Genomic DNA, 57,671 nt, shown 5'->3' on the forward strand with positions numbered 1-57,671 from the left:
CATCGTTCCGGTGCGGCGCGCAGTGAGCGTCGAGCCTGCAAAAGTTTTGAAAGGAGAGTAACGCCATGTCTGTTACGCAAATCCCGCAGATGGCGATTGAAACCCGCCATTTGTATAAGCGCTTCGGTGACGTCACCGCGCTGGACGATATCAATTTACGCATTGCTCGCGGTGAGTTTGTGGCGATTATGGGAGCCTCGGGTTCCGGTAAAACCACGCTGATGAACATCCTGACCTGTCTGGACACCGCCACTGAAGGGCAGGTGATTCTCGACGGTACCGATGCCGCCGCCCTTGATGAAGAGGGTCGTCGCCGTTTTCGTGCCGAGAAAATCGGCCTCGTTTTCCAGCAGTTCCACCTTATCCCGTTCCTGACGGCACTGGAGAACGTGATGCTGGCGCAGCATTACCATAGCGTGGTGGACGAAGCCGCTGCCCGCGCCGTGTTGGCGCAGGTTGGGCTGGAGCACCGTATCACCCACCTGCCGAGCCAGCTTTCTGGTGGTGAACAGCAAAGGGTGTGTATTGCCCGTGCGCTGGTGAACGAGCCGCCGGTCATTTTCGCCGATGAACCCACTGGTAACCTGGATGAAGAGAACGAACAGCGCGTGCTGGATCTGCTCACCGACCTACACCGCCAGGGGCGCACCATCGTGATGGTGACACATAACCCAGCGCTCGGGCAGTTTGCAGACCGTATCGTGCGTTTACAGCACGGAAAATATCTTGGCGAGGAGAAAGCACATCATGCGTTGGCTTAACGGATTGGTATTAGTGCTGCTGGTGCTGTTGAGCGGCTGCAAAGAAGAGAAACTGGCGAAAGGGGCACCCGCTCCGGCGCTGGCGGCATTCGATATGTTTGGCAAAGACGTCAGCCTCGAAAGCTGGAAGGGCAAAGGTATTTACCTCAACTTCTGGTCGTCCAGCTGTGGTGGATGCCTCGCGGAAATGGACACCCTGCAAGCGTTGAGTAAAAAATATGGCGATAACGTAGTGGTGGTGGCCGTCAACACCGACCCGGATTCGGTGGACATCAATGCGCTGCTGGTAAAACACCAGATAACCTACCCGGTAGTGCGCGATCAGCTCAAAATCACCCAGGAGCGTTATAAGGTCATCGGCACGCCGACGTCGGTCGCGATCGACAGTCAGGGCCGTGTGCTGGACCTACACCAGGGTGTGCGTAAGCCCGCAGAATTGCAGGACACCTTTGTGCGACTGGCGAGTAACTAAAGCCGGATTGAAACTCAGGCCGGGTGAGCGCAACGCCATCCGGCAGGTTCAGGCTATGAGCAGAGGACTAACGGTCCTCTTTGGTATGCCAGAGTTCAACGACGTAAATATCACTACCTCTTTCTCTCTTAATAAAAGTTAATAACTAAATGCTTCTCCGTGGATTCACGAAACAGGTTGCGACTCCGTTTGCGAAAAATCTCACCCCGCTTTAAGTAAATCCATCTTGGCGACGTGCTCGTTTGCCGAACAAAATAAGCGAATATCGCGGATGACCCGTTACATTGTCCGCCCGTAAACGCCATTCAGCACGTTATCGATTAGGAAAATCCTGGCAATGACCTTCGGACCTGATGAGACTGCGGCACATTCATTGGGGAGAGAGCTATTTGCGAGAACAAAATGCGAAGTGTGGCGCGACGGGAAAAAAAGCGCAGAACTAAAGCCCGACACACCATGCTGCCGTGGCAGCATGATATGCCACTGGTGATTGATAGCCTGGAGCACCTCTCGCTCCAGCTCAGCGATACGCTGCCTGAAGGCATTATCAGCCAGATGCTCATCTCCTCGGACCGATTTTTGGGCTACGCCTGGAGTCGCCATCTTTTCGTCGGCAAACGCACAGCAACCTTTGGGTCGCTGGAAGCTGCCAGCTATCGCCTGAATGACAGAAGCCTCACCTCACTTATCGTCGACATGGAAAGCCTGACGACCAGCCGTTTTGCTGCGCTCATGGCACTGCGGGCACACTGCCTGTCGAAAGGGGGGTTGCGAACATACCTGCTGATCTCACATCAGGACCCACCCATGCACGCATTTTTAAGCGCCGCCGGGCCGTTCGAGCCGCTGGCGCGTAACCTTCCTGTTCAGTTACTTAGAGAAGCACTGCTCGCCCCGCCCTTGCCAAAAACAGTTCCGTGCTTCTCCTCCACGGAATGGCAACTTATCACTCTACTGGCACAGGGGCTGACGCTGAAAAATGCCGCCCGGCAGATCAGGCTGCCTTATCACCGTGCGGTGTATCGTATTTCCACGCTACTGCAGCGGCTGGGACTACCTGGCCGACAATCTCTTACCCAACTTCTGCATCGATTAACGCTTGATGTAAATCATTAAGGTGTAGCAAGGGAGTTGTTACTCTCACCCACGAACTAAGAAACTACTTAATTCTGTGTGATTTTAGGAAGTTAAGTTACATCTAATTAACAATTACAACTATTCCTGGATGTCACTTTGTCTCTCAAAACCCCTCATTTTTTAGAGTAAATACATAAGGCTGTGGGAAAAATAGCCTACGGATGAGGCTGGTGTACTTAACGATCTACACACATTTGGGTTACAGCTTTGTTTTCCGTGTTAAACACGAAACGTAAATCTTAATAATGCGGTTTCGTTAGGCTTTCGTTTCAAAAGCAGAATCTATACTCCGTTTTTCCGGGATTTTATATTCTTGAAAAAACCTTTTGTTTTTATAAGGCTTTTCGAACGAAGCGTCCCAGGTATAATCATCTCAACTTATTAACAAATAAGACTAATCTAAACCGTTATACGAAAAGGCTATTCCCCACATTCGCAGTCTGCGAGTGGAAATAACTAAGCAAGCAAGGATGCTCAAGGTTTTCCTCAGGAAGGCCCCGGCATTAATTTCTTGATTTTACATTAATCCTGCCAACGCTAATGGTTATTATTGGCGTTGCATTATGAAAAAAGTCAGAGGCACAAAAAATGAAACCGGCTTCCGTTATCATTATGGACGAGCATCCTATTGTCAGAATGTCGATAGACGTATTGCTCGCGAAAAACAAAGATGTTCAGGTGGTATTGAAAACTGATGACAGTCGTACCGCACTTGATTATATTCGCGCTAACCCTGTTGACCTGGTTATTCTGGATATTGAATTGCCGAAAACAGATGGATTCAGTTTGTTGAGAAGAATCAAGGCGATAAACGAGAAGACCAACGTCTTATTCTTATCGTCTAAATCAGAATCTTTTTATGCAGGCCGGGCAATACGTGCCGGAGCGAATGGTTTTGTCAGTAAACGCAAAGATCTGTGTGATATTTATAATGCGGTTGAGATGATCCTCGCGGGTTATTCTTTTTTTCCGTCAGAAACCATCAGTTTTATCAATCAACCGGCTCGACGCCGTGGCGAACAATGGGATATGCCATTATCTAATCGCGAGGTAACGGTATTACGTTATCTGGCTAATGGTTTATCGAATAAAGAGATTGCGGATCACTTACTACTAAGTAATAAAACGATCAGTGCACATAAATCCAATATATTTACCAAGTTGGGTGTGCATACCATTGTTGAACTGATTGATTACGCTAAGTCACACGAACTACTCTAGAAAACACGCCCGGGAGATAGTCCTTCCGGGCGTGTTTTTTATCGTTTCAGCTTAGTAATAATTGATGGTAAAGGTCGCGTCGGCATTGGCATCGCCCGGCTGCGCATCTCCGGTGAGCGCAATATAGTTGGCGTAAAACTGCATCGTCACATCGCCATTTTCATCGATGACCGCCTGCTGGCTGGCATTTTCGAGCGCAATACGGCTGCGGTCGTTGTCGCGTAGCTCAATGGCCACCGTTTTCGCCATCTCGCCGTCCCGTAGCGCCAGCAGAGAGGGGTCGGAGGCAGGTGTGCCGGAAAAGGTGATAGAGGCGCTGCCGGGTGGGCAACCGGTGAGCTTAAGTTTAAAGGGCACCAACATGGTGGTGCTGCCGGGTATACGCAGTTGTTTCGTCGGCCAGGTCCCCAGGTTCACTGTCTTATTACTGTCAGCGGTTTCCACTGTGCAGCTAAAATCCACCACGTTGCCGCGCAACTCAATGTTGATTTCCCCCAGCGGACTGGCACTCATAGCGGCCTGACTGAACATCAGGGCGAGGGCGGCAAGATTATCTCTTTTACGCATCATCCCCCTCCTTTAATCAAAGTCCACGCGCAGGTAACCACGTGCGGTAAATGGCCCTTCAGCCGGTTTTTTCCCCGTTACACTGACTGGCCAGGCGCGAAGACCGAGATTGGCTTCGGCGTTGTCGTCCAGCCGGAAGGGGATTTTGCTCGCCAAAGAATTGGGCTCAAGTACTTGACCACCCTCTTCGGCAACCATAAAGCCGACGTCCTTGTTATCTGACACCATCATATTGCCCTTAAAGTCTTCAGCTTCCAGTCGCATGCTGAGATAGGCCTGGGCATCAATATTGGTGCACTTGATGGCAATGCGTTTATTTTGCGGGGTGGCGGTAGAGGGACGTCCGCCCGCCCCTGCTTTGCTGAAGAGCGCAGCACCAATATTGTCAAAATCGAATTCTACCGTTTCGCCTGCATTGATCTTGCAGTTCTGTGGCACTTCCACCTTTCCGCTGTAGCTGATGGTATAAACCGGCGTCACCAGGGCATCACTCGCCGTCGACGTGACGAACACTGTTAGCATGGTCTGGCGGGGAATCGGCACCATGTTGATAAAGGGCCGCGTTACTTTCAGCCTGAAAATGAGTTTTGAATCCAGTACGTCGAACGGCTTTTGCTTGCTGACGTCAGTGTGTACACCCATGCGGATATAGTTGCGGGGCGGATAAAATACACCCGCCGCGGAGTCGGTTATCTGCATTGCCCCTTGCAGATAATCATTTAATTTCAGGTACTGGTAACTGCCTTCAGTGTTCTGCACTGACAGAGTGGTGACGTAACTGCGGTAGGTATAGTTAACGGTTGTCCCTGCCGGACAGGTTGCCTGCACACCGACCCAGCCTGATTTTTCCGGCAGGGTGACGATTTGCCCGACCTGGTTATTCGAGCTGTTAAAGGTGTTCGACAGATCATAGGCAATGTCGGTTGGACTGCCGGTCGAGTTATAGCAAATGGTGGCGCTGGCGGCGTTCGCCATCCCCAGTGATGCTGCCCCAATGAGCAGCAGACAGGTTTTGTTCATCATGATTATCCTTTTCGCTCACACTGCACGTTGGCAAGTGCGACGGCCTGTTGCAGGCTCTCTTCGGGCAGTGAATAGCGGGCTTTGCAACGCGATGACGCATCGTCACCCCACTGCACTAACAGCTCACCTTTAAGCGGCAATCCGCTGAGGTAAAGTTGCCCCTCTTCACCGACCATGCTGGTGATGCCGCTGCCGGATTCCCGCACGATAGCCCCGAACGGCACCGGGCGATCGCCACGCTTCACGGTCAGCAGGGCACGCACGCCAATGCGGGTATCGAAGCTGGCACGCACCAGTGCGCCCTGAGTGGGGACGACGCGGCTGACGTTGTTTTCTACGTCGGTATGGTTGTCCATTGACTGGGTATCGAGCGCGATACGGTTGTAGCGGTAGACGGTGGCATACGGCATGACCGCGTAGCCGCGCCAGTCGGTTTTTACCCCGGTCTGGTTTTCGATACGCACACCGCGTGCGCCCGGCGCTTTGATTAACACGTTGGTGTCACCGAGCGGCTGGCTGAGGGTCACGCCGTCAGCATGACCGACGACACCGCCCGCCAGTTGCCAGTTGTAATCGTGCTGGTTACTGTCGACGTTATAGCCGAGTCCCAATGTGCCATACGCCCCCTGCCAGTTTGCACTGGCGCTGCCGCTGGATCCGTTAGTGCTGCTGTGGCCCTGGCTTATGCTGTAACTCAGGTTGCGCCCTTCCAGCAGTGTGCCGCCCACGCCGGTGCGCCAACTCTCCTGGCCGTTACTATTGCGGCTGGCATTGAAGCTGGCCCAGGCGCGATCGAGCGCATTGTCGCGGTCATAGTGCTGGCCGCTAAAGACGCTGAACGGCACGGTGAGGTTCAGCGCCGCAATTTTGTTGCTGCCGCTGATACCCGGCGATTCATTCCATGACCAGGAGAGGGAGTAGCTGATCCCTTTCCAGCTACTGGCGTAGCCCACCTGGTACCAGGTGTCGGTATCGCTGGTATTCCAGTAGGTTTGCTGGCTGCCGGAGATGTACATTGACCCGTAATCGCCGAAGTTCTGCGAGATGTTGGCCTGAAAGCGCCCTTTTTTACTGTTATGCAGGTTGTGATAGCTGCGCACGACAGGCGTTTTGACCTGATTGCCTTCGCCATCATCTTCGTATTCGTAGCCTTCCATATTGCGGTACGCGACATCGCTTAAGGTGTAAAACCCGCGTGTGGAGTAGCGATAGCCGAGTAACTGGAAGTTGGTGCCGTACTGGTTCAGGGATTTTGCGTACAAAAAGCGCAACGATTGCCCCTGATGGATGCTGTTGTCTGCCAGCTCGCTACGTGCGTGGGTGAGATCGACAGAGACCGCACCCCAGTCGCCGAGGTTTTTCCCTGCGCCGAACACAAATGCGTTGTAGCGCCCTGCCAGTTGCGTACCGGAATAGAGGGTGTAGTTTCCCGCCATCCCGGCCATCAATGTGCCCTGAGCAAATCCTGGTTTCGACTGCTGAGCGTTCCCGCTGCGATATTTACCCACCACGGCGTCATATTTCACCCGACCTTCACGTTGCAGTAAGGGGACCGTTGAATAAGGCACGACATAGTGCTGCTGACCGCCATCTTTCTCTTCCACGGTCACATCCAGGTCACCGCTCGACGACGTCGGGTTGAGATCGGTAATCGCAAATGCGCCCGCAGAGACATAGCTCTGATAAATAACGTAACCGTTCTGGCGGATCACCAGTTTGGCGGGGGTACGGGCGATACCGCGCACGGTCGGGGCGTAGCCCTGCAGGCTTTCCGGGTACATGCTGTCTGAGGAAAACAGGCGTATACCGCGAAAACCGAGGCTGTCGAACACGGTGTTGCTGGTGTTGCTATCGCCCATCACCAGTTCGCTTTTCAGCGGGATGATAGTGCGCTGCGCCCAGGTGCCGATATTGCTCCAGCGCTGGGAATGGCCGCTGTCGCTGCTCGTATAGCGCCATGCACTGCTGTTACGTAATCGCCACGGGCCATAGTTCATGCCGCTTTGCAGGCTCAAAAAGTAGTTGTCGCTGTCCGTGCCACGACTACCGGTAAAGGTGTAATTAAGCAGTCCGGCGGGAATGCCTTCGTCCCACTCTTCCGGGGAGATATAGCCACGTGCGCTGTTGTTCATCGCTGCCTGGGGCAGGTTGATGTCGAGGCGTTGGGAGGCAAAGTTATAGGTCAGGGTTGCCCCCGGTACGATTTGCGGAATATTCAGGCATTCCGTCTCTTCGTCGGTGTTGATCGCCGGAAATGCCTGCAGGTTAACGCCGAGGCGTTTTAACCAGTCTGCGTTAAAGCAGGGCATCAGCCCGCCGGAAGTGGTCGCGGTTTCGCCTTTGGCGATCGCAAAATGCACGTCCTGAGTGCCGATGAAGTCGTCGTTACGCCAGATATCTACGCGATAGACGCCCGGTGGCTGGTTGTTGCCTTTCTCAAAGCGTGACAGATCTGCCACCGTTGCCGTGTCGTCGGATAAAAATGCCGGGTTGAAATAGCTCTCAGCGTTGCTGAATGCCGGATACGTCGCCGCCAGCAAGAAACCGCACAATCGGGGGGCAAGCCCTGCGCGCAAAGAGAGGCTTATCGGGGTCATCATCCTGATTCCTGTGTTTTTTCACCGCGTCGCGTTAGGGCAGGCGAGCCGTGATGGCAGGCGTAACCGCACCGTAATCATTGACGGTCTGGTAAGTCACGCTGCCCTGAGCGTTGGCGGGTAAGGCAATCTGGCTGCTGGCTTTTGGCGCAACCATCAGATTTTCTGCTTTCTGGCCACCCACGCGCACATTTACGAGGGAGACGTAATATGCTGAGGGGTTATTAATGGTCAGTTGTTTACCCGCACGAGTGAAAGTCAGTTGTGCAGGAGCTTCTGTTGGTGACCCCGATAATTTTGCCGGGCGCACGAAGAGCTTGATGCGTGACAGCACCGCCAGTTGCAGGACGTTTTTGCCCTCAAGGCTGTTTTTATCAATCGACGGTATGGCTTTGACGTTCATCCAGAACACCGATTCGCGATCGGTTGGCAGCGGTTGCCCGGCATAAATAATACGCAGGGTATGCTCGCTTTTCGGTTCGCTGACAAATAATGGTGGTGTGACCACAAAAGATTTTTCTTTTTGCCCGTTATTATTTTCAATCCACGCATTGACCAGGAAACGTTCTTTATCGCCGCTGTTGGAAATAGATAGCGATGTTTGCTGAGCATCCGCCGGATAAATAACGCGAGTGGCCCCTAAAGAAATACCGCCAGCGGAATATGCGGGTAATGACACCGCGGAAAAAAATAAAACCGCAGCGGCTGTTTTTAAATATTTACGCATAGCAAAAGTGACTCTTTACGTGTTTGTGGCAGACAAAAAAATGCCCCATCCATGGGGCGAGGATTTTCCCTGTACTCCAGGTGCTTACTCGTAGTTCATGATAAAGGTAGCGTCTGCGTTCGCCTGACCTGGCGAAGTCGTCGCTGCAGTCGCTTTATAGCGCGCAGAAAAACGCAGGGTGTTTTCACCTTCCACCAGCTTCTGCGCGACAGACGTTACAACACCGTCTGGTTTCAGCGGGTTGGAGTTATTGTCGAGGATCTCAATGCCCACGCCCTTCGCGGTGGAGCCATTGTCGCCGGAGGCAATGGCCAGCAACGTATTGTTGGTTGCGTCAACCTGGCCGGTGAAGGCAACGGCGGCGGTTTCTGCTACCGCAGGATCACAGTCAGTCAGAACAATTTTGAACGGTACCAGGGTCGAGGTATCGCCGACTTTGGTGAAGGTCGCGGTGCGATACTGACCGAGCTGTACGGTCTGATCGGCAGAGGTAGTGCTAACCGCACAAGCCGCATTAATCAGCTTACCTTCAAAATGGACGGTACCGCCGGTGACACTAACGACATCAGCCTGTGCAGCACCTGCTAATAACATCAGACCAGCGGCAACGGATGCAGACATTAATTTAATATTCATTACTTTTCCTTGAAAATAACTATCACCAGCACATGGCCGGATCCATTTAAGTGATAACGGCAAGTATGTTGTGCCGTGGTTACAAATTAACCTTTCAGGGAATTTTAAAATATTCGAAATGACTCTCAGTGACCTAAGTCCTTTCCTAAATAGCGCTAAGACGTCTTATTTTTGATGTGTAAGTTAGATTTCGTTTAGCCAGTGTTTATTAGAAACAAAGGTTGGATCAATAAAAGCATGACAAGTGTAGGTTCGTCGCCATAAAGAGTATGACGCCGAGCGGCGTGAACCGTAATGGGAATGTTAAATGATTTGATGGATTATGTAATTGCAGTGGGACTAAACTTTAATAAACTCCAGCTAAATAATCATTCAATAATATATTATCCCCCAAAGCTAAATTTAAATGAATAAAGCGCGTTTGCATTTTTTGATTATTGCCTTTCGTTTTCATTCATAGGAATATATAAAAAATACCATTAGATTATTCCTAACCTAAATTAATTTTTGGTGGCAGGATTAGATTATTTCTATGGATGGTTATTGTGCGGTATCTCCTTCTGTCTTTATTATTTGTGGCGACGGCGCACGCCGCCCCATTAACCCCTGCCGATCGTGATGCTGTCCGGCAACAGCAGGAACAAATTTTACGACAGGGCCAGCAACAGCGTGATGAGCTGGAACGCAGCACGCCCTTGCCACGCTCAGGTTTAAATACACCGGCTGACGTCACTCAGGGTCCTTGTTTTACGCTGCACACCATCACCCTTTCCGGGGCGACATTGATGAGCCCCAAAGTCCGGCAGCAGCTGCTTTCACCCTGGCAGAACCGCTGCCTGGATATGGCAAAAATAACCCAGCTTACTTCGTCGATTTCTGACTGGTATATCAGTCGGGGGTATATTACCAGCCGTGCTTTTCTTACCGAGCAGGATCTCTCGCAGGGCGAATTACGCATTGTGGTGCTGGAAGGGCGCTTACGTCAGATACGGCTCGAAGGTGCCTCGCCACGCATGCTGAAAATGGTATTTCCCGGCCTCGAAGGTAACATTTTAAACCTGCGTGATATTGAACAGGGCATGGAGCAAATAAACCGGCTACGTACGACACCGGTGCAGATTGAAATAATCCCGGATACTGAAACTGGTTATTCCATTGTCGACTTAAAAGCAGTACCTGAATTTCCGTTAAGTGCCAGTGTGTCGCTGGATAATAGCGGGCAGAAAAGCACGGGTGAAGATCAATTAAGTGGCTCGCTGGTCGGCAATAATCTATTAGGTCTGGCAGACCGGTGGACGGTGAGCGGCGGGCGCAGCAGTGATTTTGCCACCGCTTATGACGCGCAGAATTTCCAGGCGGGGATCAGCATTCCCTACGGATACGGCCTGATGGATTATTCATGGGCCTGGAGTAATTACCGCTCCACAATTATCAATATGGGCTTCCCGTGGATTTCCACCGGGGACACCAAAACCCATCGCCTGAATACCTCATGGGTGGTGTTCCGCAATGGCGATATCAAAACCGCACTGATGGCGGGTGTCACGCAGCGCACCAGCCATAACTGGCTGAACGATGCTCCTCTGGTCAGCAGTTCCCGTAATCTCTCGAGCCTGATGCTGGGCATCAACCATACCCATAAGATTTTGGGCGGTGTGGCGACCTTCAACCCCAGCTTCAGCCACGGTATGCCCTGGTTCAACGCCGAAACCGATGAAAACAAAGTCGGCGATGTCCCCCGCGCCGAATTCCGTAAGTGGAGCCTGAACGCCAGTTTCCAGCGGCCTGTCACCAGTGACCTGCTGTGGCTGACCAGCCTGTACGGGCAGTGGTCCCCTGACCGGCTCTACGGCAGCGAACGCCTGACCCTGGGCGGCGAAAGCTCCGTACGTGGCTACAAAGAGCAGTACCTGTCCGGCGATAACGGCGGCTACTGGCGTAACGAACTGAATTACAGCCTCTTCACGATGCCCGTCCTTGGGCAAATCAGCGCCACTGTGGCGCTGGATGGCGGCTGGTTGCAGAAAGACAAGCTCGACAGCTATGCCAGTGGAACCTTGTGGGGCGCGGCGGTCGGTCTTAACAGTGCCGGACGGTTGTTTGCCAGCCAGATTTCCGTGGGGACGCCGCTGCGCTACCCCGACTGGCTCGGGCCCGATCATGCGAGTGTTAACTGGCGCGTTTCTGTCGCGTTTTAAGAGGGAACAAACATGGATAGTACGAAACCGGTTCATCGCTCGCAGCGCGTCATCAGCTGGCTGATTATCAGTCTGCTGGTCTGGCAACCCGTCGCCCCTGCCTTTGCGGCGGCGATCACGCCAAACGGCCAGACCACGATGGATAAGGCGGCCAATGGCGTGCCGGTGGTGAACATTGCCACCCCCAATGCATCCGGTATTTCGCACAACCAGTTCCAGGACTACAACGTCGGCAAGGAAGGGCTGATCCTCAATAACGCCACCGGGCAGCTCACGCAAACGCAACTGGGCGGGTTAATCCAGAACAACCCGAACCTGAAGGCCGGAAAAGAAGCCCGTGGCATCGTGAACGAAGTGGTGGGGGCCAGCCGTTCACAACTGCAGGGCTACACCGAAGTGGGCGGGAAGGCGGCGAACGTTATCGTGGCTAACCCTTATGGCATTACCTGTAACGGCTGCGGTTTTATCAACACGCCTAACGCCACGCTGACGACCGGAAAACCGCAATTCGATGCTAACGGCAATCTCGCGGCACTGGATGTGACCCAGGGCTCCATCACCATTGAAGGCCAGGGACTGGATGCCAGCGGCAGTGATGCTCTGTCGCTGATCTCCCGTGCGACCGAAGTCAACGCGGCGATTCATGCCAAAGATTTAACGGTCACCGTCGGCGCCAACCGCGTGGACGCCAGTGGCAAAGCCACGGCGATTGCCTCACAAAGTGCGGCCCCCACGGTTGCCGTCGATACTGGCGCACTGGGCGGAATGTACGCCAACCGTATTCACCTGGTCTCCAGCGATAAAGGGGTGGGGGTCAACCTCGGAAATCTGACCGCGCGCCAGGGCGATATCACCCTGGATGCCAGCGGCAAACTGACGGTGAAAAACAGTCTTGCCAGCGGTTCGCTGAACGCCAGAGGCGCCGGTGTGAACCTGACGGGCGAGCACAAGGCGGGTGGCACAGCGACTCTCACCAGTACCCAGGATCTGGCTCTTAAAGACGCGACAGTGGTGGCGGACGGGGCGGTTTCTCTTAACAGTAACGGCACGCTCTCGGCAACCAACAGCACCCTGACCAGCGGGAAGGGGCTGACGATGAGCGCCAGCCAGATTGGGCTGGACGGCACCAGCCGTGCCGATGCGGCAGGCGATGTACGCCTGATCGGGGGTGATATCACCAACCAGGGAGAGGTGAATACGTCAGGTAGCCTGGCGCTTTCAGCCAGCACGCTCGATAACAGCGGCAAACTGGCGGCGAAAGGCCGGGTGGACGCGCAGGCCTCCCGCCTCAGTAACAGCGGTAACATTCAGGGTAACGGCGTGACTGTTCATGCCGGAACAACGCAAAACAGCGGTGCATTGCAGAGTAGTGATGTGCTGTCGCTGACCGGGGACGCGTTAAGCCAGTCGGGGACCTTGAGTGCGAGCGGCGATATGACCCTCTCCCTCACGGGCGCACTGGAAAACGGTGGGCAGGGGAAAACGCTCAGTGATGGCCTGCTACAGATTGACGCCGGAACCTGGACGCAAAACGGGACGCTGTCCGGGCAACAGGGGCTGACGGTCAATGCCGGAAACCTGTACGGCGGTGAAGGATCCTTAACGTCCAGTCTGGGTGAGATCCACCTGAACGCCACGCAGCATGCGGGTTTTGATGGTCAGGTCAGCGCCACGGGCAACCTGACGGTAACGGCGGATGATGTCGAGACCGGCACGCATGCGCAGCTGCAAAGCAGTGACACACTCAACCTCCAGGCCAACAGCGCGACGCTGGACGGGACGCAGGCGGCGAAAAATGCGCTCACGGTGACGGCAAAAAGCCTGAGCCACGGTGGCAAATCCAGCGCAGATAACATCACGCTGAATGCCCCACAAACGCTGATCAACAGTGGCAAACTGGTATCAAATGCACTGTCCATGAATGGTGGACAGATAACCAACAGCGGGACACTGGTTGCAGATGCCTTAACTCTGCAGGGTGACCAGATTACAAATAGCGGTGCGATGGGAACCGGCACCTTAACGGTCAGCGGGACGCAACTGACCAACAGTGGCACGATGCAGGCGGATGCGCTCTCGCTCAGCGGTAATCACATCACCAACAGCGGATTATTGCAGGGCACAAACACCTTTGGCCTGCACACCGATCGGCTGGATAACCTGGCCGGCGGCACGCTCTACAGCGTGCACGACCTGACGTTCGACATCCCGGAGCTCAACAACAGTGGCCTGATCACCACCGACAGCCATCTGCGCCTGGGCGGTCGTTCGCTGACGAACACCGGTGAGATCAACGGCGTGACTTTCGATGTGGGTTACCAGTCCGTGGATAACCGCAGCACCGGGCGTCTGCTGGCAGACGAGGGGCTGGCGTTTACCGCCGACAGCATCACCAACGCCGGTTTGCTGGGGGCGAAACAGCTCTCTGTGACGGCAAATAGCCTGGTAAACCAGGGCAGTGTGCAAGGGAACGATGCACTCACGCTCACGACCGCAGAGACGACCAACAGCGGTACGTTACGCAGTGGCGGGACGCTGGTGCTTAACGGTCAGACGCTCGATAACAGTGGCAACCTGACGGCGACGTCGCTGTTACTGAACCTGACGCAGCACGCGAAAAACAGCGCAGCCGGGCAGATCACCGCCGCACAGGACGCCACGCTCTTTACCCCGGAACTGCTCAACAGCGGACTCATTTCCGCCAGCGATCTTTCGCTGGAAAGTGCGGTTATCACCAACAGCGGCACGTTGCAGGGCATTAATGCACTGGTAGCGAAAGGTACGCAATTGGTTAACCAACAGGGCGGGGTAGTCCTGAGTAACGGTGCTGTAACGCTCACCCACGATCGGCTCGATAACCGTGGGCAGATCCAGGGCGACACGCTGGATCTGGCAACAGGCGAGTGGATCAACAGCGGTAATGCGCTGGGTGAAAACGGGATCACGGCTAAGGTCGATGGCAACGTTACCAACCAGGGCAAAATACTCAGCCAGAAGACGCTGACGCTGACAGCAAATCAGAGCCAGAACAGCGGGACGCTGGCGGCGAAGGTGCTCGCGCTACACAGCGATTTGCAAAACAGCGGCATTTTGCAGGGCAGCGACACCCTGAACTGGGATGGCAACACGTTTACCAGTACGTCCAACGGTCAGGTTCTGAGCGGCAACACACTGACGCTGCAAGGTAAAGAGATTGATAACCAGGGGCAGATCCAAAGTCGTGCCCTGACGCTCACCGCAGACAACTGGCAGAACGGCGGCGCGGTACAGGCACAGGATAACCTCAGCGCCACCCTGACCGGAACGCTGAATAACAAAGGTACCTTGCTGAGCCAGAACCTCTCCACGCTCTCTGCCGGTACGTTGCTCAATGACGGCAAGCTGGCGGCGAAAAACCTGAATATCAGCGCGCCGTCTCTTACCAGCAATGGCATTTTGCAGGGCAATGAGAGCCTGACGCTGACCACGAGAAATCTGCTGAACGGTGCGAACGGGCAATTTATCAGCGGCAGCGCGCTGGATTTGAACCTCGACCGACTGGAGAACCAGGGGCTGCTGTATGTGAACGGTGGCTTTACGTTGAAGGGGAACACTTTACTCAACGGTGGGAACCTGGAAGCCGACGCGCTGGATCTGCACGTTGACACCCTGCTGAATAATCCGGGTGTGCTGCTGGCGCACAATGGCGCAACGCTGTACGGCGACACGATCGCCAACAGTGGGCAGATTGCCGGGAATACGGTTGCGCTGACAGCCACCGGGATAACCAACAGCGGCCTGATTCAGGGAACGCAGCAGGCGCAAGCCACAGCGCAGCGCATGACCAACGCCACGGCGGGGAAATGGCTCTCTGGCGGGGATTTCACCGTTAACGTCGATGTGCTGAATAACGCAGGTACGCTTCAGGGTAATCGTATTGGGTTAACAGGTACGACCCTCGACAACCAGGGTGTGATCAACGGCCTTACCAACCTGACCGGGGTGTTCAGCGGCGATCTCATCAACGGTGGTCAGCTGATCAGCGCTGGCAGCACCGACCTTCGGGCCACTTCGCTTAACAACAGCGGGCGTCTTATCGGGGACACGCTGGCGCTGAATGCCGGTTCTCTTAGCAACAGTGGATTGTGGCAGGGCACAACGGGCCTTGTACTGCAAGCCGATACCCTCACCACGGACGTGAACTCCCGTACCCTGAGCGGCGGCGACTTAACGCTCACTGCCGGACAACTCACAACCCAGGGCACGTTGCAGGGCGGTCTGGTCAACGTCACTGCAGATGACTGGACGCATAAAGGTTCGCTGCTGAGTCAGGAAGTACTGACGGCGGACGTAGCCGGTACCCTCACCACACCGGGCAGCATCATGAGCCAGAAGGATCTGGCGATTCGTACCCAGCAAACGGATAACAGCGGCAGCATTCTCAGTGAGGGTGCAGCCACTCTCAGCGGGCAGACGCTGAAGAACCAGGGCAGCGTGCAGGGGAAAAGCCTGGCGCTGCATCAGGACAGCATCACCAACAACGGCGTGCTCACCGGGCTGGACAGTCTGACGCTGGATGCGAAAAAGACGCTGATGGCTCGCATGGCTATGGCGACCCCGCAGCTTACTTTGATCAACGGTGCTAATGGACAACTGCTGACTCAGGGCACGCTGGATGTGACCGCCGGGTCAGTCACTAACGCTGGCGTATGGCAGGGCAAAAACATCCTGCTGACTGCCCAGTCGCTGGAGAACAGTGGTGCGATACAGAGCGCCGACGGGCTGAATATCAGCGTCTCCGGCACGTTAAACAGCACGGCGGGCAGCAAAATCACCGCGATGGGCAGTGCTGCCCTCGATGCGCTGGCGCTGACCAATCAGGGCCAGTGGGCGGCAAATAATCTGGTGCTGAATGCAGATACCTTGACCAACGGCGGCGTGACCAGCGGCGTTAATGGCCTGACGCTTACCCTCAATGGTGCACTGACCCAGCAGCCGACAGGCACGCTGCAAAGTAGCGGTGCGCTCAGCGTGACAGCGGCATCGGTGGCAAACCAGGGGAAAGTGGTGGGGGGTACGCTCGCGATAACCACCGGGGCGTTGACCAACAGTGGTCGGCTGCAAAGCGACAGTGATACCACGCTGACGCTGGCGGGCAACCTCACGAATAATGCCAATGGCGAAATTGTCAGTGGACGCGGGTTGGCTATCACGACGCCGTCCATGCTCAACTATGGATTGATTCAGGGCAGTGGGGAAACCCGCCTTGATGCCACGACGCTTGCCAGTAACGACGGCAAAGTGCTGTCCGGCGGGCGTCTGACGCTGACCGCACCGCAATACACGGGTGTGGGGTTGCTGCAGGCGACCAACCTGATCCTTAATGCAGCGAGCAATACGGGTAGCGGCAAGCTGGTGGCCGATCAGATGACGCTCACCGGAGACACGTTCACCAACCAGGGCACCACCCAGGCGGGGGAACTGGCGCTTAACTACCGGCAAATCACCAACAACGGCACGCTGCTGGGCACCTCTAAATTAACGGTTAACGCCACACAAGTGGATCAATCTGCCAGCGGGAAACTGTTCAGCGGCGGTGACCTCTTCGTGGGCGCGACGGGGTTGAATGCGCTGGGCCAGATTGTGGCGCTGGGCAACCTGACGCTGCAACTGACCAGTGGCTTTACCGCCCAGACGACGCTGGCGGCAGGTAAAACCCTCGCCATCAGCAGCAACGGGGCAATAACCAACCAGAGCGTGATGCAGGGCCAGGCGGTAAACCTCACCGCAGGCGGGCAGCTGACCAACAACGGGCAGATAACAACCGGATCGGGCTCCAGCACCCTGAGCGGTAGCCAGGTGGTGCTTAATACCGGAAGTTCCATTCAGGGTGGCGGCGATATCACCCTGGCAAGCCGTGGCAATATCACCGCCAACGGTTTTGTGGGCACGCTCGGTAACCTGACACTGAGTGCGCCGGGTTCACTGATCAATACCGCGCTGCTGTATGCCGCGAATAATATGGCGCTCTATGCCAACAGTATTACCAACCAGCGCGGCAATATCCTCGCCGGGAATAATCTGTGGATGCAGAAAGATGCGGCGGGCAATGCCAGTGCCGATGTGATTAACACCTCCGGTACGATAGAGACGCGCAATGGTGATATTACGATCAAGACCGGGCATTTATTGAATACGCGGGATGGCTTCGCGACCACCACAACGGAGAATAATAATGCCGGAAGTGGCGTGGCTTATTACGATATTCTGCTCACGGACATTGATCGCAATAAATTACAGTATTACGTCTATGAGCAATGTGGTGGCAATAAAAACGAGCATTGCTATGATCGTGTCGCTTTTGTTTTTAAAGCACCGACTGATGATATTACTGAGCTGGTTAGTGAAAAAACTGTCACTGCGACGGCTCAGGGAGGGGCTGCCCGCATTGCTTCCGGTGCTAATTTATCCGTATCAGCTTCGCTATTAGATAATAATGCCAGCGATATTCTGGCGCAGAAAAATGTGTACCTTTCTGGTGGAACGTTAAACAACGCCTCGGCTATTACAAGCAGGACATCGGTATATCAGGTTTATCGCTATTCGTATCTTTGTGAATATGATTGTGACCATGAGCTTTATGATATTCCCTCATATACCAGCGTTAAAGGGTTAATGAATAAATATGATTACCCTACGGCAAGAACAGTAAGATATGTTGCGGTACCGGATCTCATTACCGACACGACAAGCGACGGAATTAACTACCGCGCCGTCATCCAGGCCGGAGGCACGGTAGCCGCCAACTTTAGCAGTAATATCAGTAATACCAACACTACCGCGAATGCAGGCGGTGTTGCTACTACCATCACCGCGCCTTCCCTCAATACTCTCAGCAACCAGAGTATTGGCGGTAGCGTGCAAAAAGAAGCGCTGGCGAACACCGGGCCGGTGGCGGTGAATTCTCCGCAATGGCAGGACCAGTTACAGAACGCCTTACAGCAGATTAACGGCGGCGGCGCGCTCGACAACAGCGGTACATCAGGCGCTGGCCTGACAACGGTAACCTCTAAGCAAACCGGCAATGCTAATCTCGGGCAGCTTAACAACCTGGCAAATGCCGGGGCCACAACAGCCGCGCTGAAGAATGCCAGCAATGGCGCACTGGGCCAGTATCAGGGCAAAACCGTCGACACCAGCGCGTACCCGCTGCCGACGGGTAACGATGGCTATTTTGTGGTGACCACCAACCCGAAAAGCCCGTACCTGATTACCGTTAACCCGAAACTTGATGGCCTGGGGCAGCTCGACCCGGCGCTGTTTGGCGACCTGAATAAGCTGCTGGGCATTAGCCCCTCAGCGGCACCGCGTGAAACCAATACGGCCTACACCGATGAGAAGCAGTTCCTCGGTTCGTCGTACATGCTCTCGCGTATCAATTTAAAACCGGATTATGACTACCGCTTCCTGGGCGATGCGGCCTTTGATACGCGCTATGTCAGCAACGTGATCCTGAACCAGACCGGCAATCGCTACCTGAACGGCGTGGGTTCCGATCTCGCGCAGATGCAGTATCTGATGGACAACGCCGCCAGCGCGCAGCAGTCGCTGGGACTGCAATTTGGCGTCTCTCTTACCGCCGATCAGATAGCGGCCCTCAACCACAGCATCCTGTGGTGGGAAACCGCGACCATTAACGGCGAAACGGTAATGGTGCCGAAAGTGTACCTGTCGCCGAAGGACGTGACGGTCAGTAACGGCAGCGTGATTGCCGGGAATAACGTCAACCTGAGCGGCGGCAACATCACCAACGACGGCAGCACCCTGCTGGCGAAAACCGACCTGATGGTTGAAAGCAGCGGGCAGATCAACAACACCGGCAATGGGCTGATTAGCGCGGGGGGCAACCTCAACCTCAGCGCCATCGGCGACATCAACAACCTCAGCTCCACTATCAGCGGCAAAACCGTTCAGCTTGAGAGCCTTGACGGCAGCATCAACAACATCACCCTTGCCGACCAGTATTCACTGACGGCGAAGAACAAATACGGCACGGTCGGTTTCCAGGAGACCACGCTGGGCAGCACCGCCAGCATCACCGCCCAGGACGGGCTGTCGCTGAGTGCCTGGAACGACATCAGTCTGGTGGGCGCTAAACTGGCCTCCGGCGGCGACATGCTGCTCGATGCGGGTGGCGACGTCACAGTGAAGGCCATTCAGGTTAACGACGATTACAGCCAGTCGGGCTTCTTCGGTAAAACAGCGACCAGCACCGCCAAAACGACCTGGCAGGGCAGCAGCATCAGCGCCGGTGGCAACCTGGCCGTGCAGGCGGGGAACGACATCACCCTTGTTGCCAGCGACCTGAGCGCAGGCAAAAGTGCGGAACTGGCGGCAGGCAACAACCTCAACCTGAATGCCGCGCAGACCGAACAGAGCAGCAGTAAAGGCAAAAGTGAAACCCACTCCACCGGGCTGGACCGCACCACCGTCAGCGCGGGTAGCGACCTGAAACTGAGCGCAGGCCAGGACGTCACCTCACAGGCGGCAGCACTGGCGGCCGAAGGGCAAGTGGCCATTCAGGCCGGACGCGACGTCAACCTGGAGGCTGAAGCTACCACCGAGGGCGATAGCTACAAATCCAGTAAGAATACGGTGATCAACGAAGCCGTGCGCCAGCAGGGAACGGAAATTGCCAGCGGCACCGACACGGTGATTGTGGCCGGGCGCGATGTGACATCGGCGGCGACAGAGGTGCTGGCGAAGGGCGACATTGGGGTCAGCGCAGGGCGTGATATTACGCTCACGACCGCCACTGAAAGTGACTACTCCTACCGGGAAAAAATCACCACCAAAAAAGGATTCCTGAGCAAGAAAACCACCCACACCATTAATGAATCCAGCTCGACTAATGAGAAGGGCACGTTACTGAGTGGCGACAATGTCTCGCTGCAGGCGCAAAACAACCTGCTGGTGAGAGGCTCTGCGGTAGCGGCAGATGGTGATGTTGCACTGAAAGCAGGTAAAGACGTCACCCTCGAAGCGGCAACCGAAACGTCTTCGCATTACGACATGAAGGAGACTAAAAAGAGCGGCGTCTTTGGCAGCGGCCTGGGCATCACCATTGGCTCTCAATCGTCGAAGCTGTCACGTAAAGGCAACGAGGTTAAAGAGAGCGATGCCCGCAGCGTGATTGGCACCACCGGCGGCAATGTCATCATCAACGCCGGCGAGAAGGCTACCCTGAGCGCGACCGACGTGGTCGCGGCGCGTGCGGCAGATGATACCAGCCGTAAAACCGGACACATCGACATCACCGCCAGCGATATTGCGATTATCCCTGGCAAAGATGTGGTGCAGGAAACGGTGAAGCAGAGCAGCAAAAGCAGCAGGGTGGGGATCTCCTTCTCGAACCCGATTGTGGATGCGGTACGTAACCTGCGCGACATCGTCAAAATGGGCGGCAGTGGCATTACACAGGGCAAAACCCTCGCCGGTGAAATTGGCGCAACCATCACTGACGCGGGCGGCCCTACCGAGTTGCCCATCAGTTACGGGCGTTCATCATCGAAGAGTGAATCTAATTACTCCGCCGAGTTTGCCACCGGCAGTAACCTGACGGCGGCAGGCAACATTCAGCTCAATGCCACAGGCACAAAAGGTCAGGGTGATGTGCTGATTGGCGGCAGCCGCCTGGGCGCGGGTGAATCAGTGATTATCGATGCGAAAAACAATATCGATATCACCACCTCAACTGATAAAGAGAGCCTGAGCACCCGTTCCAGCAGCAGTAGCTGGAGCATTACCTCCGCGATGCCGACCATCGGCTCTGCTATCCGTGCCGTGAACGGTGGGCCGAACCACGGTGCCCAGGTCCTGCCGTTTGGCATGGAGCAATCCAGCAGCAAGGGCGACAGGCAGACTACCGCCCAGACCGGCAGCGAAATTTCAGGCAAAGATGTCTACATCACCAGTCAGAACGGGCATGTGAATCTGTCCGGCAGTTCCCTGGCGTCGATTAATGATTTGCTGCTGTCGGCGAAAAACGGCGATATCAACATCACCACCGGCAATAACACGGTCAACGACAAGCAGAGCGGCAGCGATAGCATGATCGGCAGCCTCGGCGGCGATGGCTACAGCGGTAAAGTCGGTTACAGCAGCTCGAAACACGCCTCCCAACTCGACAGCAACAAGCAAAGTACGCTGCGCAGCCAGGTCGTCAGCAAGGACGGCGATATTTCCCTGCAGGCGAAAAAAGATCTCTCGGTGGACGGGGCCGACATCAGCGCCGGTAAGTCGCTGGTGCTCAGTGGCGAAAACGTGCGCCTGGATGTCAGTGAAGACAGCTTACACACCCAGAGTCAGTCCTCTTCTACCCAGTACGCCGTAAAAGCGTCGACGTCCGGTTGGATCGTCACCGCGGCCCAGGCACTGGAGAATGCTGCCCGCTCAGCAGAAGAGGGGCGTGACCCGCGTCTGACGGGGATTTATGCCGCTCAGGCCGGGCTGACCGCTGCCATTAACGTGGCGAAAGAAGCGTACAACGAGTCGATGGTGCGGGTCAGCGTGGGCGTTTCAGTGGGTTCCTCGAAAGAGAATCAGGATTACCGCAGCCAGCAACAGCAGGGCAGTAACCTGGCTGCCGGGGAGTCGGTGATTGTTAAAGCCGACCAGGATATCACCGCCCAGGGCGTGAATATCACCGGCAAAAACGTGGTACTGGATGCCGGACGCGATATCACGCTGGCGGCAGCACAGGATACCGACAAGCAGAAGAGCAACAGCAGCGGCAGCCAGTACTCGCTGGGCGTGAGCTTCTCGGCGGTGGGTCAGCAAAACGGTTTCTCGGTGGATATCGGGGCCAGCCGCTCGAAGAGTAAAGAGAACGGCAGCAGCCTGGTTAACCACAACAGCCAGGTCCATGCGGATGAGACGCTGACGGTTAACAGCGGTCGCGATACCACCCTCCAGGGGGCGGAGCTGCATGGCGAACGGGTGATTGCCGATGTGGGCCGCAACCTAACCATCAGCAGCCAGCAGGACAAAGCCGAATACGACAGTAAGTCCAGCTCCAGTGGCGTGAATGTGAGCATTTGCGTGCCGCCTATCTGCGCCGGAACATCGGTGCAGGGTAGCGTGAGTGCCAGCAGCGGCAAGATGAATAACGACTACCAGTCGGTTATCGACCAGAGCGGGATTTTTGCCGGTAAAGGCGGCTTCGACATTAACGTGGGGAGCCACACGCAGCTGGATGGCGCGGTGATTGCCTCTGATGCTGAAGCCGCCAAAAACCGCCTCAGCACCGATACGCTGGGCTGGCGCGACATCCATAACAAGGCGGAGTCCAGCGGCAGCCTGTTCGGCATTAGCGTGTCAGGGGGTGTGGCGGAAGACAAGGAATCGGGGAACTACTCGGCAATCAGTGGGGAGACGGCGAAAGACGGACAGTCCGGTGGTTATAAAGGGGTCCCTGGTGGGATGCCTTCAGTGACGATAGCCAGCGTGTCGGAGAGTGCCAGCAGCACCACACACAGCGCGATTGCCGCAGGTGACATTATCATCCGCGACAAGGCGAACCAGAAACAGGATGTGGCGGATCTGAGCCGCGACACCGCAAACGCCCACAAAGCGCTGGAGAACAACTTCGACAAGCAGGCTATCCAGGACAAGCTGGACATTCAGCAGCAGGCGACGTCGCTGGGTACGCAGGCTATGACGGCGTATATGGACAGCAAACTCGACGCATCGAAGAAGAAAGTGCGCGACGAGATGGCGGCACGCGGCGAACTGGATGGCCTGAGCGAAAAAGAAATCAACACCAAAGTCATGGGCTCCGCCGAGTTTAAAGCGGTGGATGCGGAGTACGGCATTGGTAGCCCATTCTGGACTGCCAGCTCTGCCCTGACCGGCCTGCTGTCGGGTGTGCTGGGCGGCAATGTGCAGAGCGGTATGGCAGCAGGCGCCGCGCCTGTACTGGCGAGACTGGTTAAAGAGGCCGCCGGGAAAAACGAAGAAGCACGTATTGCGCTGCACACGGTGATTTCCGCCGCCCTTGCCAAAGCGCAGGGCGGCAATGCCACTGCAGGCGCCATTGGCGGGTTTATCGCCTCAGCCGGAGCGAATATGTTTGCTCAGGCGCTGTATGGTAAAGACGCCGATAAGTTAAACCCGGATGAGAAGATGGTGATCCTTAACCTGGTGGCGGCTGTGGGCGCAGCCGGCGGCGGCGTGGCGAGCGGTGACACCAGCGGAATGGTGAGCGCGGGCAATGCGGCGAAAGTGGAGGTTGAGAATAATTCGGTAAGCAGTGCGTTGTGCTCACAGGAACCGTGGGCATGTCGTAACAATCCTCTTATAGAAGGGGGATTGGGACCGCGTGGCGGCGGAACGGCTATTGCGACAGGTGTTGGTGTTGCCATCGGTGAGACTCTTACGGATGAAAAAGAAAACCCAAATGCGGGTGCTAATCTTACTGATGAAGAAAAAGCTGAATATGGTGGGGCTGGTTCAGGAACTCCGGGAGGATGGGAGCCAGGAGATGAGGAAAATGGGAGGAATCAGCAAGCTCAGAAAGATGTTGAAAAATTAGGGTATGATTCAAATAAGGTATCCCATATCTTTGCTGATAAGCATGAAATGGATAGTTTAATAAATGAGTTCGGGTCTCGAGAACAAGCTTTAAAAGAAATGCATAGAGCAGCACAGTCATTAGCCGAGAATCCAGGAAACTATCAAACAGGCAGTTGGGTAACAGTACGAGTAGGAAATAATTATGTTAGTGTAAAAGGTATAATAATTAATGGTGAATTCAGAATTTCAACAGCAACAATGAGGCCATTCTAATGACGCTTACCGATGAGGAGTTGTTTGCACTGATTTTTACATTTGAGGAAGATAATAATATTAAAATAGAATACCTGAAAAATGCGGATGTCTTAGAAAGAACATACTCAGGGGTTGGTTTTTTTTCTACTATTAAAATTGATGGGGCTTTTTCAGGAGAGGGTGCTACTAAAAGATATTGGGAGAAGATGTTTAAACATCATCACATGCCCTTTGGTGGCTGCTTTATGATCCGTTTAGAAGATAATCTGCAATTAGAGCTTGAAGCTGTTGCATTTGAAAGTTTGTGGCCTGAGACATTTGTGCAAAGTGATTTTTACGAATGATCTTAATTTTGAGCATCAGGAATGTATTTGGCTAATCTAATTTCATTTCTTGATGCCATTCTGAATAATTATAAAGAATGGCATCTCAGCCACAAACAGGTGAAGGGCGCGCTTTATTACTTTTTAATCAGAAAGAAAAGAGAATTAAAGTGCATTTGCTAAGGCTGGTAAAAAGGAGGAATAAAAAGCAAGAGCTGCGCTGGCAAATTGTAAAGTAGCACTGGCAATTTGTTTCAACAATGCTGGACTACAGGTAGCAGAAGCCGTAACCCCAGGAGGGGTTGGTGTCGGCGGTGCGATAGGTGTAGGTAAGTCTGCGGCAGAAGCTGCGGCAGCCAAGGCTGAAGCTGTTGTGACTCGCTTGCCAGCCCCTGGGCAGATATCGTTACCAAGTACAGGTGTTGGTTCTAACGCTGCTTTTTCAATTACCAATGCACAGCTAGGTAAAAAATTAGGAAAGCATGTTAAAGACTTTGGTGGTAATCCTTCGAATGAGGCAGACAGACAGCGTGTGATAGACGCAATTTATGATATAGGAACAAATCCAGACAAGGTTGTTGCTGGATATTTCAAAGGGCAGGGGGCTGAAGTTGGTGCCAGTCGCGGAGAAGTATTTTTTAGGATAAAAGGTAATGATGTAGTTGTTACTAAACCTGATGGTACCTTTGTAACTATTCTAAAAGATGGAATCAACAATACTTCTGTAAAAAATGCATTAAATGGAGAACCAAGGTGACTGGTATTGTAGATAAGTTTCAAAAATGGGCTGAAAGTGTTCTTGGTAGAAAGCTACTTTCAGTTAAAGGGGTTATCTATGTTTATGGTACCCCCAACTATGAATACCCACAGCAGCTACAGTTTGTTTTTTCGAAAGCAGATACAGCATTGGCTTTAGAATGTGGTAGAGATGGCTCATCTCTTGATATGGCAGATTTTCAACTGCAAGACAAAGATCTTGGGGAATACGGAAAGGAGATTATTGTGGATCTTTCATCAGACAATATTTTTGCTAATTTAATTGACAAGACTTTGTTACGATTATTACTTATGTACTCATCTGTTGAAGATTCTTATATTGGAGTGAAACTTATTTTTAACGAAAAAAACGAATTGTTTGTTGTTAATCTGGGTGATGAACTTAATGTACTAAAGTTTTTACCTGATTCATTTCTCCTAAACGAAGGTATCACATATTATAGTATTGGCGAAAATAATTAAGAATGTATGAGTGAGGCTTATATGCATTTCATTTTTATATTTATTGATTTTTCATATATAAATAACATATATGTTTTTGCTTTCTTATGATTTAATGAAAAAAACAACTGGTGTTCTCTGGGTCGATATGTTGAATTTTATATTAATGAAACATGGAAGGTGCTATTGGCTCTCAATAGAACGTCTTCAAATTCTTTAGAGGATGCGCTATCCAGATGTTCATGAAAATATAACTTTGTACTTACCATTAGATCAAATAACGTTTAGCGAGATGGATAAAGATGAATTGTGGCGTCTGTATTTGGATTTGTAGTTGAGAATAACTCATTCAAGTCGGGCTGACCACAGCCATTAACGTGGCGAAAGAAGCGTACAACGAGTCGATAATGCGGGTCAGCGTGGGTGTCTCCGCAAGCTCCTCGAAGCAGAATCAGGATTACTGCAGCAAGCAGCAGGGCAGTAACCTGGCCGCCGGGGAGTCGGTGATTGTTAAAGCTGACCAGGATATCACCGCATAGCGCGATTGCCGCAGGTGACATCATCATCCGCGACAAGGCGAACCAGAAACAGGATGTGGCGGATCTCTTCCTTACAAAACGAGTACTCTTGATGAAGTGTCAAAAACGGCTTTCCTATCAGCTAAGAATTCTGTTTCTAACTGGATACCAAAAGATAAACATATGGTTGGAACTACAGCGACAAGGGCTGCACAGTTTAATACAGCAGATATGAACACTATTCGTAACATAGTAAAAGAAGCGCTGGCTTCTTCTGATGCTAAGTTTTATCCGAATAATCAAGATGGCTCCTTCCGTGTAGTAACTAATCTGGGTAGACCAGTGGGTACAAAAGGGCAAACTAGTATTAGAATTAATATAGGAGATGGTGGGAAAATATGGAATGCATTTCCAGTGAACGAAAAATGAGCATTGAATACTCAAACTTATCTGTTGGTACTGCGACTGCTGGGCCGCAATTACTTTGTGAAGTGGAAGGTATATTAAAAGTTAGATTTGATGATGAGGAATTTTTATCAGAAGAAGGGGTTTTATTACTTGAACTTGCAAAGGAATTATGTGGTTGGCTAAAAAAAAATTGCTGTAATTTTTCATATTACTCAATGGACTACGAAGATGGCCCTATTTTATCTTTTAAGAAAGTAGGTGAGTTTTGGGAAGTAAGTAGTATCTGGAGCGAACATGTATATAATGGGGTAAATTTATTCACTATTATAAGTGAAGTCGAGCTATTTATCTCAAGATTAGTTTTGGATTTAAATATGAGGAATATAGATACTAGTTCTTTTATTTCATAGTTTTCGAGAAAAAAAGCAGCAAACAAAGCTCGGATATTTGTGGCAATTAAGTTCGAAACATTCCTTCTGGCACGACAGCAACAAGTAAAGAACGCTGGGCACGCATGCTATGACGGCTTACATGGACAGCAAACTCGACGCATCGAAGAAGAAAGTGCGCGACGAGATGGCGGCACGCGGCTAACGGGATGGTCTGAGCGAAAGAGAAATCAACACGAAGGTCATTGGTTCCGCCGAGTTTAAAGCGGTGGATGCGCAGTACAGCGTTGGTAGCCCGTTCTGGACTGCCAACTCCGCCTTGACCGGCTTGCTGTCGGGTGTGCTGGGCGGCAATGCCACCGCAGGTGCCATCGGCGGGTTTATCGCCTCCGCCGGGGCGAATATATTTGCTCAGGCGCTGTATGGCAAAAAGGCTGAAGAGTTAAACCCGGATTCAAATGATGATTTCTGCATCAATAAAAATAGTGGCGAACTATGGATATTTAGAAAAAGTGGTAAGGGCGATTGGCGAATTTATCAAATAGGTGAATGTAATGGATAGCACAACTGTAATGGCCTATTTTTCCATCTATGGCGACAATTTTGATACTGAGGATATTACCATCAGATTAGGTATTACCCCTACCGAAGTAAAGGTTAAGGGCATTGTTCCTGAAGGAAAAAAAAGCCAAGTATTGAAACTAGTTGGAAAATTTGTACGAAGGAGGAGTTGTCATTAGATTTAAACGATCAACTTTACCGCCTTATTAATGTAATGGATGACAAAGTACACACTCTGTGTGAGATGAAATCTTCATTGGATGTTAATTTTGTTTTCTCATTTATAGTTAAGATAGAAAATGGAGAGAAACCAGCAATGCATTTTACTTCAGATAGTTTAAAATTCATTAGTAGCATAGGGGCAGAGATCGATATAGATCTCTATATTTACAGTTAGACCATGCCCAATTTGGCAGGATATTATATAAGATCTTGATTCTGCCTTAAAATACATAAAAATTTCTCTTGTGCGGTTTAATGTAATTCCATTAATATAATTTTGTTTTTTACTCAAGATATAATAAACCCCTCTAGCTGCCTTGTAAGATTGAGTTGTTAATAATTATACAAAGTGGTGAGTTATTCTTTTGAAAATAATATGTTAGAATCTTTCCATATGATGGAACAAGTTCTACAACATAGCCTGTTTTTAATATAAGGGAATAAATCATTATTTTTAATGATTTAGAAAAAATAAAAGGGATGGCAATTGATAATTATTTTTTATTTGTACAGATATAATAAAATCCCAGAAAAAAACAAAGAACAATTAGTTAAAGAATTAAATTGTTTTTTAGCACATGGGTATCTGGATATGGACTCTTTTGGTGAGCCATTGGATGAAGCAGCGAGTGCACTTTCAGTTTTACATTTCACTGATGAGCAAGCATGTGCATCCTTTTGTAAAAAAATCCTATTTTCAGAAAATATTAGTGACCAGTTTTTAGATAGTCTTTGTCTTGGACACTTATTCGATATAGAAAAGGAATATGCGCTAGAATATATATGTGAAAATATAGAAAATATGCCTCCGTCAGTTTTAAACTCTGCAATGGATGGCTTAAGTCAATACAGCCGAACGCCGTTCCGTGAGAATTTCTCAAAAGAATTAATCACAAAAATATATCATCGATATGATACCATATCACAAGACTCCTATTATAAAAAAATGCTTGAAAATGATTACGCTTATTTCCAGGAGGATTTCCCGCGTGGGAATTATAAAACTTAATTGTTAACACATAACTTACATGCTAGGTAAGGTTTTTTATTTCCATACTAAAATATGGGGCGTCCTCATGGAAAATGAAAACTGTTCATGGTTCTTGTTCTATTGAAGGTAAAATTATGTCTAATGATGTATGTGGCTATTTAGTTCCATCTCCTGATGTAAACGAAGATGCGGCATTGAGGAAATACATTTCTAAAAGTAATCTTAATTTTCAATTAATTAAATCGGATGAGCTTTTTGGTTATCCAAGTGAGTTCATGCCAACGGGTGATGTTTTTATTTTTGATATTGCAGATGGGCCGAACTCAATCAATGCAACCTACTTAATTGATTATGATGAGTATGACCCTGAAACATCTGATATTGGATTTCCACCAAGAGGAAAGGACCGACTTAATATTCTTTTAGATACTTTGGTTGATATGATTAAATTATCAAACGCTAAAAAAATGGTTATTGCAATAACTGAATGCAATCAAATTCAAACGATAAAAAAAATAAAATTATCTGAGCTATATGACGTCATACATGCCGATTTTGAAGAGTGCCAGGCACCACCTGACACTCTTTATGAAATTATAGTTTGATAAGATCAGATTTTCATACTCCGTCATCACGGTGTTGAACCAAAATGGTTTGCCCGCTAAACGAGTTAGTGGAGTTAGCATAGAGAGTCTGGCTGATGCTACCTCAAAAGGGGATCCAGCTATCGTTCGAATGTCTTTAGATAGAGGTGGTCACGCGGTTGTTGTCGATGGAATAACAATCAGAAATGGGCAACAAGTCGTGGCAATAAGGGATCCTGCTTATGGTCGACAATACTTTACGCCAATATATGAGTTTAGGCAGAAATTTTCTGGTGAGGCTATCTTTACTAAGGTTATAAAATGAAAAATATCGAAGTTTTATTAAGTGCATTTGAGTTACCTTCATTATCACCAGGGGGGGTGGTAACTGTTAATGCAGTTTTGATTATACGTAGTGGTTCATGTTATCTGGTTCCTCGTAATGAAAATTATGAAAGCCTGGATCGTCTTGAACTTTATTGTCCAGATCTTGAAATTATGTTGGATGACGCTGTAGGTGGCTGGGTTGGTGGGCCTGCAAATTATAACGATAATGTTATCGTTACGGGAGTCATCAATAAAGGCACTACTTCTATGAATCCAATATCTATAAGCCAAATAGAAAAATTTAAGATAATAAGAGATGGAGAAATACATGATATTATCTGTTGACTCACTATTTAATTATGGTTGGGCAACGATATATTGTTGTTTTTGGTTTTTAACTCGTGCAGATTTGCTGCTCAGTGTGGATGAGAATTGTTTATACTAATGTTATCCAGCATTTTTGTAGGCGTGGAATATATGGAAGCAGCAAGCGAAATTGCAATATCTCTTCTTGATAAAATAGTAGTATCAGATAACAAACTTCCTGCTCAGGCTTTTCACCCATTTAAATGAGGTAGATATAAGAATGTATGATCAATTTGATGCTTGTATATTTGACTTTAGTCTTGAGCGTGAACCAGGTGATTACTGGTATGATTGCGCCATTTTAGAGTCAACTGAGATATTGAGAAAATTTGGTAGAAATGATTGGGAGATTCTGTTATCCCAGATTAAATTAAAATCTTTATTCTGGAAAAAAAGACTGATTGAATGTTTAGGTGACTTGCATACGCCATACGAATTAAAGGTTATTTTAAGTGTTATTGATTCAGGGGATAAGGATTTATTTATTGATTGTGTTGATTCCCTAAGGTCGCTGGACATGTCAGAGATAAGAAAAGATGAAAAAGATATATTATTGTATGAAGCTAAATGTTTATTAAATGAAGTCGTGTCTCCAGTCAAAGATATCTTAGAAGATCTCATCAATAAAATTATAAAAAGTGATAGTGAGTCCTAGATTAAGTCCCTGTTCAGTGACTGGGATTGTTTTATTCTCCACCTCACCCTTCCTGCACAAACTCCCAGGGAATGGTGTTCGACAGCCAGACGCCGTTATCGGCCTGATAGAACCTAAAGCCTTGTTCGAACATGGCGCGGGCGTTGATGGTGAGCACGACCGGTTTCCCGTGACGCTGACCGACCTGAACAGCGGTTGCCTCATCCTGAGATAAATGCACATGCTGACGGTCTTTAGAGATAATGCCCTGTTCCATGATGGATGCTAAAAATCGGCTGGCGGTGCTATGGAACAGCACGTCAGGCGGCGTGATTTTTACTCATAATTTCGTTCTCAACATCGCTCCATCCTGTGGCAAGTGATTAATTATACTCCCTTTCAGGCTCCCCCCCCTCAACAGCGACAGCACCAGTTCTGGCGTGCTATTTGCCTTCACCAGCATCTCGGCACTCGCCTGTTGCAACAACTGCGTGCGGGTCATAGCCGACACTTCAGTTGCATAATCGGCATCTTCAATACGTGAACGGCTCGCAGCGATGGCGCTGGTCGCACTGTCCTGAAGGTTCTGCACCGACTCCAGCCGGTTGGCGACAGCACCCAGTTGCGTACGCTGGGTATCGATCCGCTTGATGGCGCGGTCGAGCGTGGCCAGCGGGTCATCCGGGTTGCGCAGACGAATACCTGAACCCACTTCAGAGATAGTCATCACCGTATGGTTGGTGTCGGTGTCTGTGTTGGAATAGATGCTGGTCGCGTAGTAAATCTGTACCTCACCCACGCCGTTAAGTGTTTTAAGCAGGTAAGGGTCGGTGAGGCTATTCCTTACGTTCAGCGTGGCGGTCTTCGAAATATCACTGCCCGGAAGGTCCATATAATAGTTGCCGTCGCTGTCCAGTCGCAGCACATCCGTAAAGGTTTTGCCCTGGGCGTCGGTGTAATTGACCTGCACGTTCGCCGGGTCGAAGGTGACATACGCGTTCCCGCTCACGTTGGTCACGGGCGTAAAACTGTTTAAAGAGGTACCACTGGTGGCGGTGACGCTTAATGAGGTGGTCGTGCCGTCCGATGTGGCCGTGAACGTGGCCGGGTAATACTGCAAATTACCGCCGTTGTTCACTTCCATCACGTACTGGCTGCCGGATTTCATCAGCCTGCCTGCCACCGCATTACCGTTGGCGTCAGTGAAGGTCGATGCCACCGTGCTGCTGTCGACCGCAGGGGTGGTCGTGACGTTGGTCGGCAGGGTGGTGAATTCGAAATCCTCTTTACTGGCGGCGCTGGTTATTTGCGCCGTCACCGCGCCCGTCGGGCCAAAGGTCAGGCTGGCCGGGGAGTAAGTATTACCCTGTTGAATATAATACTGACCGCTATCTTCGGTCAGCGTGCCGCTGGCTGCTGTACCGTCATTGTTGAGAACATTCAGTGTGGTAATGGCGCGGGAAGGAATTTGCCTGGCGTCGGCGTACAGCGGCGTGCCTGAATAGGCACGGACAGTAATAGTACCTGTGCCGGCTTGTGTATCCCAAAGCGCCTGGTATGAGGCCAGGTTGTAGGCGGTATTACCGTTAGCATCCAGACCCTGAATGTAATACTCATGGTCGGTGCCCCTGACCAGTTGGGGCGAGGTCAATGTGGTGCCGGTGTAGCTTACCGTTGTCGCGCTGTTGCTCAGCGACATCGCATTGGCATAACCCACATAACGGTTTACCTCAGACACGGTCCCGCTGATGCCACTGATAATCAGGTCTTTCAGCCCGAGTTCGTCCACGCTGAAGCCGGGGGAAGATAAGTCGAGGTCGATTTTCTCGTTATCACGTGTTCCGACCTGGAACCCCAGCTTGCCCGCGCTGCCATCCAGCAGATTAATGCCGTTGAAATTCGACGTGGAATTAAGCTGGTCGATGGCCTTCAGGTTGAGGTTGATCTCCGCCTGAATGGCATCTGAATCTTCCTGCGAGTTAATGCCGTTCAGCCCCTGCACTGTCAGTTCACGAATGCGTTGCAGGCGATTGTTGATTTCATCGAGCGCGCTTTCCGCCGTCTCCACCATCGACAGCCCATCCCCCGCATTACGTTTCGCCTGCGACAGCCCGCTTTGCTGGCTGGCGAGACGGTTGGCAATCGCCTGCCCGGCGGCGTTATCGCTGGCACTGTTAATACGCAGACCCGACGACAAACGGCGGATAGAAGCATCCAGCTCTGACTTGCTCTTAGCCGCCTGGTTCTGGGTGTTTAGTGAAGAAAGATTGGTTTTGAGACTGATCATTAGCCTGCTCACGAAGAAATCCCTGGTATGGGTTATCGGCATTGACCTTAATTCTTTAGGGACATAATTTTACTTAAGCGATGCTTATGAGAGGTAAAAGAGGATTGCTCTTCTCATTAAAGAGAATTGATGAATTCACAACATATCCTGTTGGTAGTTGGATTTTTGTTGATATTTAGATGGCGAAACGTACCCGCCCTACGAAATAAGGTAGGGCAAGGAAACGGCAGGTTAATCGTGGTATTTGCCTCTGCCCCGGCGGAAATCGTTGCGGGCAAATTCTCCGAATTGCATCCAAAAACAGAGGATAATTGGCGTTTTGCTTTTCTTGACTGCTGGTTTAATGGTGCGGTTATGTCTGAATCCTTCGCTGCTGCCTGGCGAGCTTTCGGCACTTATCCTCCAAAAAGAGAATTGACGATTGAACACACCAGCGTCAGCCGACACGTTGCCTGCGTCCGAAGCAGCGTTCCCGCCAGCGGCCAGTTATTTCGGACTCGCCCCCTTCCTGCGCATGAGCATTGCCGGTTTTGATTTCACGGCGCACACCCAGGCGATGATCGCCGAGGCGCAGGACAACCCGGACGACGCCATGCTGTGGATGAACCTCTCCACTGCGATGATGAGCCTCAAGCACGAAGAACTCGGGTTGACCATTCAGGATCAAGCGCTGGCGCAACAGCGCATTTATGTGCGCCCCGCTGCGGTTCAGCCTGCCAAACTGCGGCTGCTGATGCTGGTTGTGCCGGGTAACTTGTCTGCCAACGTGCCGATTGACTGCCTGCTGGAAAACAGCGACGTCGACCTCATTTATTACTTTATGGACCCGCACGGCGCTGAGCCGCTGGCCTGGGACATCCCCGAGCACGACCTGACGATGGTGGCAGTGGGCGCGAGCGACGACACCCGCGAGCTGATTACCCGTCTTGAACACAAACTCGCCGACTGGCCGACGCCGGTGATTAACGCGCCGCAGTTTGTGTTTTCGTCTGAACGCAACACTGCCAGCCTGCTACTGCAAAACGTGCCGGGCCTGCAAATCAGCCCCGCGCTGCACATTACCCGTACCGAACTTGAAGAAGTTGCCGCTGGTAGCCTGATGCTGTCGGACGTGGTCGCAGGGCACCAGTTCCCGATCATTCTGCGCCCGGTGGGCACCCACGGTGGTCACGGTCTGCAAAAACTCGACACCCCGGCGGAAGTGGCAACCTATCTCACTGAGTTGAACGAACCCGTGTTCTTCCTTTCGCAGTTTATTGATTACAGCGGCGATGACGGCCAGTTCCGCAAATTCCGCGTGGTGCTGATCGACGGTAAACCTTACGCCTGCCATATGGGCATTTCATCACACTGGATGATTCACTACGTGAATGCGGGCATGTACGAAGATGCCGCCAAACGTGCCGAAGAAGCGGTGTTTTTGAACACATTTGCCGATTTTGCCGAGCGTCACAAAGTCGCGCTCGACACCATTTATCAGCGCTCCGGGCTGGATTACCTCGGGATTGATTGCGCAGAAACCAAAGACGGGCAGTTCCTGGTGTTTGAAATCGACCCGGCGATGGTGATTCACGCCATGGACGATGAGGTGCTGTTCCCGAATAAACAGATTCACATGAGCAAAGTCATCAACGCATTTCGCAACCTGCTGTTAGCGCGGGTTGGTCATTAATTTGAGTACAGTGGAAAACCTATGTCATTAAATCCAAAGAACGCCCTTAACTTTTCTGGTGGCCCGGGTGCGCTGCCGGAAGTGGTTCTGAACCAGGTTCAGCAGTCGATCATCAACGTGCCGGAAGTGGGCCTGTCCATCCTCGGCATCAGCCACCGTTCCGCGTGGTTTGAAAACGTGGTGCGCGAAACAGAAAACAACATTCGCACGCTGCTTAACCTGCCGGATGATTTCCACATTCTGTTCCTGCAAGGGGGCGCGACCCAGCAGTTCTCCCAGGTGCCAATGACCATGCTGCGCGGCAAAAAACACGCCGCCGAGTACCTGGACACCGGTTACTGGAGCCGCAAAGTGGTTACCGAAGCGATGCGCGAAGGCCCGGTAAAAGTGGTCTGGAGCGGTGAGAGCGACGGCTATCGTCGTCTGCCGAACGACGGCGAAGTGACCTTCTCCCCGGATGCGCCGTACATTCACTATGTTTCCAACGAGACGGTGGAAGGTCTGCAATTCAACCGCGTGCTGGGTCACGACCACGTGCCGCGCGTGTGTGATATGTCTTCCGACTTCCTCTCCAAACCGTGCGAAGCGGACAAGTTCTCCCTGATTTATGCCCACGCGCAGAAGAACATCGGCCCGGCAGGCGTGACCATTGTGCTGATCCGCGACAGCGTGGTTCAGGCGGGCACCAAAGAACTGCCTGCATTCCTTGACTACCGTCGCCAGATTGAAGCGCACTCCAACCTGAACACCCCGCCAGTGTTCGCCATTTACGTGGTGCTGCTGGTGACCCGTTGGCTGCTGAATGATGTGGGCGGCGTGGAAAAAATGGGCGAAATCAACCGCGTGAAAGCCGACCTGCTGTACAGCATTCTCGACAACAGCGACGATTTCTATCACTCATGGGCCGCACCTGAGCACCGTTCAGACATGAACGTGGCGTTCACCCTGCCGACCAAAGAGATTGAAGCCGCGTTCTTCGAAGAAACCCGCGCCGCAGACTTCTCCGGCCTCGAAGGCCACCGCGCCATCGGCGGCGTGCGTGCATCAATCTACAACGCCCTGAGCGTAACGGCAGTTGAGAAACTCGCCGACTTTATGCAGGACTTCCAGCGCCGCCACCGCAAATAAGCGGGAGCGGTAGCAAGACAGGACAGGGACGTTCTGTTTGAGTGGAGTTTGTATTGGTAGGTCGGGTAAGCGAAGCGCCACCCGACGTTTCCGGTTGTTCGGCTTTACCGAACAGCCGGGCCTTGATGCCGAAAGATGTTTGTAGGTCGGATAAGCGAAGCGTCATCCGACAATTCGTCAGCACGAACGTTTAAGGCTTACTTGCACGTTGCCAGGTTTTACGTTGGCTGGGTTGATTACCTCGCTCCCAACTAAGTCCCGGAAAAAAGTCTCGCCATCAGCGGTATTTCCAGCCTCTATGTCATCATTTGCACGCTGGATTTTGGCTTTCAAATCCTGCAGCTTTTTTTCTTCGTCATCCATGCCCATCAGTATGAAGGTCCCAGTAGCTTTCGCAGATCGGGTAAGGGAGGGACTTTGGTTATCAATGGCGTTACGTCCTGTTTTTCCACATGCACCGCCGCTTTAATTCCCTCTAACCACTGACGCACTTCTTTTAATTCCGCCGTTAACGTCTCTTCTTTGTCCGTAAAGGCCGTCAGCACGATACAGCCGTTCATCGCTCTCAGCGTGTAATGCTGCCCGGTATCAAACCCAACCTCCCGCAGCCACTTGCCGGAAATCGTCAAACTCGGCGAACTTTTATCACGACCACGCGGGCGATATCCCACAATTAACTCACGCGAGGTTCCAGTGGTCGTAATGTCCAGGTTAGAATGCAAATCAGCCATAATCAACTCCTTGATAGTTGGTGAGGTTAGACGCTCCGGTGGTGTTCGAGCACCGCTAGAGTGTTGATAAAGAATTCATGTGGTAGGTACCGCGTGAAGTTAACTTAACCTAATTGGTACCTACCATGCAAGAAAAAAAGAAACTCAGTTTTGACCGTACGAAAAGCACCATGAAGAACATTCGTTTTGAGGATGAACTGCTGGAGCAGATCGAGAAGGCGGCAGGGAAAGGGAATTTTAGTAAGTGGGTGAAAGAGGCGTGCAGACTCAGAATTAAAAATAGTAATTATTAATAATATAATGCGATTCTAAAAAAAGAAGGTCATTAAATGAATGAAGCACTGATAATTAAATTTGATTATAGCAAAAACAGAAAAGACCCAATTGAAATATTAAATATATTCACACAGTATGTCAGGTTCTATGAAAACATAGGAACGCTGTCGCTAAGTTCGATTAATCAAAAAGATGCCGCAGTTTTCGAAATTGTGAAATTTGAAAGTGGCTCTGTAATTGCTTGGATAAAATGCAAACTCGATGAGTTAAATTTATTTGTTTTTGAAAGTGCGAACGAATTAGCTAACGCTATTGAAAAGAATAGTAATATAACTACCAAAGATGAGTTAGTAGAGATTGGAGATAAACTAGGTAAATTCATTAAAGAAAAACATCCAAGTAGAATGGGTATTGAACCAGAAATAGACATGGAAAGGTTGGCGGAATTATTATTTGATTACTCCACTGTGAATGCTAGGATTAATCAAGATGAATATGTATCAATTGGGATCGGAATCCCTGGGGGAGAAAGAAAGGTTAGGAAGTTAAATTGCGACTTTTCTATTTCTCACAATGTTATCGATATGTTTGCAAGAAATGGGGGGCATTATAAAAGAACTTCATTTTTCTATGTTCACGTTCTAGTTAACAAAGGTCACAATGTATGGAAATTAGAGGAGGTGGGGTTGAATAATACTTTTAATGCGCATTTCCAAAATGAAGAGTGGTTAAGAAAGTATCAGTCCGGAATAATATCCCCTATAGGGCCAAATGATGTATTAGAAGCTAAAATAGAGTATGATGTACTTTATTCTAAAAAAACTAATAAACCTAAATTCAAAAATGTCAAAATAATTGATGTGATCGGGATTCATAGAGGTTGGGGAAGAACAAATGATCTCTTCAAAGATTGATTGGAATGATAAAAAATCAATGCTAGCTGATGTTTATGGTGAGGTGATATTTATAATTATTCCTTTTGTTTGTCTTGTTATAATCAATTTTGTTAAAAATTTTGATACTACTTCTAGTGTAATAGATGCAATTATGTTAGCGACAGACTGGTCACTAATATCTGCAGTAATCTACGGCCAGTGTATTTGTAAAATCGCCAAAGTTATCCCACTTTGTTCTTCGGCGATAGATGGGCCAAAGTTTACCTTCTATATATCAAAAAGATGTTGCTTGCTTTTTTTATCGCTAATTTTTTATGGAATTATAGTTTTTAAACCAATAATGATAATTGGAGTATTGCAAGTTTTACTTTTTATCTTTTCTATTTTCTTGTTTGTTAAAGATAGCCTAGCCTCAAAAATTTTAGAAAAACGGTATGTAAAAGATTGATTAGCTATTGTTAATTGCGTTTTTTGTCATTCTCGATTTGATAGATTTTTTTTAAGTTAGACACTCTGTCAGAGTGCGTTTTTTCTCTTTCTTTTATTATGTTATTTAATTTTTCCATTTCTGATATGTATTGATTTCGTGCTTCGCCTAATGAGTAAATGCTTAATTTATCCGAGGCGTTTTCTAATGCTGTTTGCAAAGGACGCATTGCTTCTAAATACGCTTGGTCTTCTTTCTGAATTCTACTGTCTAGAATCGTTATTATGGTTTCATTTTTCGTTGCTAATTCTAACTGTTTCGATGCCCACACATACCCTACGATGCCACTTAAAATACTAAATGAACTGAAGGCTAAAGATATATATAAAACCTGCTTAAAGGATCGATGATATTTATTGCAACTATCTATGATTTTTAGAAGTGAAATAATCAATATTGCCAAGAAACCTAGATATCCATATTCTAAAAAATCAGGTGACATTTTTTTCCCTGTTGTGGTTTCACATTTAAAAAAATAGAACATTTTGGCGGAAGATCACAGGAGTCGAACCTGCCCGGGATCGCTGGCGACCCCATCTGGATTTGAAGTCCAGCCGCCTCACCGGAGACGACGATCTTCCGCGCCTCGATTGCTACATGGAGGCGGGGCGCATTATAGCCACTTTCAAGTGCTAACCACATCCCCCATCACACTTTTTTCTCGCTCTGCTTCGCGAATTTCACCTCGTTTGAGATAAATCCTCACCTTTTCCGAGAGTTACCATTTTTCGGCGTAATTGCGGAACCACGATCACAGAAAACAAGAATCATAATTTGATAACCAGAAAACGGAATTCCTGCGTAAAAGGTGATGGTTTACAACGTTCAGAACCATTCTCAGCGCACTTCTGCGCGTAAGGAATCTTCATGAACTCGCACATCATCTCAGTGAAGGAAAAAATTGGTTACGGCATGGGTGACGCCGCCAGCCACATCATTTTCGATAACGTCATGCTCTACATGATGTTCTTCTATACCGATATCTTCGGCATTCCAGCCGGGTTCGTGGGCACCATGTTCCTGCTGGCGCGTGCGCTCGATGCCATCTCTGATCCGTGCATGGGGCTGATTGCCGACCGAACGCGCAGCCGCTGGGGAAAATTCCGCCCGTGGATACTCTTCGGTGCCATTCCTTTTGGCCTGGTGTGCGTGCTGGCCTACAGCACCCCGGACCTCACTCACAACGGTAAACTGATTTACGCCGCCATCACCTACACGCTGCTGACGTTGCTCTACACCGTGGTGAACATCCCTTACTGCGCGCTCGGCGGCGTCATCACCGACGACCCGAAACAGCGTATCTCCCTGCAATCCTGGCGCTTCGTGCTGGCGACGGCGGGCGGCATGCTCTCCACCGTACTGATGATGCCGCTGGTGAACCTGATTGGCGGTGACGACAAAGCCTTCGGCTTCCAGGGCGGCATTGCGGTGCTCTCCGTGGTCGCCTTTATGATGCTGGCGTTCTGCTTCTTCACCACCAAAGAGCGCATCCAGGTGCCACCGAGCACCACGCCTATTCGTGAAGACCTGCGCGACATCTGGCAGAACGACCAGTGGCGCATCGTCGGCCTGCTGACGCTCCTTAACATCCTGGCCGTCTGCGTGCGCGGCGGCGCGATGATGTATTACTGCACCTGGATCATGGGTTCGGCGGGCATCTTCACCCTATTCCTCACCACCTACTGCGTCGGCAACCTGATTGGTTCTGCGCTGGCGAAACCGCTCACCGACTGGAAATGCAAAGTCAGCGTCTTCTGGTGGACCAACGCCATTCTGGCGGTCGTCAGCCTGGCGATGTTCTTCGTGCCGATCGCGGCCAACATCACCATGTTTGTCTTCATCTTCGTGATTGGCGTACTGCACCAACTGGTGACGCCGATTCAGTGGGTGATGATGTCCGACACTGTCGACTACGGCGAATGGCGCAACGGTAAACGCCTCACCGGCATCAGCTTTGCGGGCACGCTGTTCGTGCTCAAACTGGGCCTTGCCTTCGGTGGCGCGCTGATTGGCTGGATGCTCGCAGGCGGCGGTTACAACGCCGGAGCCAGCAGCCAGAACAGCGCCACCATCAGCATCATTATTGCCTTGTTCACCATCGTTCCGGCTGTCTGCTACCTGCTGAGCGCGATCGTCGCCAAACGCTTCTACACCCTGAAAACCCCGTTCCTCATCAAGATGATGGCGGAACTGGCGCAGGGTGCGCGCCGCAACGAGCAAGAATTCACCGAGCTTTCAGCGAACAAAGAATTTCAAAACTAAGAGGACGTCATTATGAAAATCAGTGATGGAAACTGGCTTATCCAGCCCGGGCTGAACCTTATCCACCCCATTCAGGTGTTCGATGTGGAACAGCAGGGGAATGAGATGGTGGTTCACGCCGCGCCGCGTGATGTGCGCGAGCGCACCTGGCAACTGGACACGCCGCTTTTCACTCTGCGTTTCTTCTCGCCGCAGGAAGGTGTGGTGGGTGTGCGCATTGAGCACTTCCAGGGGGCACTGGATAACGGCCCGCACTATCCGCTCAACGTCCTGAGCGATGTAAAAACAGAGATGCAAAACACCGCTGAATTTGCCGAGCTGAAAAGCGGCAACCTGAGTGTGCGAGTCACTAAAGGCGAGTTCTGGTCGCTGGATTTTCTGCGTGGCGGCGTGCGCCTCACCGGCAGCCAGGCGAAAAACAACGGCTACGTGCAGGACGGCAACACGTCGCGTAACTATATGTTCGAGCGGCTGGATTTGGGCGTGGGCGAGACGGTGTATGGCCTGGGCGAGCGCTTTACCGCGCTGGTGCGTAACGGCCAGACGGTGGAAACCTGGAACCGCGACGGCGGCACCAGCACCGAGCAGTCGTACAAGAACATCCCGTTTTACCTCACTAATCGCGGTTATGGCGTGCTGGTGAATCACCCGGAAAACGTGTCGTTTGAAATCGGCTCCGAGAAAGTCTCCAAAGTGCAGTTCAGTGTGGAAGGCGAGTATCTGGAGTACTTCGTGATCGACGGGCCGACACCGAAAGAGGTGCTCAACCGCTACACGCAGTTCACCGGGCGTCCGGCGCTGCCGCCTGCATGGTCATTCGGCCTGTGGCTCACCACTTCGTTCACCACCAACTACGACGAAGCGACGGTGAACAGCTTTATCGACGGCATGGCAGAGCGCAACCTGCCGCTGCACGTCTTCCACTTTGACTGCTTCTGGATGAAGGCCTTCCAGTGGTGCGATTTTGAGTGGGACCCGGTCACCTTCCCGGACCCGGAAGGGATGATCCGCCGCCTGAAAGAAAAAGGGCTGAAGGTCTGCGTCTGGATTAACCCCTACATCGGGCAGAAATCCCCGGTGTTTAAAGAGCTAAAAGAGAAGGGCTATCTGCTCAAACGCCCGGATGGCTCGATCTGGCAGTGGGACAAGTGGCAGCCAGGGCTGGCGATTTATGACTTCACCAATCCGGACGCCTGTAAATGGTATGCCGACAAGCTGAAAGGCCTGGTGGATATTGGCGTCGACTGCTTCAAAACCGACTTTGGTGAGCGCATTCCGACAGATGTGGTTTGGCATGATGGTTCCGATCCGCAGAAAATGCACAACCATTATGCGTACATCTACAACGAACTGGTGTGGAACGTGCTCAAAGAGACGGTGGGCGAGAAAGAGGCGGTGCTGTTTGCCCGCTCGGCGTCCGTTGGCGCACAACAGTTCCCGGTGCACTGGGGCGGCGACTGCTACGCCAACTATGAATCAATGGCCGAAAGCCTGCGTGGCGGGTTGTCGATTGGTCTGTCTGGCTTTGGTTTCTGGAGCCACGATATCGGCGGCTTTGAGAACACCGCGCCTGCGGATGTTTACAAGCGCTGGTGCGCGTTCGGGCTGCTCTCCAGCCATAGTCGCCTGCACGGCAGCAAGTCCTACCGGGTGCCGTGGGCCTACGATGAAGAGTCCTGCGACGTGGTGCGCCACTTTACGGAGCTGAAGTGCCGGATGATGCCGTATCTCTATCGCCAGGCGGCGAAGGCCAATGAGTACGGCACGCCAATGCTGCGCGCCATGATGCTGGAGTTCCCGGATGACCCGGCCTGCGACTACCTCGACCGGCAGTACATGCTCGGTGACAGCGTTCTGGTGGCCCCGGTGTTCAGCGAAGCGGGCGATGTGCAGTTTTACCTGCCGGAAGGGCGCTGGACGCATCTGTGGCACAACGACGAAGTGCAGGGGAGTCGCTGGCATAAGCAGGTTCACGACATGCAAAGCCTGCCGGTGTACGTGCGCGGCAATACGCTGTTGGCACTCGGCGAGAACGACCAGAAGCCGGACTACGCCTGGCATGAAGGTACGGCATTCCAGTTGTTCGCCTTAGAGGACGGCCATGAAGCGGTGTGCGAAGTACCGGATGCCAATGGCTCAGTGCAGTTCCGTTTACGGGCGAAGCGCGAGGGCGGGGTGATAAGCGTGCAGGGCGAAGGCGAAGCGAGCAACTGGTCGCTGTGCTTGCGTAATGTCGCGCAGGTTGCTGGCGTACAGGGCGGTTCGCAGTCGGGCAGCGAATGGGGCGTGGTGATTACGCCGCAGGGCAGTGAGATTCGGGTGCAGTTGTAAGGTATTCTCTCACCCAAGAGGTTGAGGCACCTTCAGAAAAAAGAAAGGCACGACGAAGTGTGATCTACTGGCTGCGTTAAAAAATCAGAAGAGATTTCATCGTGCCTTTACAGACATTGCGCCTTCTTCGACCGTCTCGATTAATGGCAGCAGGCTTTAAATGGTGGAACATAAATTATGCAGGATAGGAAGAGAAGTGTTTCAATATACATTATTGAAAAGTAAAGGGTGTTTCTGTTTGATCTGTGATGCATGATTGAAAAAATCCTTCAACGGGAAAATATAATCATATGGAAGCTGTTTCCCTGCGTTAGGAAAAAATAACTAGGAAGCATTGTGAGAGCAATATCATTTATTTATGTTCAAGGGATGAACGATAATATTTTGAAATGTCTTTTTCACCTTAATGGTAGTTCACTGTCAACTTTAAGCTGTCCTGGTTTGGGATTCTTTCCTGCATACTCTGGGAATGCAGGACCATATCGAAATAATCCCGATGCGACACATATTAAAGATGTTGGGCCGCTGCCACCCGGGCGATATTTCATCGTAAACAGGCCTACAACTTTGTTAAGCCCTGTATATGATGCCCCTAAATCATTTTTTAGTGGCTCAGATCGTTCGGTTTGGTTTGGGTTGTTTCGCGATGATGGAAGTATAGATGACGTGACTTTATATAGAAATGTTCAGAGAGGTAATTTTAGATTGCATCCTGCTGGTTATAAAGGGATTAGTAACGGATGTATCACTCTCCCTGGTCGCTCTCATTATAAGATCTTACGAGATGCATTATTAAGTGAGCATAATTCTAAGATAAGAGTAAAATCCTTTATTGCATACGGAACGGTGCAGGTGTATTAATGGGAATTAAGAAAATAATAGTTTCAGGAATTATGTTTACAACATCATATATAATAATATATCTGATGTTGTTTTATATTGTGCCAGAGGACAAGATTTTTGAGTTGTTCAGTAATGTATATAGTGAATTTATTCCAGAAACTATGTGGGTTAATGTATTTTCATCGTTGCTTTTGGTTGGGGCGATGATAGTTAATGCGTTGTTATTTTATATTTTTTTTGTTATCCGAAAAACGAGATAAAAAATCCCAAAAGGATTTAAAGAGAGTCTTATGGGATAGCCGTATAAAGACACGATGAAGTGTGATCTGCTGGCTGCGCTAACAAATCAGGAGAGACTTCATCGTGCTTTTCACTTTTTGTGGGGATCCCTCAGCCCTGAGGATGAGGGAAAGGCACTACCTCTGCTGCGACACCCACACCAGCATCTTCAGGCTCGCGGAATAGTAATCATCCTGCACCATAATCTGCGGTTCGCTCATTGGTTCACCCAGAACCAAATCGCGCACGGCCAGCAGCCCGTCATTCATATTGTACGGTGAGGTATCGTTGGTCGTGACATTCACCCATGCCGGGGTGCGGCTGCGGTTGAAGCCCTGCCACCAGGCACGCCACGGAGCTAACAGTGTGCTTTGCGGGTTCCACCAGGCGACGTACAACGGAACACGAATCGCGTCGTAGCTCGTGCGCGGTGGCCACTCTTTGGCGGGCGTCAGCTTACCGTCTGCAGAGAGCGCCACCCAGTCGGTCGGCAAATGCGACTGACCAAAGCTCATTTTACCAAGCAGCGTGGAACCATCGCGGATCAGGTCACGCCACACGGTTAAATGGCTGCGGTTAGCAAAGTCCTGCCATGCCGGGAAGAGGAAGTACGACGGGTTCAGGTTCACATAGCTGTTGAGATTGAACCCCTTCGCCCCTGGCAACATTACCCGGTAGCCCGCAAAGCTGATAACTGTGTGCTTGAGCAGCGCCTGGGTAATGGCATCCGACGCCGTGGCATAGCTGTTATCATTCCAGCGCTGGCTGGCTTTGAGGAGCGCCCAGGCGATCATCGCATCGCCATCGGTGGCGTTGTTTTTATCGACAATCGGGTCGGCTTCAACTGGGTTATAACGCCAGTAAAACAGACCGGTATCTTTGTTTCTCAGCGTTTTGTTGGTCCAGCCCCAAATGCTGTCAAAGGCCGCCTTGTCGTTGCTGACCACCGCCATCAACATACCGTAGCTCTGGCCCTCCGAGTGGGAGACGCTTTTATTGCCGGTGTCGACAATGCGGCCATCCGGCATCAGAAAGCGCGCTTTGTAGGTATCCCAGGCTTGCCCCGCCATCGAGAATGACGAAAACAGCACACTCACCATGACCACCATCGCAGGTATAACGCGTTTAAGCATAAACAAACTCATTGTGGGTTAGCGTACCGGAACACAACGTCCGACACGGAGTAGAGCCGCTCACGGCTAAAGGCGACGTGCGAACCACCACCCTGGCCGAGCAGCCAGCGAGAATAAAGACCCTCAAGTATGGCGCAAAATGCGTAGCACCAACGTGTCTGGCTGTTTTCATCGCGGGAGACGGGCAGCGCCTGATGATGGAAGCTCATACCGGTTTCGCTGGCCTCAATATCGATAAAGCCCCAGTTGAACTCCGCCAGTTTGGCGTTGATGTTCGCTTCCAGTTCACCAATGGTCTCCGAGCCCGGTAACGGAAAACGCTCTGCCATCGACTCACCCATTTGACGCAGGAAGGGCAGACTTTCAGATTCCCCAACGTTACGCACCATGCCATCAATCATTACGGTCAGCAGGTCGAACCAACCTGCCGGTGTTTGCTGTCCCTGAAAATAGGATTGCAGAAGAGGATTCGCCGTAATAGACGTCATTATTTGTCTCCCAACATATAGCGGAAATAGATGCCAGCAGTGCTTTCGTTGTAATTGCCGAAGGTGTCGTAACCCACTTTCCCACCGACGGTCATGTCTTTATTCACGTTGTAATCGACGCCGCCACGGAAGGTGTAGCCAATGCCGTTTTGTGAAGAGCCTTTGTATTGTGCTTCCTTGGTGAAGCCCAAGTCGGCCAGTCTCTGTAACATTTTTTGTGCTTCGGGTTCCGTCGGGAAGTAGTCGCTCTTATCCTGGGTATAGGACTGGTAGCCCACCGACCCACCAATGCTCAGCTTCCAGTTGTCGATTTTCTGCGAGAAGTCGACAGGCAGCGACACGCTTACGTAGTTCTGCGGACTGAAATAACCACCCTGACCGTAGGTGTAATAGCTGAGGTTTTTCGAGAAATCCATCCAGCTGACGCTCAGGCCCGTCTGCAACTGACGGTATTCATCGTGCCATGGACGCAAGTAAACCCCGGCACCGGCGTTCATGCTGGTGTTGCTCGCCACGTTGTCGCCAATGTAGCTGTAACCACCACCGCCTACGTAGAACCCCGCATCACCGTCGTCGTAGCTTAACTGGACATTACCGCCGTTTTTGGTGACCTGGCCCCAGCGCTCACCGGAGTAAGCATCTTTCAGCCCCACATAAGAGAGCAGGCTGTCGGTTACCGCCCGGCGTTCACCCGTCAGAATCAATGACAGATAGCTGGTCAGTTTTGGTGACCACTTCACCCCACCGACCAGGGTATTAAGATCCTGACCCAGCGGCGTGCTGCCAATATCCACACGGTAGCTTTCGCCACTCAGTGCCATGTTGAGCTCTACCCCGCTCGCGTTTTGCGAATCGGTGGAGGAGTGAATGGTGTCTGTATAATTTGCTTTGTAGCTGGAGCGGCTCAGCGCCCCCAGGCGACTCGTAACGTTATTATCACCCAACAAGGTGGTCAGTCGTTCATAACCGGCATCCGTGAACGGCGACAGTTTGGCCGAATCGGTCAGGTTGCTGAGGTCAGTAAATTTATCGGTGCCGCCGTCGTTCGCTGCCGAGTTATTGGCATTCGAAATCGAGCTGCTGATATTACTGACTGCGTTCGCCAGAGGGTTCGTACCAAATCGCCGCCAGGCATCCCCGGACGCGCTGCCGGAGCTTAGGTTGACTGGCGTTGCGGTGAATTCAAAGCGTGAGTCGCCAAACGGAGAGCTGGACCAGGTGAGCGGTGCTTTGGCTTCCGTCAGCTTACTGGTACCCGATTCGCCTTCGCGACCACGCACTTCCACGCCGCCCTGCAGCCACATGCCTTTTTTGTCGTCAATCTGCTGCATCATGTCGTCAACCTGACGCAACGTGCGGTTTTGCGCGGTTTCTACAGGCAAATCAGTACGCGTGGTGCCAGGCAGGGTGGAGCCCGGTTCGCGGGCGACCTGCGCGACCTGCCACGGCAGTGACGTGCCGTAGAGAGAGTTAGGTGTGCTGGTTTTGCTGGTGGTGGTGAACGGGTTATCCGCCAGCAGCACGCCACCGATAGTCGGCGTGCCCGTGCTGTTTGTGGACTCCAGACCCACCAGTTTGCCACGGGCGCTACGCAGGTAAGTCATTGCCTGCTGGTGGTTACCCTTGGCCTCTTCCAGGCGCGCCAGTAACAACATACGCTCCGGCGAGCTGTCGGAACGCAGACCACTGGCAAGCGTTGTCGCCTTCTGCACGTTATCCGAAGCCAGCGCCACGTCGATAGCACCCACGCGGGCTGCCTGATCGTCTGTATCGCGGGTCATCAGGTAGTCATAAAGTACACCGGCTTCTTTGTTCATTTTGCCGGTCTGGTAGAGACGGCCCATAGCGAACATCAGGTCGGTGTTCTGTGGGTCGCTTTGCAGAGCGCGAATCAGCTTGTCATACGCCGCCGCATAGTTGCCCTGCTCACGCAGTGTGTCAGCCTCGTTAATCACATAGCCATTACGCACGCCCGCGAGCTGCGCCGGGGTGCTGCGTGACTGGATTTCCGGGCGGGACATAAAGGCCTGAGCTTCCTGGTTCAGCCCTGCCTGGTTTAAGACCGCAATTTGATCGGCATAGTCCCCGGCATTGCCCTCAACGCCACCTTTCATACTGTCACGTACCAGCGCAACGGCACTGGTCATGTCGCCGGTACGGGCCAGCATGCGCGCCAGTTTACCTGCATCAGCCGGCGTTTTAGGCGGCTGGTTAGCCAGTGCTTTCAGCGTATTCGACGCCGCGGTCATATTTCCCTGAGCCAGGTAGCGTTCTGCCGTCACCATTTGCAGGTTGTAATTCACGCGCTCAGACAGGTCACGCATCTGGCTGTTGCGGCTGGACGGAGAAATGCGTGCCAGCAGCGAGTTGGCCTGCTGCCAGGCACCGCTTTCGCTGGCAAAGAGCGCGGCAGCGTAGAGGGAGTTCGCCCCTGCGCCTTCACGTCCGGCGGGGATCATCACTGATGCCGCTTCGCCATCCTGACCGGATTTTTGCAGCAGGCGGGCCAGATCCAGACGCAGCCATGGATCTTCTGGTACTCGCGCTACGCCCTGGCGCAGCACATCAATCGCCTGCGCGGTGCTACCGTTAGCTTCAAGCTGCTGAGCCTGACGACGAATTGGATCACCCGGTGCACCTGTTACCGCACGGGGTGCCAGTCGCTGCTGGAGACTCGCCGGTAAGGTGCGCAGAACGGTCTGGGCTTCTTCCGTTTTGTTCTGATCACGCAGCACGTAATAGAGGTTTTCACGCGCGGGGCCGTTTTGCGGCTGGTCATTCAGAACACTGCGTAGCGTCTGCTCGGCCTGTGAGTAATCTTTGTTCTGACGCAGTACGTCAGCGCGGAACAGCTTAGCAGCAGTACCACGTTCGCCACTCTCCTGTGCCAGCGGCGAAGAGAGCGCCAGTGCCTGGCTGATATTGCCCTCTTTTAATTTCTGCTGCGCGTCAGCCAACTGCCCGTAGAAGGCGGCGTCAGTGGCCTGCTCTTTACGCTCTGTGGAGGCATCACCGCCCTGGTTTGCGGCGCGGTTCAGGTATTGTGCTGCCGCTTTGTAGTCACCGCTGCGTTGGGCGATGTACCCCATCCCGGCGAGTGCATCGGCATCATCCGGGTTGGTTTGCAGTACCTGTTCGAATTTACGTTTTGCCGCACCGGCATCACCGCTGTTCAGAGCGGTATAGCCCGCGCCTTTCGCCGCACCACCGACGTTTTTACGGTAGTAGTTCTGAACGTCAGTATCCTGCGGATGGCGCTGAAGCCAGGTGTCATAGAAACGTTCATCGCCGGGTTGAGGGCCGAGCCACAGCAGCGCCTGACGCAAGCCGTCATCGGCGTCTTTGCTGCCGCTTGCCATCGGCTCAAGCAGTAAAATCCCGTCGCGGCGCGTATCTTCGCGCCAGGTCAGCATTTTCCCCAGCGCGACACGGGCAGCAGTGTCCTGCGGGTTTTGCACGGCAAAACTCTTCAACTGTGCGAGGGCCTGTGGGTAGAGCGACTTGTCACCTGCCATGGTCAGGTAATACTCCGGTGCCAGACTTGGCGGTGGGGTATCGCCGTTGAACATGCTACGCCAGGTTGCAAGTGCAGCCGGAACGTTGCCACTGCGCGCCTGCTGGCGGGCCAGCGACAACTGGCCTTGCGGTACCTGCGTCATCTGTTTGGCGTTATCCAGCGCCTGCAGATTGGCATCGCCCGGCGACACTTGCGCCAGGCGCGCACGCCACTGGGCGGAGGTTTGCAGGTCACCGTTTTGTTGTGTCCACAACGCCATCAGGTACATCGCCTGGGTGTTGTTGGCATCGACCATCAACACCTTTTTCAGCGACTCCATGGCTAAATCGTCATGGGATTTTTCATGCCAGTAATTGGCCTGGTCGAACAGCGCCTTCAGTGCAGCGTCATTCTGCGCAGCCTGCGCCTGGCCCAGGGCTCCGAACGTGAGGACGCCAGAAAGGCACAGCGTCGTCAAACGGCGGGCGGTTTTTATCGTCATTCTTATCACCCTCTTAGTTGCGCTTATCCAGATCCAGGCGTTTTTTCGCGCGGCTTCTTAGCCAGGCGAAGAGTGCCAGGCCACCAATACAGCCAAATGCCAGGCCAAGGATGGCGAGCATGGCTGAATGCTGGTTCGCATACCAAATAATCATCATTTGTACTGGCATCTCACCACGTGGGGACTGTTCGCCGACGCGGAAACTGCGCACACCGTTTTCGTTGGTTATCACTGCGGCATCACCACGGATCCCGGCGTTGATACGCGCAGAGGTCAGATCGGCGTGCAGTTTCGACAGCTGTTCGTCGTTACTGCCGAGTGTCAGGACCACTAAGCGGGCGTCGTTCCACGGCGATGGGAAGCTCACAAATCCACGCCACGCCTCATTTGAAGAGAAGTAGCGGTCGGCTTCCAGGCCATCAGAACCCCAATCACCAGCAACCCAACGCTTCACGCGTTGCCAGGTGGTGAGTTCGCGCACGCCCAGGGTGCTGTCATGCATAACAAACGGCGAATCGTTCAGGATGGCACGGTTGAATTCATGCTGATCCAGCCCGGTGACGGCAAGTACATCACGGTTTTTAAGTAGCTCAGGGCCTGCGCCTGCCGTTGGAATACCCAACATCACACGGTTGTGACCCAGCGCCGTACCCGTTGCATTACCTGAACGTGCGGCCATATCCAACAGGGTCGCAATCTGCGTTTCTGTCGGTTGCGCTGGCAGCATCAGCACGGTTTCCGAATAGTCGGCATTACGCGTGAACGGGAAGGACGCACCCACGAAGTAGGAGAGGTTAGGCAGCAGCGCAAAGTGACGGGTGTGGCTCAAATCAATCCACGAATCTTCTTCAATACGGCTTTTAATGTTGTTGTTGAGCAACACGCTGCATGGCGCGCTCGCCTTCGGCTGAATGTTGAAGTAGAGCGACAACTGGTTATCACCGTAAATCATGTACGGCTCCAGCGGCATATCAAAGACTTCCTGGCGCGCATCACCACCGATTTTGTGCCACAGGGTTTCGAGCGCGCCCTGTTTGTTGACCGGCAGATTGTGCAGGAAGGTATCGTTCATGGTCAGACTTAACCAGGAACGATCTTCATCAATCCAGTTTTCTGTCGGAAAACGATAGCCGATGTGCAGCGGGATGGTCTCACCGTCCCAAAGGAACAGGTCCGGTGCGGCACGGAAGGCCACACGTAGCGCGTCGTGCCAAAGACCGGTGGTGGTCAGGCTTTGATCCTTACGGATCAATTCTGAGAGCTTGACCGGACGATCGGTGGGGATCCAGCGCGGGGCATCGTAAGGTTTGCTAACCGGGATCGTCTGTGCGGTGACGTCTACTGACGGCGTTTGCAGTGCGAAGTTACCACGCGTTAAACGCCAGGCGGCAGCGCGCAGTTCATTTTCGTCTTTACCGACGACCAGCAGCAGCTTATAGACCGGGTTGGCCGGGTTATCGATGATTTTAAGCAGCGGCTGGGTGGTTTGTGGCAGTGTTAAGCCACCAATCTGATCGCCAGGGTGCCCAATCAGGATGCCGTTTTTCTCCGGTAGACGGTCATGATAGGCCGCAAAGGAGACGCCACGGTAGTCGGCCTGAATCCCCATCCATGAGGAGATCAGTGCCCCTGCACTGATGCCGTCCGGGCTCAGCGTAGCCGGGAAGGCCATCGCGATCGCCGCCGGCGTCATTTGCATGCTGTCAAAGAACGGACGCGGGAAGTGGCTCAGGTCTGAGCCGATATCCAACTGCTGACCTTCCAGCTCAAAATGGGAGTCTGGCGTGATGGTCACGCGGTATTTGTCCGTCAGATCACGCTGGCACTGCATGGCATCGCCATCGTTCACTTTAAAACTCAGGCTGTTGCTGGAGACCAACAGCGCCGACGGAATATCCAACTGATAGCTGGCAGTATCGCTGTCCGCTGCACTCAGCGGAACAGTACCCAGCGGCTGGCCGTTAAGCATCAACTGCATGCTGGCGTTACGGGTGGCCATCGCCGGGGAAATTTTCAGATTCAGCGCCAGGCGTGCAGTAGTAATGACCTGATCGACCGGCAGCGTAAATGACGCGCTGCTCTGGAACTGTCCGCCGCTCAGGGAGATCCCTTCCGGGAAGCCCATCTGCGCAATACTGACGCTGTTCACCGTCGACGGCACGAAGACCGGTGAGGTTTGAGACAGCGCCGGAGGGGCTGTTGGCACCGGGTCATTCAGACGCAACAGCGACTCAATAGAGGTGTCTTCCGCGTAGCCGGGGGTGATAAAAAGCGCCCCGACCAGCAGGGCCAGTGTGGTTAAACGTTTCATGCGTTCCCCTCCTCCCCGGCTCGCTCGGCACGTAACCGACGGTTTTCGCGGCGACTTTTCCAGGTCAGCCAGAAGAGGTCAAACACACAACGCATAATGGTGCCCAGTGAACGGAACGGGTTGTCCTGCGGCTTCGGCGGATTAATCCACGCGTCAGCACGGGAGAGCACGACACGTACCAGCTCGCGACGACGCGAGAGGGGAATATCGTCAAACATCAGGCGAATATATTCGTCATCACCCGCAATGGTTTTTACCGGAATGCTGATCGCACCGGACTGAAGCAGCAGCTCAATCTCTTCGATTTCATCGTTCAGATGGCGGTCGTCAGGGGCGACGATGCGGCAACCGCCCATCGACAGATCCGCGGTTTCACTGCGAGAAACAATACCGCTGGCGTGGTGCAGCAGCACCGGAATCGACGCATCGACGCGAATGGTTTTACGCGTCTGGCGGGTTTCACGTGCTACGGCAATTGCAGCCAACAGGAAGATCAGGCTGTAAAGGCCCCAGCCGACGTTGAGGGCGATGACGCGTGGGTCGACGCCGAAGTAGTCATGCGCAAAGGCACGCACGATACCGGCTACTACGCCAGCAGCGAGCAGGATGGCGATAATCAGATGCGGGCGAACCACGCTGAAGTCGAAGTAACCTACGTCCAGAAGCGCGCCTTTATCCGTCACGTTGAACTTGCCGCGTTTCGGGAAAATCATGGTCACCACGGTGGGCAGAACTATGTGGAATGCCAGCACCAGGTCATAGATTTCACCCCAGAAGCTGTAGCGATGGCGTCCGTTCATACGCGAGTTCACATAAATCGCGAGGAACAGGTGCGGTAGCGCATACGCAAAAAGCAGGCTCGCAGAGGAGTGAATGATGTTCAGGTTAAACAGCAGATAAGCCAGCGGTGCGGTTAAAAACGCGATGCGAGGCAGAGCGAACTGGTAATAGAGCATCGCACTCAGGTAGCAGAGGCGCTGCTGAATAGTCAGCCCACGGCCAAACAGCGGGTTATCCAGACGGAAAATCTGCGTCATGCCACGCGCCCAGCGGGTACGCTGGATCACGTGCAGAACAAGACGCTCGGTCGCCAGGCCAGCTGCCAGAGGAATATCAAGAAATGCGGAGCCCCAGCCACGACGCTGCAATTTCAGCGCGGTGTGGGCATCTTCGGTGACGGTTTCAACGGCAAACCCACCGATCTCTTCCAGCGCACTGCGGCGAATGACGGCACAGGAGCCGCAGAAGAAGGTGGCGTTCCAGTTGTCGTTACCCTGTTGAATTGGGCCGTAGAAGAGAGAGCCTTCGTTGGGGATATTGCGCCCAACGGAGAGGTTACGTTCAAATGGGTCTGGTGAGTAGAAGTAGTGCGGTGTTTGCACCAGCGCCAGTTTCGGGTCTTTCAGGAAGCCGCCAACGGTGGCCTGCAGGAAGATACGTGTGGCGACGTGGTCACAGTCGAAGACGGTGATCAGCTCGCCCTGCGTCAGCTTCATGGCGTGGTTGAGGTTACCTGCTTTGGCGTGATTGTTATCGTTACGCGTGATGTAACCGACGCCGACATCAGCTGCGAAGACCGCAAACTCGCGACGCTTGCCGTCATCGAGCAGGTAGATGTTCATCTTGTCGCGCGGGTAATCAATACACTGCGCCGCCAATACCGTATCGCGCACCACGTCCAGTGGTTCGTTATAGGTCGGGATGTAAACGTCTACGGTTGGCCATTGGGTCATGTCATCCGGCAGAGGGACAATTCCACGCTTCAGCGGCCAGACCGTCTGCAAATAACTCAGCAGCAACATGACCCAGACGTAGACTTCCGCAAGAAATAACCCCATTCCAAGAATGGTTTCTATCTCGGAATTAAAGTGCAACGTCTGTGTGAGGCGGAAATACATGTAGCGGGTCGATAAGAGCACCGACATCACCACCATAATGACGGAGACACTGCGCTTTTTATTGAACCCCAGAATGAATAATGCACCGATGCTGAGCAGGCCAAAAATATACTGTTTCTGGCTGTCCATCGGCGTAATGATGACCAGCACGGCAATCGGGATCATTGCCAGTGCCAGCAAAACGTAAAGGAACTTTTTCATGGGTTGCCCTGAGCGAATTAGAAGCCAGACATCTTCGGTTTGCTATGAACCGTGCCGTCTCCGATAGTTACGCCAACAATCCCGGCGACCCGTTTCGCGATGAGTTCAATGTCAAACGCGGCGGCGGATGCGGGGCTGAAATCAAAAATGGACTGCTGGGAGGCGTTCGCTTCAAGGACGCTTTCATCACGGTGGATGACGCCCAAAAGTTGATTACCTAATTTCTCTTCCATGAAGGCCGTGACGTCGCGGCTGATCTGGCGACGGTTGTCGCTCTGATTAAGCACGAAATAATGGCCTGACTTTCTGTTCAGGGTTTCGCCCGTGAGGCGATTGTTCTCTACATGCGGCAGCAAGGAGAGGGATGCGGTATCCGCCTGCAGGGTCACCAGGTGCAAGTCAGCCAGACGGGACATGGCTTTCAACGCTGCTGATGGGCCTGGAGGGAAATCGGCCACGATAATCAGGCCCGGATAATTGAGTAAGGTGTTTAAGCCGCGAATCAGGAAATGCTCATCGTTGGTCAGACGCTCTTCGAACAACTGACGCTGTTCTTCCGTAGCATCGCCATACGGCAGGACGAAAATATTGCCGCCTGCAGTCAGCACATACTGGCTCCAGTCGGAGGATTCTGCCGCCTTCGCAACATAACCACGAACGTCAGACAGCGGTACGCCAAAATGCAGACGTAATGCGTTCTGTACGTCAAAATCCAGCGCCAGCACTTTGCTACCTGACCGCGCGAGGGCGTAAGCCAGATTTGCCGTCAGGGTCGTTTTCCCCACACCACCCTTCGGCGAACAAACACAAATCAACGGCATGAAGCGATCCTTTCTAGCAAAGTTTGTAATGACTGGTTTTTTTCTGATGCCGGCTTAACGTCGGCCGGTTTCGGCGCAAAGAGTCGGGCATAGCTGGCAGGTTGCGCGACGGCAGGTACAGGCTGAACAGGTGCAGCGTAACGCGTTGTCGTTACCGGCACAGCAGTCGGTGCCTGGGCAACAGGTGCTGGCGATGCGGCAGAGGCTGGAACATTTGCTGGTGTCGTCGCTGATAGCTGTTGGGCCACATCCCGCAGGAGCGGTGCAACGGAAGTCGTTATTTCCTCAACAGGTGTGATGTGTTGAGTAAGGGGCGCCGTGGAATGGCTTTCATTCGTGGTAAACAGCGTCGGGTTGACGGGCTGAGGTTGTGGCAGTGATACATGCCCACCCATGGCCAGTTTATTTTCATCGGAAGCAGGTGAAAGCTGGTTGATGAGTGCCCAGTTACCCTGGTCATGAGCAGTATTTTGGGCAGAGAGATCCTTGAAATCGTATTGCTGGTTGCGGGTCTTATCCTTAAACCTCTGCAAATCATCATAATGGTTCATTGTTATACTCATGATTTACATAATAATTTGTACCCACCGCCGATGTAATTCTGGAAACCAGACATTGGCAGAGTCATGTTTTATATTGGCTGTGTGCCAGTTGTGTGGGTACGATGCAATGCTACGGCTATTAACAATTCGCCTTATTATCGCGTGGTTATACTCGTCATTCTTCACGCTGCCTCTTTGAGGCAATTTGAATTATTGAGGGTATAAATTACAGTTTTGCTACCACGCTCTTTATTTCCAGCAAATATATAAACATCAGCTGTACACATGCTATCTTTTTTTAACGTAGAAATCATTAAAGTATTAAATATCAATAATCATTAATGATTATCATGTTAAGTGTTTACTTATTGCAAATTTCCAGGGTTTGCGGTCTGTTTTAATCATGAAAGTCGAATAAAGCTCCAGGGTAATTATCAGGCAAATTAATCTTTTATTACTCGCTGAAATATTTTGAAATAATTATTTTGCTTTGACCCAAAGAAAAAAACGTCAACATGTTATTGAGGCTCGAATTATTGCATTCCCACCTTTATTAGCAGGGTGAGATCTGAAACCTCACAGCGTGCTGGTCTGCACCTCCTTTATGCGGTAAACAGTAAGCTGGTGCTGGCCGGCAAGGGAGAGGCATGTTGATTAGTGCACAAGCATTGAATGTGATTATCACCATTGCGCGCTGCGGCAGTTTCGCTGCGGCGGCAGAAGAGCTGCATAAAGTCCCGACCGCGCTGAGCTATACGGTGCATAAACTGGAGAGTGAGCTCGGGCTTAAGTTATTTAAACGCTTGGGAAAACAGCTGGAATTAACAGAGGCCGGGAAATATTTCATAAAAAAAGGTCAGCTTATTCTCAGTGAGCTGGATGAACTTCAGTTTGCCACGCAACGTATTGCCGCAGGTGTTGAAACCCGTCTCAATATTACCCTCAATAATATTGTGAGCCTCAATCCGCTTTATGCCCTGTTGGGTGAGAGCGAACGTCATTTTCCTCAAACCGAAATTCATATCTCTATTGATGTCCATGATGGCGTCTGGGATGCCTTACTGGAGAAACGGGCAGATATCGCGATTGGCGCGCCCAATCAGGTCGCGCTACCTGGTGAGATCTGCTGTCTGGAAATGCCTACTGTTGACTGGCTGTTTGCGATTTCCCCGGAGCATCCGCTGACAGTTCTGAATCGTCCTCTGCTTGCTGACGACTTGCGGCGCTATCCGGCGGTCTGCATCCACGATACCTCCGTGAAACTTGAGCCGAAAGTGGCCTGGCAGCTACGCGGGCAAAAAGCAATTGTTGCCCCCGACTACCGAACAAAAATCGCTATGCACCTGAACGGATTAGGGATTGGCTTTTTGCCCCGCCATTTTTGTCAGCAATATATTAATGAAGGACAGCTGGCCGTACTGCCGGTAGAAGAGAGTAAACAACCTACGCCGCTCTTTCTGGCCTGGCAAAACCGACCTCCGCGCCCTTGCTACAGCTGGTGGCTACAACAGCTAAAGCGGCCCGATGTGCAGTGGGGCTTCTACACCGCGCTCACCTGACGCTTGCATGGCGGTGAGCATACCAGTAAGCATGTCGTGGCCGGAGGTGTGCCCGTAATCGGCCACTTTCGCCACTTGCTCAGGCCATGTGCGCCTGTTCCCGGTTGCCAGGTCGAGCAACAGTGCGCTGTAGTGACCGCGACAGCCTTGTTCGAGCATGGCACGGCTGATGTCGGTCGTGCGTGCGAGCAAACCGGGCAGCGCGGCTTTGAACGCAATGCTCTTAGGATTTCCTTCCCTTTCCAGCACCAGTAAAACCCCCAGCAGAAAATCGTCACCCGAAGGCGTGAGCCCTTCTCCTCTGCCAATAAAGATAGTCAGTACCTCTGAGAGATCCTTTTCGCCGCTTTGCAGCCAGTGAACCAGAGCGTGCTGCGCTGCGATCAGCTTGTCATCGGACATCAGTGCCAGGCGGATGCCTTTCGCGGGTTGGCGGGCAAAAAAAGCCTCTATTTGCCGCGCCAGTTGGGTAAAAGCAGGGGCCTCTGTGCCGGAGGGGAGGCGGGTTGAGTGCACCGCAGTGTGGTTTAAGCCAATCTTTACCTTTTCACCACACAGGTTACCTTCACTATCCAGACGAAGGCTTTCTCCAACACGAAACAGCGGGCGCAGGTCACTGCTGTTAATAATGATCCCCAAAGGTGCCAGTGGCATCCCTTGTGCCTGAATGACCCATAACTCACCCGATGGTGTTTGCAGATTACAGGCGCGCTGAAAAATGGAATGCACGCGTCCCCCCGTTTTCGAGAGCTGTTGCAGGGGCAGCGAATCGCAGCGATCTGTTGCTTGTAAATCCGTTAAGGTGTTCAAGATAGCTCCTGATTTCAGTGTGCGATCACAA

47 protein-coding genes, 1 tRNA gene and 1 pseudogene (1 of these 49 only partly in view) are annotated in these 57,671 nt (G+C 52.1%); 30 read left to right on the plus strand and 19 right to left on the minus strand.

The window, feature by feature from the left end:
* The 5 genes from AC5JPW_RS00555 to fimZ all read left to right on the plus strand — a co-directional run.
* Window positions 1-61 carry the final stretch of an ABC transporter permease gene (locus tag AC5JPW_RS00555; RefSeq protein WP_494237690.1) on the plus strand. Its footprint begins 1,070 nt before the window's first position, so 61 of the gene's 1,131 nt are visible here — the last part of the coding sequence; the start codon falls outside the window, past its left edge; the stop codon is at window positions 59-61.
* 4 nt (window positions 62-65) lie between these two features.
* Window positions 66-761, plus strand: a complete 696-nt coding sequence (locus AC5JPW_RS00560; RefSeq protein ID WP_494237691.1) for an ABC transporter ATP-binding protein — start codon at window positions 66-68, stop codon at window positions 759-761.
* Entirely contained in the window at window positions 748-1,233 is a 486-nt protein-coding gene (locus tag AC5JPW_RS00565) for a TlpA family protein disulfide reductase (protein ID WP_494237692.1), read from the plus strand. The genes AC5JPW_RS00560 and AC5JPW_RS00565 overlap by 14 nt, the downstream gene beginning before the upstream one ends.
* A 402-nt stretch (window positions 1,234-1,635) precedes the next feature.
* Window positions 1,636-2,349 carry a fimbria biosynthesis regulator FimY gene (gene fimY, locus AC5JPW_RS00570; protein ID WP_494237693.1) on the plus strand — a complete coding sequence of 238 codons (714 nt, stop codon included), beginning with the start codon at window positions 1,636-1,638 and terminating at the stop codon, window positions 2,347-2,349.
* A 609-nt stretch (window positions 2,350-2,958) separates the two neighbouring features.
* Window positions 2,959-3,591 carry a fimbria biosynthesis transcriptional regulator FimZ gene (fimZ, locus tag AC5JPW_RS00575; protein ID WP_494237694.1) on the plus strand — a complete coding sequence of 211 codons (633 nt, stop codon included), beginning with the start codon at window positions 2,959-2,961 and terminating at the stop codon, window positions 3,589-3,591.
* A gap of 51 nt (window positions 3,592-3,642) precedes the next feature.
* Here the strand turns inward: fimZ and sfmF are convergent, their stop codons facing one another.
* The 5 genes from sfmF to fimA all read right to left on the minus strand — a co-directional run bounded on the left by sfmF (window position 3,643) and on the right by fimA (window position 9,141).
* The gene (gene sfmF, locus AC5JPW_RS00580) at window positions 3,643-4,161 is read right to left on the minus strand and encodes a fimbria assembly protein (protein WP_494237696.1); all 519 of its coding nucleotides are present in this window, start codon (window positions 4,159-4,161) and stop codon (window positions 3,643-3,645) included.
* A gap of 9 nt (window positions 4,162-4,170) precedes the next feature.
* Window positions 4,171-5,178, minus strand: a complete 1,008-nt coding sequence (gene fimH, locus AC5JPW_RS00585) for a type 1 fimbria D-mannose specific adhesin FimH (RefSeq protein ID WP_494238115.1) — start codon at window positions 5,176-5,178, stop codon at window positions 4,171-4,173.
* Window positions 5,179-5,183: 5 nt separating this feature from the next.
* Window positions 5,184-7,778 carry a fimbrial biogenesis usher protein gene (locus tag AC5JPW_RS00590; protein WP_494238116.1) on the minus strand — a complete coding sequence of 865 codons (2,595 nt, stop codon included), beginning with the start codon at window positions 7,776-7,778 and terminating at the stop codon, window positions 5,184-5,186.
* Window positions 7,779-7,812: 34 nt separating this feature from the next.
* Complete coding sequence (fimC, locus tag AC5JPW_RS00595) at window positions 7,813-8,505, minus strand: type 1 fimbria chaperone FimC (RefSeq protein WP_494237697.1); 693 nt, start codon at window positions 8,503-8,505, stop codon at window positions 7,813-7,815.
* Window positions 8,506-8,589: 84 nt separating this feature from the next.
* Window positions 8,590-9,141: a type 1 fimbrial major subunit FimA gene (fimA, locus tag AC5JPW_RS00600; protein ID WP_494237698.1), complete on the minus strand. Its 552-nt coding sequence runs from the start codon at window positions 9,139-9,141 to the stop codon at window positions 8,590-8,592.
* Between the two features lie 536 nt (window positions 9,142-9,677).
* On the opposite strand from fimA, the gene AC5JPW_RS00605 reads away from it, so the two are divergent.
* The 16 genes from AC5JPW_RS00605 to AC5JPW_RS00680 all read left to right on the plus strand — a co-directional run bounded on the left by AC5JPW_RS00605 (window position 9,678) and on the right by AC5JPW_RS00680 (window position 30,708).
* A complete protein-coding gene (locus AC5JPW_RS00605; protein WP_494237699.1) occupies window positions 9,678-11,339 on the plus strand; it encodes a ShlB/FhaC/HecB family hemolysin secretion/activation protein in 1,662 nt (553 codons plus the stop codon).
* A 12-nt stretch (window positions 11,340-11,351) separates the two neighbouring features.
* Window positions 11,352-24,164 (plus strand): hemagglutinin repeat-containing protein, encoded by a 12,813-nt coding sequence (locus AC5JPW_RS00610; protein ID WP_494237700.1) that lies wholly within the window; start codon window positions 11,352-11,354, stop codon window positions 24,162-24,164.
* On the plus strand, window positions 24,164-24,490 hold the full coding sequence (locus AC5JPW_RS00615) for a hypothetical protein (RefSeq protein ID WP_494237701.1): 327 nt from the start codon (window positions 24,164-24,166) through the stop codon (window positions 24,488-24,490). The genes AC5JPW_RS00610 and AC5JPW_RS00615 overlap by 1 nt, the downstream gene beginning before the upstream one ends.
* Before the next feature lie 352 nt (window positions 24,491-24,842).
* Window positions 24,843-25,226 (plus strand): hypothetical protein, encoded by a 384-nt coding sequence (locus AC5JPW_RS00620; RefSeq protein ID WP_494237702.1) that lies wholly within the window; start codon window positions 24,843-24,845, stop codon window positions 25,224-25,226.
* Window positions 25,223-25,708 (plus strand): hypothetical protein, encoded by a 486-nt coding sequence (locus AC5JPW_RS00625; RefSeq protein ID WP_494237703.1) that lies wholly within the window; start codon window positions 25,223-25,225, stop codon window positions 25,706-25,708. The genes AC5JPW_RS00620 and AC5JPW_RS00625 overlap by 4 nt, the downstream gene beginning before the upstream one ends.
* Before the next feature lie 386 nt (window positions 25,709-26,094).
* Window positions 26,095-26,226, plus strand: a complete 132-nt coding sequence (locus AC5JPW_RS00630) for a hypothetical protein (protein ID WP_494237704.1) — start codon at window positions 26,095-26,097, stop codon at window positions 26,224-26,226.
* Between the two features lie 96 nt (window positions 26,227-26,322).
* A complete protein-coding gene (locus AC5JPW_RS00635) occupies window positions 26,323-26,634 on the plus strand; it encodes a hypothetical protein (protein ID WP_494237705.1) in 312 nt (103 codons plus the stop codon).
* Window positions 26,631-27,023 (plus strand): DUF7878 domain-containing protein, encoded by a 393-nt coding sequence (locus AC5JPW_RS00640; RefSeq protein WP_494237706.1) that lies wholly within the window; start codon window positions 26,631-26,633, stop codon window positions 27,021-27,023. The genes AC5JPW_RS00635 and AC5JPW_RS00640 overlap by 4 nt, the downstream gene beginning before the upstream one ends.
* 247 nt (window positions 27,024-27,270) lie before the next feature.
* Window positions 27,271-27,564, plus strand: coding sequence for a hypothetical protein (locus AC5JPW_RS00645; RefSeq protein WP_494237707.1), 294 nt, complete (start codon window positions 27,271-27,273; stop codon window positions 27,562-27,564).
* 10 nt (window positions 27,565-27,574) lie between these two features.
* Window positions 27,575-27,742 carry a DUF4279 domain-containing protein gene (locus AC5JPW_RS00650; protein WP_494238117.1) on the plus strand — a complete coding sequence of 56 codons (168 nt, stop codon included), beginning with the start codon at window positions 27,575-27,577 and terminating at the stop codon, window positions 27,740-27,742.
* The gene (locus AC5JPW_RS00655) at window positions 27,697-27,960 is read left to right on the plus strand and encodes a DUF4279 domain-containing protein (protein WP_494238118.1); all 264 of its coding nucleotides are present in this window, start codon (window positions 27,697-27,699) and stop codon (window positions 27,958-27,960) included. The genes AC5JPW_RS00650 and AC5JPW_RS00655 overlap by 46 nt, the downstream gene beginning before the upstream one ends.
* A gap of 312 nt (window positions 27,961-28,272) precedes the next feature.
* The gene (locus AC5JPW_RS00660) at window positions 28,273-28,794 is read left to right on the plus strand and encodes a hypothetical protein (protein ID WP_494237708.1); all 522 of its coding nucleotides are present in this window, start codon (window positions 28,273-28,275) and stop codon (window positions 28,792-28,794) included.
* 116 nt (window positions 28,795-28,910) lie between these two features.
* Window positions 28,911-29,381, plus strand: a complete 471-nt coding sequence (locus AC5JPW_RS00665; RefSeq protein ID WP_494237710.1) for a hypothetical protein — start codon at window positions 28,911-28,913, stop codon at window positions 29,379-29,381.
* Between the two features lie 31 nt (window positions 29,382-29,412).
* Window positions 29,413-29,685 (plus strand): papain-like cysteine protease family protein, encoded by a 273-nt coding sequence (locus AC5JPW_RS00670; protein ID WP_494237711.1) that lies wholly within the window; start codon window positions 29,413-29,415, stop codon window positions 29,683-29,685.
* Window positions 29,682-30,032, plus strand: coding sequence for a hypothetical protein (locus tag AC5JPW_RS00675; protein WP_494237712.1), 351 nt, complete (start codon window positions 29,682-29,684; stop codon window positions 30,030-30,032). Before AC5JPW_RS00670 ends, AC5JPW_RS00675 begins: the two co-directional genes overlap by 4 nt.
* A gap of 241 nt (window positions 30,033-30,273) precedes the next feature.
* On the plus strand, window positions 30,274-30,708 hold the full coding sequence (locus AC5JPW_RS00680; protein WP_494237713.1) for a hypothetical protein: 435 nt from the start codon (window positions 30,274-30,276) through the stop codon (window positions 30,706-30,708).
* A 43-nt stretch (window positions 30,709-30,751) separates the two neighbouring features.
* Here AC5JPW_RS00680 and AC5JPW_RS00685 read toward each other — a convergent pair.
* Both AC5JPW_RS00685 and AC5JPW_RS00690 read right to left on the minus strand, forming a co-directional pair.
* A pseudogene (locus AC5JPW_RS00685) lies at window positions 30,752-31,018 on the minus strand (RNA 2'-phosphotransferase); the annotation flags it as partial.
* Window positions 31,019-31,027: 9 nt separating this feature from the next.
* Entirely contained in the window at window positions 31,028-32,974 is a 1,947-nt protein-coding gene (locus tag AC5JPW_RS00690; protein WP_494237714.1) for a flagellin N-terminal helical domain-containing protein, read from the minus strand.
* A gap of 421 nt (window positions 32,975-33,395) precedes the next feature.
* Here AC5JPW_RS00690 and AC5JPW_RS00695 point away from each other — a divergent pair, with 421 nt between their 5' ends.
* Together AC5JPW_RS00695 and AC5JPW_RS00700 are read left to right on the plus strand one after the other, a co-directional pair.
* Window positions 33,396-34,646 carry an ATP-grasp domain-containing protein gene (locus tag AC5JPW_RS00695; protein ID WP_494237715.1) on the plus strand — a complete coding sequence of 417 codons (1,251 nt, stop codon included), beginning with the start codon at window positions 33,396-33,398 and terminating at the stop codon, window positions 34,644-34,646.
* A 21-nt stretch (window positions 34,647-34,667) separates the two neighbouring features.
* Window positions 34,668-35,774 carry a phosphoserine transaminase gene (locus tag AC5JPW_RS00700; protein ID WP_494237716.1) on the plus strand — a complete coding sequence of 369 codons (1,107 nt, stop codon included), beginning with the start codon at window positions 34,668-34,670 and terminating at the stop codon, window positions 35,772-35,774.
* Between the two features lie 177 nt (window positions 35,775-35,951).
* On the opposite strand, the gene AC5JPW_RS00705 is transcribed toward AC5JPW_RS00700, so the two are convergent.
* Together AC5JPW_RS00705 and AC5JPW_RS00710 are read right to left on the minus strand one after the other, a co-directional pair.
* Window positions 35,952-36,143 (minus strand): hypothetical protein, encoded by a 192-nt coding sequence (locus AC5JPW_RS00705; RefSeq protein ID WP_494237717.1) that lies wholly within the window; start codon window positions 36,141-36,143, stop codon window positions 35,952-35,954.
* A complete protein-coding gene (locus tag AC5JPW_RS00710) occupies window positions 36,143-36,505 on the minus strand; it encodes a SymE family type I addiction module toxin (protein WP_494237718.1) in 363 nt (120 codons plus the stop codon). The genes AC5JPW_RS00705 and AC5JPW_RS00710 overlap by 1 nt, the downstream gene beginning before the upstream one ends.
* A 125-nt stretch (window positions 36,506-36,630) precedes the next feature.
* On the opposite strand from AC5JPW_RS00710, the gene AC5JPW_RS00715 reads away from it, so the two are divergent.
* From AC5JPW_RS00715 to AC5JPW_RS00725, 3 genes are read left to right on the plus strand one after another with little or no spacing between them, the layout of a single operon-like run.
* On the plus strand, window positions 36,631-36,798 hold the full coding sequence (locus AC5JPW_RS00715) for a YlcI/YnfO family protein (RefSeq protein ID WP_494237719.1): 168 nt from the start codon (window positions 36,631-36,633) through the stop codon (window positions 36,796-36,798).
* A gap of 36 nt (window positions 36,799-36,834) precedes the next feature.
* A complete protein-coding gene (locus tag AC5JPW_RS00720; protein ID WP_494237720.1) occupies window positions 36,835-37,695 on the plus strand; it encodes a hypothetical protein in 861 nt (286 codons plus the stop codon).
* Window positions 37,676-38,125 carry a hypothetical protein gene (locus AC5JPW_RS00725; RefSeq protein ID WP_494237721.1) on the plus strand — a complete coding sequence of 150 codons (450 nt, stop codon included), beginning with the start codon at window positions 37,676-37,678 and terminating at the stop codon, window positions 38,123-38,125. Before AC5JPW_RS00720 ends, AC5JPW_RS00725 begins: the two co-directional genes overlap by 20 nt.
* A gap of 10 nt (window positions 38,126-38,135) precedes the next feature.
* Here AC5JPW_RS00725 and AC5JPW_RS00730 read toward each other — a convergent pair whose 3' ends face one another.
* Window positions 38,136-38,606, minus strand: coding sequence for a hypothetical protein (locus AC5JPW_RS00730; RefSeq protein ID WP_494237722.1), 471 nt, complete (start codon window positions 38,604-38,606; stop codon window positions 38,136-38,138).
* Window positions 38,607-38,650: 44 nt separating this feature from the next.
* Window positions 38,651-38,745, minus strand: a tRNA-Sec gene (locus AC5JPW_RS00735).
* Between the two features lie 286 nt (window positions 38,746-39,031).
* On the opposite strand from AC5JPW_RS00735, the gene AC5JPW_RS00740 reads away from it, so the two are divergent.
* From AC5JPW_RS00740 to AC5JPW_RS00750, 3 genes are all read left to right on the plus strand, one after another.
* Window positions 39,032-40,426: a glycoside-pentoside-hexuronide family transporter gene (locus AC5JPW_RS00740; RefSeq protein WP_494237723.1), complete on the plus strand. Its 1,395-nt coding sequence runs from the start codon at window positions 39,032-39,034 to the stop codon at window positions 40,424-40,426.
* Between the two features lie 12 nt (window positions 40,427-40,438).
* Window positions 40,439-42,757, plus strand: a complete 2,319-nt coding sequence (gene yicI / locus AC5JPW_RS00745; RefSeq protein WP_494237724.1) for an alpha-xylosidase — start codon at window positions 40,439-40,441, stop codon at window positions 42,755-42,757.
* Between the two features lie 381 nt (window positions 42,758-43,138).
* Complete coding sequence (locus tag AC5JPW_RS00750) at window positions 43,139-43,618, plus strand: DUF2778 domain-containing protein (protein WP_494238119.1); 480 nt, start codon at window positions 43,139-43,141, stop codon at window positions 43,616-43,618.
* Between the two features lie 398 nt (window positions 43,619-44,016).
* On the opposite strand, the gene AC5JPW_RS00755 is transcribed toward AC5JPW_RS00750, so the two are convergent.
* Genes AC5JPW_RS00755 through bcsO form a run of 7 tightly spaced genes read right to left on the minus strand, consistent with a single transcriptional unit; the run spans window position 44,017 to window position 55,280 of the window.
* Window positions 44,017-44,988 carry a family 8 glycosyl hydrolase gene (locus AC5JPW_RS00755; RefSeq protein WP_494238120.1) on the minus strand — a complete coding sequence of 324 codons (972 nt, stop codon included), beginning with the start codon at window positions 44,986-44,988 and terminating at the stop codon, window positions 44,017-44,019.
* 32 nt (window positions 44,989-45,020) lie between these two features.
* Window positions 45,021-45,500: a cellulose biosynthesis protein BcsD gene (bcsD, locus tag AC5JPW_RS00760; RefSeq protein WP_494237725.1), complete on the minus strand. Its 480-nt coding sequence runs from the start codon at window positions 45,498-45,500 to the stop codon at window positions 45,021-45,023.
* Entirely contained in the window at window positions 45,500-49,492 is a 3,993-nt protein-coding gene (locus AC5JPW_RS00765; protein WP_494238121.1) for a cellulose biosynthesis protein BcsC, read from the minus strand. Before AC5JPW_RS00765 ends, bcsD begins: the two co-directional genes overlap by 1 nt.
* A 19-nt stretch (window positions 49,493-49,511) precedes the next feature.
* Window positions 49,512-51,809 (minus strand): cellulose biosynthesis cyclic di-GMP-binding regulatory protein BcsB, encoded by a 2,298-nt coding sequence (bcsB, locus tag AC5JPW_RS00770; protein ID WP_494237726.1) that lies wholly within the window; start codon window positions 51,807-51,809, stop codon window positions 49,512-49,514.
* Window positions 51,806-53,908, minus strand: coding sequence for a UDP-forming cellulose synthase catalytic subunit (bcsA, locus tag AC5JPW_RS00775; RefSeq protein WP_494237727.1), 2,103 nt, complete (start codon window positions 53,906-53,908; stop codon window positions 51,806-51,808). Before bcsA ends, bcsB begins: the two co-directional genes overlap by 4 nt.
* 17 nt (window positions 53,909-53,925) lie before the next feature.
* Window positions 53,926-54,729 (minus strand): cellulose biosynthesis protein BcsQ, encoded by an 804-nt coding sequence (bcsQ, locus tag AC5JPW_RS00780; protein ID WP_494237728.1) that lies wholly within the window; start codon window positions 54,727-54,729, stop codon window positions 53,926-53,928.
* Window positions 54,720-55,280: a cellulose biosynthesis protein BcsO gene (bcsO, locus tag AC5JPW_RS00785; protein ID WP_494237729.1), complete on the minus strand. Its 561-nt coding sequence runs from the start codon at window positions 55,278-55,280 to the stop codon at window positions 54,720-54,722. The genes bcsQ and bcsO overlap by 10 nt, the downstream gene beginning before the upstream one ends.
* A gap of 638 nt (window positions 55,281-55,918) precedes the next feature.
* On the opposite strand from bcsO, the gene AC5JPW_RS00790 reads away from it, so the two are divergent.
* Entirely contained in the window at window positions 55,919-56,830 is a 912-nt protein-coding gene (locus AC5JPW_RS00790; protein WP_494237730.1) for a LysR substrate-binding domain-containing protein, read from the plus strand.
* Here AC5JPW_RS00790 and AC5JPW_RS00795 read toward each other — a convergent pair.
* Window positions 56,783-57,640, minus strand: coding sequence for an oxamate carbamoyltransferase subunit AllH family protein (locus tag AC5JPW_RS00795; protein ID WP_494237731.1), 858 nt, complete (start codon window positions 57,638-57,640; stop codon window positions 56,783-56,785). The two genes, AC5JPW_RS00790 and AC5JPW_RS00795, sit on opposite strands and share 48 nt — an antisense overlap.
* Window positions 57,641-57,671 lie beyond the last annotated feature (31 nt).

Source organism: Phytobacter sp., assembly GCF_059074235.1.

Bases quoted from the DNA above. Each gene is read 5' to 3' on its own strand.
- AC5JPW_RS00560 (WP_494237691.1), top strand. From the start codon at position 66: ATGTCTGTTACGCAAATCCCGCAGATGGCGATTGAAACCCGCCATTTG.
- AC5JPW_RS00565 (WP_494237692.1), top strand. From the start codon at position 748: ATGCGTTGGCTTAACGGATTGGTATTAGTGCTGCTGGTGCTGTTGAGC.
- fimY (WP_494237693.1), top strand. From the start codon at position 1,636: ATGCGAAGTGTGGCGCGACGGGAAAAAAAGCGCAGAACTAAAGCCCGA.
- fimZ (WP_494237694.1), top strand. From the start codon at position 2,959: ATGAAACCGGCTTCCGTTATCATTATGGACGAGCATCCTATTGTCAGA.
- sfmF (WP_494237696.1), bottom strand. From the start codon at position 4,161: ATGATGCGTAAAAGAGATAATCTTGCCGCCCTCGCCCTGATGTTCAGT.
- fimH (WP_494238115.1), bottom strand. From the start codon at position 5,178: ATGAACAAAACCTGTCTGCTGCTCATTGGGGCAGCATCACTGGGGATG.
- AC5JPW_RS00590 (WP_494238116.1), bottom strand. From the start codon at position 7,778: ATGACCCCGATAAGCCTCTCTTTGCGCGCAGGGCTTGCCCCCCGATTG.
- fimC (WP_494237697.1), bottom strand. From the start codon at position 8,505: ATGCGTAAATATTTAAAAACAGCCGCTGCGGTTTTATTTTTTTCCGCG.
- fimA (WP_494237698.1), bottom strand. From the start codon at position 9,141: ATGAATATTAAATTAATGTCTGCATCCGTTGCCGCTGGTCTGATGTTA.
- AC5JPW_RS00605 (WP_494237699.1), top strand. From the start codon at position 9,678: ATGGTTATTGTGCGGTATCTCCTTCTGTCTTTATTATTTGTGGCGACG.
- AC5JPW_RS00610 (WP_494237700.1), top strand. From the start codon at position 11,352: ATGGATAGTACGAAACCGGTTCATCGCTCGCAGCGCGTCATCAGCTGG.
- AC5JPW_RS00615 (WP_494237701.1), top strand. From the start codon at position 24,164: ATGACGCTTACCGATGAGGAGTTGTTTGCACTGATTTTTACATTTGAG.
- AC5JPW_RS00630 (WP_494237704.1), top strand. From the start codon at position 26,095: ATGCGGGTCAGCGTGGGTGTCTCCGCAAGCTCCTCGAAGCAGAATCAG.
- AC5JPW_RS00640 (WP_494237706.1), top strand. From the start codon at position 26,631: ATGAGCATTGAATACTCAAACTTATCTGTTGGTACTGCGACTGCTGGG.
- AC5JPW_RS00650 (WP_494238117.1), top strand. From the start codon at position 27,575: ATGGCCTATTTTTCCATCTATGGCGACAATTTTGATACTGAGGATATT.
- AC5JPW_RS00665 (WP_494237710.1), top strand. From the start codon at position 28,911: ATGTCTAATGATGTATGTGGCTATTTAGTTCCATCTCCTGATGTAAAC.
- AC5JPW_RS00675 (WP_494237712.1), top strand. From the start codon at position 29,682: ATGAAAAATATCGAAGTTTTATTAAGTGCATTTGAGTTACCTTCATTA.
- AC5JPW_RS00680 (WP_494237713.1), top strand. From the start codon at position 30,274: ATGTATGATCAATTTGATGCTTGTATATTTGACTTTAGTCTTGAGCGT.
- AC5JPW_RS00690 (WP_494237714.1), bottom strand. From the start codon at position 32,974: ATGATCAGTCTCAAAACCAATCTTTCTTCACTAAACACCCAGAACCAG.
- AC5JPW_RS00700 (WP_494237716.1), top strand. From the start codon at position 34,668: ATGTCATTAAATCCAAAGAACGCCCTTAACTTTTCTGGTGGCCCGGGT.
- AC5JPW_RS00705 (WP_494237717.1), bottom strand. From the start codon at position 36,143: ATGGGCATGGATGACGAAGAAAAAAAGCTGCAGGATTTGAAAGCCAAA.
- AC5JPW_RS00710 (WP_494237718.1), bottom strand. From the start codon at position 36,505: ATGGCTGATTTGCATTCTAACCTGGACATTACGACCACTGGAACCTCG.
- AC5JPW_RS00715 (WP_494237719.1), top strand. From the start codon at position 36,631: ATGCAAGAAAAAAAGAAACTCAGTTTTGACCGTACGAAAAGCACCATG.
- AC5JPW_RS00720 (WP_494237720.1), top strand. From the start codon at position 36,835: ATGAATGAAGCACTGATAATTAAATTTGATTATAGCAAAAACAGAAAA.
- AC5JPW_RS00725 (WP_494237721.1), top strand. From the start codon at position 37,676: ATGATCTCTTCAAAGATTGATTGGAATGATAAAAAATCAATGCTAGCT.
- AC5JPW_RS00730 (WP_494237722.1), bottom strand. From the start codon at position 38,606: ATGTCACCTGATTTTTTAGAATATGGATATCTAGGTTTCTTGGCAATA.
- AC5JPW_RS00740 (WP_494237723.1), top strand. From the start codon at position 39,032: ATGAACTCGCACATCATCTCAGTGAAGGAAAAAATTGGTTACGGCATG.
- yicI (WP_494237724.1), top strand. From the start codon at position 40,439: ATGAAAATCAGTGATGGAAACTGGCTTATCCAGCCCGGGCTGAACCTT.
- AC5JPW_RS00755 (WP_494238120.1), bottom strand. From the start codon at position 44,988: ATGGTGGTCATGGTGAGTGTGCTGTTTTCGTCATTCTCGATGGCGGGG.
- bcsD (WP_494237725.1), bottom strand. From the start codon at position 45,500: ATGACGTCTATTACGGCGAATCCTCTTCTGCAATCCTATTTTCAGGGA.
- bcsB (WP_494237726.1), bottom strand. From the start codon at position 51,809: ATGAAACGTTTAACCACACTGGCCCTGCTGGTCGGGGCGCTTTTTATC.
- bcsA (WP_494237727.1), bottom strand. From the start codon at position 53,908: ATGAAAAAGTTCCTTTACGTTTTGCTGGCACTGGCAATGATCCCGATT.
- bcsQ (WP_494237728.1), bottom strand. From the start codon at position 54,729: ATGCCGTTGATTTGTGTTTGTTCGCCGAAGGGTGGTGTGGGGAAAACG.
- bcsO (WP_494237729.1), bottom strand. From the start codon at position 55,280: ATGAACCATTATGATGATTTGCAGAGGTTTAAGGATAAGACCCGCAAC.
- AC5JPW_RS00790 (WP_494237730.1), top strand. From the start codon at position 55,919: ATGTTGATTAGTGCACAAGCATTGAATGTGATTATCACCATTGCGCGC.